This is a genomic window from Vitreimonas flagellata (assembly GCF_004634425.1).
GTDB classification, from domain to species: domain Bacteria; phylum Pseudomonadota; class Alphaproteobacteria; order Caulobacterales; family Aquidulcibacteraceae; genus Vitreimonas; species Vitreimonas flagellata.
Genome location: NZ_SBJL01000001.1, coordinates 1,362,423 through 1,415,305, shown reverse-complemented (window position 1 = coordinate 1,415,305; position 52,883 = coordinate 1,362,423). Strand labels below are relative to the sequence as shown.

The 52,883-nt window shown below is 63.3% G+C and carries 61 protein-coding genes and 1 other RNA gene (2 of these 62 cut by a window edge); 31 read left to right on the top strand and 31 right to left on the bottom strand.

From position 1 onward, the window contains the following. From EPJ54_RS07335 to EPJ54_RS07320, 4 genes are all read right to left on the bottom strand, one after another. Positions 1-1,055 carry the 5' portion of a M20/M25/M40 family metallo-hydrolase gene (locus tag EPJ54_RS07335; RefSeq protein ID WP_135210988.1) on the bottom strand. 484 nt of this gene lie to the left of the window's left edge, so 1,055 of the gene's 1,539 nt are visible here — the first part of the coding sequence; it begins with the start codon at positions 1,053-1,055; its stop codon lies beyond the left edge, outside the window. 80 nt (positions 1,056-1,135) lie between these two features. Next, entirely contained in the window at positions 1,136-1,561 is a 426-nt protein-coding gene (locus tag EPJ54_RS07330; RefSeq protein WP_135210987.1) for a hypothetical protein, read from the bottom strand. 16 nt (positions 1,562-1,577) lie between these two features. Beyond that, positions 1,578-2,234, bottom strand: a complete 657-nt coding sequence (locus tag EPJ54_RS07325) for a metal-dependent hydrolase (RefSeq protein ID WP_135210986.1) — start codon at positions 2,232-2,234, stop codon at positions 1,578-1,580. A gap of 54 nt (positions 2,235-2,288) precedes the next feature. After that, a complete protein-coding gene (locus tag EPJ54_RS07320; protein WP_135210985.1) occupies positions 2,289-4,100 on the bottom strand; it encodes an aminopeptidase P family protein in 1,812 nt (603 codons plus the stop codon). Between the two features lie 118 nt (positions 4,101-4,218). Between EPJ54_RS07320 and EPJ54_RS07315 the strand changes: the two genes are divergently transcribed. Next, the gene (locus EPJ54_RS07315) at positions 4,219-4,668 is read left to right on the top strand and encodes a hypothetical protein (protein ID WP_135210984.1); all 450 of its coding nucleotides are present in this window, start codon (positions 4,219-4,221) and stop codon (positions 4,666-4,668) included. Here the strand turns inward: EPJ54_RS07315 and EPJ54_RS07310 are convergent. Both EPJ54_RS07310 and EPJ54_RS07305 read right to left on the bottom strand, forming a co-directional pair. Beyond that, a complete protein-coding gene (locus EPJ54_RS07310; RefSeq protein ID WP_167755614.1) occupies positions 4,665-5,174 on the bottom strand; it encodes an MORN repeat-containing protein in 510 nt (169 codons plus the stop codon). The genes EPJ54_RS07315 and EPJ54_RS07310 overlap by 4 nt on opposite strands. 46 nt (positions 5,175-5,220) lie before the next feature. Further along, positions 5,221-6,075 (bottom strand): 50S ribosomal protein L11 methyltransferase, encoded by an 855-nt coding sequence (locus tag EPJ54_RS07305; protein WP_135210982.1) that lies wholly within the window; start codon positions 6,073-6,075, stop codon positions 5,221-5,223. Positions 6,076-6,192: 117 nt separating this feature from the next. On the opposite strand from EPJ54_RS07305, the gene EPJ54_RS07300 reads away from it, so the two are divergent. After that, entirely contained in the window at positions 6,193-6,519 is a 327-nt protein-coding gene (locus EPJ54_RS07300) for a hypothetical protein (protein ID WP_135210981.1), read from the top strand. A gap of 3 nt (positions 6,520-6,522) precedes the next feature. On the opposite strand, the gene EPJ54_RS07295 is transcribed toward EPJ54_RS07300, so the two are convergent. Beyond that, positions 6,523-8,931 carry an ATP-dependent helicase gene (locus EPJ54_RS07295; protein ID WP_135210980.1) on the bottom strand — a complete coding sequence of 803 codons (2,409 nt, stop codon included), beginning with the start codon at positions 8,929-8,931 and terminating at the stop codon, positions 6,523-6,525. Positions 8,932-9,041: 110 nt separating this feature from the next. Here EPJ54_RS07295 and EPJ54_RS07290 point away from each other — a divergent pair, with 110 nt between their 5' ends. The 4 genes from EPJ54_RS07290 to EPJ54_RS07275 all read left to right on the top strand — a co-directional run bounded on the left by EPJ54_RS07290 (position 9,042) and on the right by EPJ54_RS07275 (position 11,876). Further along, a complete protein-coding gene (locus EPJ54_RS07290) occupies positions 9,042-9,488 on the top strand; it encodes a hypothetical protein (RefSeq protein WP_135210979.1) in 447 nt (148 codons plus the stop codon). Positions 9,489-9,550: 62 nt separating this feature from the next. Next, positions 9,551-9,754 (top strand): hypothetical protein, encoded by a 204-nt coding sequence (locus EPJ54_RS07285; RefSeq protein WP_135210978.1) that lies wholly within the window; start codon positions 9,551-9,553, stop codon positions 9,752-9,754. A gap of 59 nt (positions 9,755-9,813) precedes the next feature. Continuing rightward, a complete protein-coding gene (locus tag EPJ54_RS07280; protein ID WP_167755613.1) occupies positions 9,814-10,779 on the top strand; it encodes a DUF805 domain-containing protein in 966 nt (321 codons plus the stop codon). Between the two features lie 65 nt (positions 10,780-10,844). Then, complete coding sequence (locus EPJ54_RS07275) at positions 10,845-11,876, top strand: toll/interleukin-1 receptor domain-containing protein (protein WP_135210976.1); 1,032 nt, start codon at positions 10,845-10,847, stop codon at positions 11,874-11,876. A gap of 27 nt (positions 11,877-11,903) precedes the next feature. Here the strand turns inward: EPJ54_RS07275 and EPJ54_RS07270 are convergent, their stop codons facing one another. The 3 genes from EPJ54_RS07270 to fumC all read right to left on the bottom strand — a co-directional run bounded on the left by EPJ54_RS07270 (position 11,904) and on the right by fumC (position 14,071). Beyond that, positions 11,904-12,098 (bottom strand): ribbon-helix-helix domain-containing protein, encoded by a 195-nt coding sequence (locus EPJ54_RS07270; protein WP_239590792.1) that lies wholly within the window; start codon positions 12,096-12,098, stop codon positions 11,904-11,906. A gap of 22 nt (positions 12,099-12,120) precedes the next feature. Further along, the gene (locus tag EPJ54_RS20390) at positions 12,121-12,309 is read right to left on the bottom strand and encodes a DUF4169 family protein (protein ID WP_135210975.1); all 189 of its coding nucleotides are present in this window, start codon (positions 12,307-12,309) and stop codon (positions 12,121-12,123) included. A gap of 376 nt (positions 12,310-12,685) precedes the next feature. Continuing rightward, complete coding sequence (gene fumC, locus EPJ54_RS07260) at positions 12,686-14,071, bottom strand: class II fumarate hydratase (protein ID WP_135210974.1); 1,386 nt, start codon at positions 14,069-14,071, stop codon at positions 12,686-12,688. Positions 14,072-14,124: 53 nt separating this feature from the next. On the opposite strand from fumC, the gene EPJ54_RS07255 reads away from it, so the two are divergent. Beyond that, positions 14,125-15,114, top strand: coding sequence for a hypothetical protein (locus EPJ54_RS07255; RefSeq protein WP_135210973.1), 990 nt, complete (start codon positions 14,125-14,127; stop codon positions 15,112-15,114). Further along, positions 15,111-15,464, top strand: coding sequence for a RusA family crossover junction endodeoxyribonuclease (locus EPJ54_RS07250; protein ID WP_135210972.1), 354 nt, complete (start codon positions 15,111-15,113; stop codon positions 15,462-15,464). The genes EPJ54_RS07255 and EPJ54_RS07250 overlap by 4 nt, the downstream gene beginning before the upstream one ends. A 52-nt stretch (positions 15,465-15,516) precedes the next feature. Here the strand turns inward: EPJ54_RS07250 and EPJ54_RS07245 are convergent, their stop codons facing one another. Then, positions 15,517-16,008: an SspB family protein gene (locus EPJ54_RS07245; RefSeq protein ID WP_239590791.1), complete on the bottom strand. Its 492-nt coding sequence runs from the start codon at positions 16,006-16,008 to the stop codon at positions 15,517-15,519. Positions 16,009-16,399: 391 nt separating this feature from the next. Continuing rightward, positions 16,400-16,753, bottom strand: a transfer-messenger RNA (tmRNA) gene (gene ssrA / locus EPJ54_RS07240). A gap of 60 nt (positions 16,754-16,813) precedes the next feature. Between ssrA and aqpZ the strand changes: the two genes are divergently transcribed. The 5 genes from aqpZ (at position 16,814) to EPJ54_RS07220 (ending at position 20,090) form a co-directional block, all read left to right on the top strand. After that, positions 16,814-17,506, top strand: coding sequence for an aquaporin Z (aqpZ, locus tag EPJ54_RS07235; protein ID WP_135210971.1), 693 nt, complete (start codon positions 16,814-16,816; stop codon positions 17,504-17,506). Next, a complete protein-coding gene (locus EPJ54_RS07230; protein ID WP_135210970.1) occupies positions 17,461-18,168 on the top strand; it encodes a DUF2459 domain-containing protein in 708 nt (235 codons plus the stop codon). Before aqpZ ends, EPJ54_RS07230 begins: the two co-directional genes overlap by 46 nt. Before the next feature lie 300 nt (positions 18,169-18,468). Further along, positions 18,469-19,314 (top strand): thymidylate synthase, encoded by an 846-nt coding sequence (locus EPJ54_RS07225; RefSeq protein ID WP_135210969.1) that lies wholly within the window; start codon positions 18,469-18,471, stop codon positions 19,312-19,314. Between the two features lie 66 nt (positions 19,315-19,380). After that, complete coding sequence (locus EPJ54_RS19775; RefSeq protein ID WP_167755612.1) at positions 19,381-19,539, top strand: hypothetical protein; 159 nt, start codon at positions 19,381-19,383, stop codon at positions 19,537-19,539. A gap of 98 nt (positions 19,540-19,637) precedes the next feature. Then, complete coding sequence (locus EPJ54_RS07220) at positions 19,638-20,090, top strand: hypothetical protein (protein WP_167755611.1); 453 nt, start codon at positions 19,638-19,640, stop codon at positions 20,088-20,090. A gap of 6 nt (positions 20,091-20,096) precedes the next feature. On the opposite strand, the gene EPJ54_RS07215 is transcribed toward EPJ54_RS07220, so the two are convergent. Both EPJ54_RS07215 and EPJ54_RS07210 read right to left on the bottom strand, forming a co-directional pair. Further along, complete coding sequence (locus EPJ54_RS07215) at positions 20,097-21,203, bottom strand: hypothetical protein (RefSeq protein ID WP_135210967.1); 1,107 nt, start codon at positions 21,201-21,203, stop codon at positions 20,097-20,099. A gap of 174 nt (positions 21,204-21,377) precedes the next feature. Continuing rightward, entirely contained in the window at positions 21,378-21,953 is a 576-nt protein-coding gene (locus EPJ54_RS07210; protein ID WP_135210966.1) for a hypothetical protein, read from the bottom strand. A 198-nt stretch (positions 21,954-22,151) separates the two neighbouring features. Between EPJ54_RS07210 and EPJ54_RS07205 the strand changes: the two genes are divergently transcribed. The 6 genes from EPJ54_RS07205 (at position 22,152) to EPJ54_RS07180 (ending at position 27,752) form a co-directional block, all read left to right on the top strand. After that, positions 22,152-22,667 (top strand): dihydrofolate reductase, encoded by a 516-nt coding sequence (locus EPJ54_RS07205; RefSeq protein WP_239590790.1) that lies wholly within the window; start codon positions 22,152-22,154, stop codon positions 22,665-22,667. Between the two features lie 71 nt (positions 22,668-22,738). Then, positions 22,739-23,650, top strand: a complete 912-nt coding sequence (locus tag EPJ54_RS07200) for an SMP-30/gluconolactonase/LRE family protein (protein ID WP_135210964.1) — start codon at positions 22,739-22,741, stop codon at positions 23,648-23,650. Positions 23,651-23,662: 12 nt separating this feature from the next. After that, on the top strand, positions 23,663-24,295 hold the full coding sequence (locus tag EPJ54_RS07195; protein WP_135210963.1) for a glutathione S-transferase family protein: 633 nt from the start codon (positions 23,663-23,665) through the stop codon (positions 24,293-24,295). A 73-nt stretch (positions 24,296-24,368) separates the two neighbouring features. Next, positions 24,369-25,781 (top strand): pyruvate kinase, encoded by a 1,413-nt coding sequence (gene pyk / locus EPJ54_RS07190; protein ID WP_135210962.1) that lies wholly within the window; start codon positions 24,369-24,371, stop codon positions 25,779-25,781. Beyond that, on the top strand, positions 25,781-26,404 hold the full coding sequence (locus EPJ54_RS07185) for a hypothetical protein (protein WP_135210961.1): 624 nt from the start codon (positions 25,781-25,783) through the stop codon (positions 26,402-26,404). The genes pyk and EPJ54_RS07185 overlap by 1 nt, the downstream gene beginning before the upstream one ends. Positions 26,405-26,477: 73 nt before the next feature. Further along, positions 26,478-27,752 carry a cytochrome P450 gene (locus EPJ54_RS07180; protein WP_239590789.1) on the top strand — a complete coding sequence of 425 codons (1,275 nt, stop codon included), beginning with the start codon at positions 26,478-26,480 and terminating at the stop codon, positions 27,750-27,752. Here the strand turns inward: EPJ54_RS07180 and EPJ54_RS07175 are convergent. Both EPJ54_RS07175 and EPJ54_RS07170 read right to left on the bottom strand, forming a co-directional pair. Continuing rightward, positions 27,749-28,948: an FAD-dependent oxidoreductase gene (locus tag EPJ54_RS07175; protein ID WP_167755610.1), complete on the bottom strand. Its 1,200-nt coding sequence runs from the start codon at positions 28,946-28,948 to the stop codon at positions 27,749-27,751. The genes EPJ54_RS07180 and EPJ54_RS07175 overlap by 4 nt on opposite strands. A 64-nt stretch (positions 28,949-29,012) precedes the next feature. Continuing rightward, complete coding sequence (locus tag EPJ54_RS07170) at positions 29,013-29,420, bottom strand: hypothetical protein (protein WP_135210959.1); 408 nt, start codon at positions 29,418-29,420, stop codon at positions 29,013-29,015. 128 nt (positions 29,421-29,548) lie between these two features. On the opposite strand from EPJ54_RS07170, the gene EPJ54_RS07165 reads away from it, so the two are divergent. After that, the gene (locus tag EPJ54_RS07165) at positions 29,549-29,944 is read left to right on the top strand and encodes a helix-turn-helix domain-containing protein (RefSeq protein WP_135210958.1); all 396 of its coding nucleotides are present in this window, start codon (positions 29,549-29,551) and stop codon (positions 29,942-29,944) included. On the opposite strand, the gene EPJ54_RS07160 is transcribed toward EPJ54_RS07165, so the two are convergent. Continuing rightward, the gene (locus EPJ54_RS07160) at positions 29,941-31,017 is read right to left on the bottom strand and encodes an Mrp/NBP35 family ATP-binding protein (RefSeq protein WP_135210957.1); all 1,077 of its coding nucleotides are present in this window, start codon (positions 31,015-31,017) and stop codon (positions 29,941-29,943) included. The genes EPJ54_RS07165 and EPJ54_RS07160 overlap by 4 nt on opposite strands. A 105-nt stretch (positions 31,018-31,122) precedes the next feature. Between EPJ54_RS07160 and hflK the strand changes: the two genes are divergently transcribed. After that, positions 31,123-32,244 carry an FtsH protease activity modulator HflK gene (hflK, locus tag EPJ54_RS07155; protein WP_167755609.1) on the top strand — a complete coding sequence of 374 codons (1,122 nt, stop codon included), beginning with the start codon at positions 31,123-31,125 and terminating at the stop codon, positions 32,242-32,244. Next, a complete protein-coding gene (hflC, locus tag EPJ54_RS07150) occupies positions 32,244-33,095 on the top strand; it encodes a protease modulator HflC (protein ID WP_135210955.1) in 852 nt (283 codons plus the stop codon). Before hflK ends, hflC begins: the two co-directional genes overlap by 1 nt. Here hflC and EPJ54_RS07145 read toward each other — a convergent pair. Beyond that, complete coding sequence (locus EPJ54_RS07145) at positions 33,092-34,069, bottom strand: alpha/beta hydrolase (protein WP_135210954.1); 978 nt, start codon at positions 34,067-34,069, stop codon at positions 33,092-33,094. The two genes, hflC and EPJ54_RS07145, sit on opposite strands and share 4 nt — an antisense overlap. Positions 34,070-34,141: 72 nt before the next feature. Between EPJ54_RS07145 and EPJ54_RS07140 the strand changes: the two genes are divergently transcribed. Beyond that, positions 34,142-35,554: a Do family serine endopeptidase gene (locus EPJ54_RS07140; RefSeq protein ID WP_135210953.1), complete on the top strand. Its 1,413-nt coding sequence runs from the start codon at positions 34,142-34,144 to the stop codon at positions 35,552-35,554. Here the strand turns inward: EPJ54_RS07140 and EPJ54_RS07135 are convergent. Genes EPJ54_RS07135 through serB form a run of 3 tightly spaced genes read right to left on the bottom strand, consistent with a single transcriptional unit; the run spans position 35,551 to position 37,856 of the window. After that, complete coding sequence (locus tag EPJ54_RS07135; RefSeq protein ID WP_135210952.1) at positions 35,551-36,198, bottom strand: HAD family hydrolase; 648 nt, start codon at positions 36,196-36,198, stop codon at positions 35,551-35,553. The two genes, EPJ54_RS07140 and EPJ54_RS07135, sit on opposite strands and share 4 nt — an antisense overlap. Next, positions 36,199-36,966, bottom strand: coding sequence for a hypothetical protein (locus EPJ54_RS07130; RefSeq protein WP_135210951.1), 768 nt, complete (start codon positions 36,964-36,966; stop codon positions 36,199-36,201). Next, the gene (serB, locus tag EPJ54_RS07125) at positions 36,963-37,856 is read right to left on the bottom strand and encodes a phosphoserine phosphatase SerB (RefSeq protein WP_135210950.1); all 894 of its coding nucleotides are present in this window, start codon (positions 37,854-37,856) and stop codon (positions 36,963-36,965) included. The genes EPJ54_RS07130 and serB overlap by 4 nt, the downstream gene beginning before the upstream one ends. A gap of 69 nt (positions 37,857-37,925) precedes the next feature. Between serB and miaA the strand changes: the two genes are divergently transcribed. The 3 genes from miaA (at position 37,926) to EPJ54_RS07110 (ending at position 40,399) form a co-directional block, all read left to right on the top strand. Further along, positions 37,926-38,843, top strand: a complete 918-nt coding sequence (gene miaA / locus EPJ54_RS07120; protein WP_135210949.1) for a tRNA (adenosine(37)-N6)-dimethylallyltransferase MiaA — start codon at positions 37,926-37,928, stop codon at positions 38,841-38,843. A 45-nt stretch (positions 38,844-38,888) separates the two neighbouring features. Beyond that, positions 38,889-39,392, top strand: a complete 504-nt coding sequence (locus EPJ54_RS07115) for a DUF6438 domain-containing protein (RefSeq protein ID WP_135210948.1) — start codon at positions 38,889-38,891, stop codon at positions 39,390-39,392. Between the two features lie 71 nt (positions 39,393-39,463). Then, positions 39,464-40,399 (top strand): YybH family protein, encoded by a 936-nt coding sequence (locus EPJ54_RS07110; RefSeq protein ID WP_135210947.1) that lies wholly within the window; start codon positions 39,464-39,466, stop codon positions 40,397-40,399. On the opposite strand, the gene EPJ54_RS07105 is transcribed toward EPJ54_RS07110, so the two are convergent. Then, a complete protein-coding gene (locus EPJ54_RS07105) occupies positions 40,396-40,932 on the bottom strand; it encodes a DUF924 family protein (protein WP_135210946.1) in 537 nt (178 codons plus the stop codon). The two genes, EPJ54_RS07110 and EPJ54_RS07105, sit on opposite strands and share 4 nt — an antisense overlap. 48 nt (positions 40,933-40,980) lie before the next feature. Then, on the bottom strand, positions 40,981-41,367 hold the full coding sequence (locus EPJ54_RS07100) for a hypothetical protein (RefSeq protein WP_135210945.1): 387 nt from the start codon (positions 41,365-41,367) through the stop codon (positions 40,981-40,983). An 82-nt stretch (positions 41,368-41,449) separates the two neighbouring features. Here EPJ54_RS07100 and ilvC point away from each other — a divergent pair, with 82 nt between their 5' ends. The 3 genes from ilvC (at position 41,450) to purT (ending at position 44,040) form a co-directional block, all read left to right on the top strand. Then, positions 41,450-42,433, top strand: coding sequence for a ketol-acid reductoisomerase (gene ilvC / locus EPJ54_RS07095; protein ID WP_135210944.1), 984 nt, complete (start codon positions 41,450-41,452; stop codon positions 42,431-42,433). Between the two features lie 193 nt (positions 42,434-42,626). Then, entirely contained in the window at positions 42,627-42,845 is a 219-nt protein-coding gene (locus EPJ54_RS07085; RefSeq protein WP_135210942.1) for a hypothetical protein, read from the top strand. A gap of 10 nt (positions 42,846-42,855) precedes the next feature. Further along, positions 42,856-44,040, top strand: coding sequence for a formate-dependent phosphoribosylglycinamide formyltransferase (purT, locus tag EPJ54_RS07080; RefSeq protein ID WP_135210941.1), 1,185 nt, complete (start codon positions 42,856-42,858; stop codon positions 44,038-44,040). On the opposite strand, the gene EPJ54_RS07075 is transcribed toward purT, so the two are convergent. The 4 genes from EPJ54_RS07075 to EPJ54_RS07060 form a co-directional block, all read right to left on the bottom strand. Then, the gene (locus EPJ54_RS07075) at positions 44,041-44,970 is read right to left on the bottom strand and encodes a CorA family divalent cation transporter (protein ID WP_135210940.1); all 930 of its coding nucleotides are present in this window, start codon (positions 44,968-44,970) and stop codon (positions 44,041-44,043) included. Between the two features lie 41 nt (positions 44,971-45,011). After that, a complete protein-coding gene (locus EPJ54_RS07070) occupies positions 45,012-46,316 on the bottom strand; it encodes a metal-dependent hydrolase family protein (RefSeq protein WP_135210939.1) in 1,305 nt (434 codons plus the stop codon). Between the two features lie 127 nt (positions 46,317-46,443). Beyond that, entirely contained in the window at positions 46,444-46,878 is a 435-nt protein-coding gene (locus EPJ54_RS07065; RefSeq protein WP_135210938.1) for a hypothetical protein, read from the bottom strand. Continuing rightward, the gene (locus tag EPJ54_RS07060; protein WP_135210937.1) at positions 46,875-47,951 is read right to left on the bottom strand and encodes a phosphotransferase family protein; all 1,077 of its coding nucleotides are present in this window, start codon (positions 47,949-47,951) and stop codon (positions 46,875-46,877) included. The genes EPJ54_RS07065 and EPJ54_RS07060 overlap by 4 nt, the downstream gene beginning before the upstream one ends. 147 nt (positions 47,952-48,098) lie before the next feature. Here EPJ54_RS07060 and EPJ54_RS07055 point away from each other — a divergent pair, with 147 nt between their 5' ends. Further along, complete coding sequence (locus tag EPJ54_RS07055) at positions 48,099-48,509, top strand: nuclear transport factor 2 family protein (RefSeq protein ID WP_135210936.1); 411 nt, start codon at positions 48,099-48,101, stop codon at positions 48,507-48,509. Here EPJ54_RS07055 and purD read toward each other — a convergent pair whose 3' ends face one another. After that, positions 48,510-49,787: a phosphoribosylamine--glycine ligase gene (gene purD, locus EPJ54_RS07050; protein WP_135210935.1), complete on the bottom strand. Its 1,278-nt coding sequence runs from the start codon at positions 49,785-49,787 to the stop codon at positions 48,510-48,512. Positions 49,788-49,845: 58 nt separating this feature from the next. Here purD and EPJ54_RS07045 point away from each other — a divergent pair, with 58 nt between their 5' ends. After that, positions 49,846-50,271, top strand: a complete 426-nt coding sequence (locus EPJ54_RS07045) for a DUF1330 domain-containing protein (RefSeq protein ID WP_239590788.1) — start codon at positions 49,846-49,848, stop codon at positions 50,269-50,271. Here the strand turns inward: EPJ54_RS07045 and EPJ54_RS07040 are convergent. The 3 genes from EPJ54_RS07040 to EPJ54_RS07030 form a co-directional block, all read right to left on the bottom strand. Then, positions 50,268-50,675, bottom strand: a complete 408-nt coding sequence (locus EPJ54_RS07040) for a globin (protein ID WP_135210933.1) — start codon at positions 50,673-50,675, stop codon at positions 50,268-50,270. The genes EPJ54_RS07045 and EPJ54_RS07040 overlap by 4 nt on opposite strands. 148 nt (positions 50,676-50,823) lie before the next feature. Then, a complete protein-coding gene (locus EPJ54_RS07035) occupies positions 50,824-52,692 on the bottom strand; it encodes a M1 family metallopeptidase (RefSeq protein WP_135210932.1) in 1,869 nt (622 codons plus the stop codon). An 85-nt stretch (positions 52,693-52,777) separates the two neighbouring features. Then, positions 52,778-52,883, bottom strand: partial view of a hypothetical protein gene (locus EPJ54_RS07030; RefSeq protein WP_135210931.1) — the 3' portion only. 2,033 nt of this gene lie beyond the right edge of the window; 106 of the gene's 2,139 nt are visible here — the last part of the coding sequence; the start codon falls outside the window, past its right edge — the gene reads right to left on this strand; it ends in the stop codon at positions 52,778-52,780.

Below are 52,883 nucleotides of genomic sequence, written 5' to 3'. Positions count from 1 at the left end.
GTGGGCTGCGAGGCGAGGCGCTCCAGCGCTTGCGCCCACGGCAGGTCATCAATGAAGCGCGAGACGCCATTGCGTTGCTTCCAATCGGCTTCGCTGGAATTGCGCGCACCTTGTTGGATGAGTTCGCGTTCGCGCGCCGTGAGCGGACGCACGTTCTCGAACCAGCCGTCGATGGCTGGCGTGTTGCCATCTTCGGTGGTGAGCGTGTCGAGTGCGCGCACGAGCCGCCAGACGGGCGAATCCACCATCGCTTTGGTGCTGGAATGGATGTCGCGCGTGGGCCCACGACCCCAGCTTTCGCCGCTGGCGATCAATTCGCACTCGATGATGCCTTTGGCGCCGAGATTGACGCTGACGCTGCCTGTGCTCGGGTCTTGCCAGGCGCTTGGAATGAAGACGCCCACGCTCGATTGCAAGCGCTGCATGATGTCGGGGCGGCGCACGATTTGGTGGAAGTGCGGGCTGCCGATTTCTTCTTCGCCTTCGCAGATGAGCACGATGTTGACGGGCGGTTGGCGGCCGGCGGCGCGCAGCGCGCGCAACGCGGCGAGGAAAGCGATCTCCGGGCCCTTCTGGTTGACGGCGCCGCGACCGACGAGAATGCGGCCAAGCGGGTTATCGACGAGCCGCGCTTCGAGAGGCGGCGAGGACCATTCTTCCGGATTGAATTGCTTCACGTCGTACATGAAATAGACGGCGAGCGTTTTCGGCGCGCCGACGTCGAGCGCGGCCCACACGCCGGGCGATCCGTCGGTGGAGACGATCTCGGCGGTTTGGAAGCCGGCGTCGCGGGCGAGGCGCGCCATGTAGTCGGCGCCTTCCTGAATGTTCAGGCTTTCGGCAGCGATGGTGGGATTGCGAATCCAATCCTGCAGCAGCGCGATCGTCTCGTCTTTCTGTTGATCGACGATGCGGCGCAGGGCGGCGCGATTGGGTGTCGCGGCGTCGGCGTCTTCAGCGAAGGCGAGTGGCGCGAGTGCGGCCGCGCCCGCCCATAAACTGCGGCGTGTTGGCGTTGCGACTTGGTCGATCGGCGGAATGTCGTTGCGATCCATGTGATCCCCCTTGGAGCTGTGACGATCACTCTAGAACGTGAGCGCAGCCGCGCCAGGGGATCGAAACGCCATTTGCCGGTTTAACGAAGCACGCCTTTGCGCTTTAGCCACATCGCGTACGCAAGCAGCAAGGCGGCGATGCCGATTATGATAATCGTGAGCACGGGGTTTGCGCCAACCTCCGCGGGTGGCGGATCCAAGAGTGTAATGGCGTTGGAACCGGCGGCGCCGATCAGCGAAAGCGCGTAAGCCCACACGGCCAGTTTATTGCGCATCAGCAGAAGCGCGGAGCCGATGACGCCGCCCCAGGCGCCGACGCCCCAGCCGATCCAATTCCACAGCGGCAATGCGTAGATGTAATCGCGCAGGGCGTCGGGGAATTGCGACACCCACGGTTCGAAGCGGGTGAAGGTGGCCGCGAAATCGAACGCGCCGAAACCATTCCAAAGCAATGCGACGCCACCGATTGCCCAGAGGCGCCACGGCGTTTTTGTTGCGTCCGTCATGTGCATTCTCCCCGGATCAAGTCGTGCGCTTGGCGGACAATTCCGTCAACGCAGCCAGCGCCACGACGACGAGATAGATGGCGAGGATCATCACGCCGCTTTGCGCTTCGAGAGGCCCGGCGGGTTGTGGCGAGAGCATCGCCACGATTTGCAGTGCAACAAGAAAGCCGATGAAAGCGATGGCGGGCCAAGCGAGGCGGCCGAGCGTCTTGCGGCTCGCGACCCACGCCGCGCCCGTGATCGCGAGCAGGCCGATCTCGATCGCTTGTTCAGGGACGGGATAATTCCAAAGCCCGAAGCCGACTTTCTCGCCGCCGACCCAGAGTTCGAGATCGGGGCGGTGCACGATGAGATCGAGCAGCCAGTGTGAGAACACGGTGAGGCCGATGACGACGCTGGCCCAGATCGGCTGGCGCAGGAGAAGCTTCGCGAGCAATGCTGCGCCAATGCCCCACGCGATCGCCATCGGCAGTGAGTGCGTCCACGGCATGTGCTCAAGGATCAGGGATGAACCGGGCAGGGATGGATCGACGCTGGCGCGCTCGATGCCGGCGATAATGAAGGCGCTCCAGCCGATATCGACGAGTTGTGCTGCGGCTGCGAGCGTCCACATCGGCGCTTTGGGCTCGATGGCTTTGGCTGCGAACGCTGCTGCGTAATGGCCGACGAACATGATTGTGTCTCCCCGCCAAGGCAGGGAAACACAATCAATGTGGTGCGGCAATCGTTAGAGCGGCTTGGTCGCGGCCTCTAACCAAGCTTTGGCTTCGCCATCCAATTGCGGGCCGATCTTTTCCCAGACTGTCGCGTGATACGCGTTGAGCCAGGCGAGCTCTTCTTTCGTGAGCATTTGCTTCACGATGAGTTCGCGCGCGATCGGGGCGAGGGTCAGCGTCTCAAACCCGAGCATGGGCCGTTCGCCGCCGTCGATGTCGGCGGCGGGCGTGACCACTTGCAGGTTTTCGATGCGGATGCCGTAGGCGCCGGTTTTGTAATAGCCGGGTTCGTTCGACACGATCATGCCGGGCTCAAGCGGCTGCGTGTTGACGAATTTGGCGATGCGGTGCGGGCCTTCGTGCACGCCGAGATACACGCCGACGCCGTGACCGGTGCCGTGATCGTAGTCGAGGCCGGCTTCCCACAAACTCATGCGCGCGAGCGCGTCGAGCTGGTGACCCGTCGTGCCCTTCGGGAAGCGCACGCGCGCGAGCGCGATGTGGCCTTTGAGGACGCGGGTGAAGCGATCCTTCATTTCCTTCGTCGGCCGACCAATCGCCACGGTGCGTGTGATGTCGGTGGTGCCGTCGAGATATTGGCCGCCGCTATCGATCAAGAAGAGCGAACCACGGCCGAGCTTGCGATTGGTCTTCTTGGTGACGCGATAATGGACGATAGCGCCGTTGGGCCCGGCGCCCGATATAGAGTCGAAGCTCAAATCTTTCAGCGCGCCGGTGTCAGCGCGGAAGGCTTCGAGGCGTTCGCAGGCTTCGATCTCTTGCACCTTGCCGGTTTGGCCGTCGGTGGCGAGCCAATGCAGATAGCGCGAGACGGCGGCGCCGTCGCGGATGTGCGCTTGGCGTGAGCCTTCGACTTCAGCGGCGTTCTTGCATGCGCGCGGCAGCACGACCGGATCTTGGCCGCGCACGATTTCGGCGCCGGCGGATTTGAGCTCTTCGAAGTACCAAGCGCTAGCGCTGGAGGGATCGAGCTTCACTTTCTTGCCGCCGAGAGCGGCGAGCGTCGGCTGCAATTCGTTGCTGGGCTTCACCGCGACTTGATTGCCGAGCCACTGCTTCAATTCGGGCGAGACTTTTTCATCCGCGATGAAGAGATCAGCTGTGCCGTCGGCGCGCAGCAAAGCTTCGCCGAGCGGCAGCGGCGTGCGCGCGACGTCGCCACCGCGAATGTTGAAGAGCCAGGCGAGCGAGGCCGGCGAAGTGAGGACGACAGCGTCCGCGCCTTCCTTGCTCAAGCCTTCGCCCAAGCGCTGACGCTTCGAGGCGGCGCTTTCGCCGGAATAGGTTTCCGCGTGCGGTTCGACTTTCGCCATCGGGATCGGCGGGCGATCGTCCCAGATCGTGTCGATCGGATTTTGCGTGACGGGCACGAGTTCGGCGCCAGCGGCGTCGGCGGCGGCGCGGATGCGATCGAGACTATCGGGGCTGTGGAGCTTTGGGTCGTAGCCGATCTTGGCGCCCTTCGGCGCGCGCTCGCGCAGATAGGCAGGCACGCCGCCATCGACGAGATCGCGGTATGCGAAGAGCGCGCCATCAACCTGCGCGCGGACTTGCAGCGTGTAGCGGCCATCGACGAAAACCGCGGCTTCGTCGGCCAGCACAACCGCGGCGCCCGCGGAGCCGGTGAAGCCGGTGGTCCAGGCCAGACGGTCATAGGCCGGCGGCACGTATTCATTCTGCCATTCGTCTTCGTGAGGCACGATGAAGCCGTCGAGGCCGGCGGCCTTGAGCGCTTTCCTCAAGCGCGGCAGATGCTTACGGCCAAGGGCGGGGCCGCCCGGATCGTCATAGGTCTGGAACACGATTTGCGTCCTTTGAGGCCCAGGTTCAGGGCAGGTTCAGTGGGTTGAGTTTAGGGCTTTCACTCGGCGGGTTTAAGAGGCGAACCCGCGAAATTCCGGCTGGCGGCCGGGGAGATGCATGCGCTTTTCGGTAAAAAAGGCTCTGGGCGCTGTGGCTGCGCTTGTGCTGCTGGCCTCTCCGGCCAGCGCGCAGGTGCCGGACCCGTTCGCGCGCGAGTTGGCCCAACAGCTGGCGCGGGCCGAAACGATCCTGAGCAATGAGGGCTATTCGCGCGCCGCGGGGCCTTTCGCTGGAGGGCTCAGCCAACGCTCTTCACGCCGTTACACCGTCACGCTTCGGGCGGGGCAGGATTATCGCATCGTTGGCGTCTGTGACTCGCGCTGCCGTGACATTGATCTGCGTGTGTTGGATCAGAACAATGTCGTGATCGCGCAAGATTTGCTCGATGATCGAGTGCCTGTCGTGCAAGTGCGTCCGCGCGTGACGGGGCAATACGATATCGAACTTTCGATGTTCGCGTGCGGCGCGCAGCCGTGCTGGTATGCGGTGAATGTGTACGCGCGCTAATTGGCGGGCTGATTGTTCAAATAGCGGCCCTGGTAGAGAAGCGTGCCGTTCGAATCCCACACAGCGGCGTGACCGTTGAATTGGTCAGCGCTGAACTGGCCCTCGTACACGTTGCCGTTCGCAAAAATATAAACGCCGTAGCCGTGCTTCATGCCGCCCGTGCCGCCGCGCATGTGCGCGCCAGCGTAAAGTTCACCGTCGTCCCAGGTCATCACGCCATAGCCGTGGCGTTGGGGGTCGGCGTCACATGGCGCACATTCGCCCTGATAGCGATCGCCGCCCGAACCGTCGAAGCGCACGAGACCGGCGCCGCCACCGCCAGAGCGTGCGGACGCGACCAGCGCACGGCGTTGGGAGTCGCGCGCAGTGATGACGGAGGCGCGCACTTCGGGAGAGAGCTGGGCCAGATCGAACGGCGTTGCGGTTTGTGCGAACGCTTGCGGTGCGTTGCAGAGCGCGGCAATCGCAAACGCGAAAGCGACGAACGACGATTTCAGTTTGAACATGGCTTCAACCCTCCCGCGTCGAAGCCTAGCCGGTCGCATCACACCGTCAAGCACGTGCAGGTTTGCGCCAGACCAACGTCAGCCACGCTTCTTTGGGAATCTGGCGCTCCAGAATGAGGCCGCGATTTGCGTACGCTTCGCGCACCAGCGGCGCTTGTGAGCGGAGCAGGCCGGAGAGGATGAGCGTGCCGCCGGGCGCGACGGTCGGCACAAGCTTTGGCGCTAAGCGAATGAGCGGGCGCATCAGGATGTTGGCGAACACCAGATCGAATTTTTGTTGCGCGATATAGCGCGCGCCGTCGCCGGCGATGACTTGGACGCGATTGGCGAGCTTGTTTTGCTGTGCGTTGATTTCAGCGATCGCGGCGGCGCGTTCGTCGATCTCGATGGCGAGCGCGGTTGCGCCTTGTTTCGCCGCGGCGAGTGCGAGCACGCCCGAGCCTGCGCCGACATCGAGCACACGCTTCACAGGGCGTTTGCGTAAAATGCCTTCAAGCGCCATGAGACAGCCCCAGGTCGTGCCGTGATGGCCGGTGCCGAAAGCTTCAGAGGCTTCGATCCAAATTTTCGAGAGGCCGTTCTGTTCGTTCGCAAGCGCGTGGGCGCCAGCGACCATGAAACGGCCCGCGCGCACGGCCGGCAAACCTTCGAGCGACATCGCCACCCAATCGGCGGCCTTCACCTCGTCGCGGATCATGTGCAGCTCGGGCGCCGCTGCGCCGATGATGGCGCAGGCGCTGTCGGCGTCTTGCTCGGTGGGCACATAGACTTCGAGGCGGAACTTGCCGGGGCCTTCCTCGAACCAGCTGACCGCGTCGGCGGGCGAGGGATCGTGGCGGTCGAGTTCGTCGGCGGCGGCGCGAACTTGGGTCATCGTGCCGAGGGCGGTGAGAAGAAGCATGGCGCTGATTAGAGGCGGCGCCGGCAAAAGGGAACACCTTGATAGGCGAGCGCTGCGCTCCAGTTCAGCTTGGGTTCAGGCGCGCGCCGGTTTGGTGATGGCGAGGGAGTGCTGATCATGAAGAAGTTTGGCTTCATCGCCGCCAGTATGGGCACCGCCGTGTTGCTTGCGGTGGGCGCCGCCAGCGTGGCGCACATGGTGACGGGTCCGGGCGAGATCGTGGAGGAGGCCAACGCGGCCGAGATCGTGCCGCTGGGCTCGCCCAGCGCGCGGCCGGAGAATGCGCCGGCGCGTGTGCGCGCCGCTGGCGTGCAGCTCGCGCGCGCCGAGAGCCCGCAGAAGACGCGCGCCGCTGAAGTTCCGCCGCCGCAACGCGTGGCTTCCTCGCGCGCGCCGGTGCGATCATCGGATGATGATGACGACGATGATGGCGATGACGATTGAGCGCTAAGCAGCGCTCGCCGGAACGACAAAGCTATCGATCACCCGCTTCTCTCCGGCCTTGTCGAAATCCACGGTGAGTTTGTTGCCTTCGACGCCGCGGATCCGGCCGTAGCCGAATTTTTGGTGGAAGATGCGGTCGCCGCGTTTGAAGTGCGAATCCGCGTCGCCGGAGCGCGCGACGAGGCGGGCTTCGCCTTCGATCATGGGCGGCTTGGATTGGAACGCGCCGCGTTCCTGCGCGCGTTTCCAGCCGGGGCTTTGGTAGGCGCTGTTGAAGCCCGCGCCAGGCGCGAATGAATCGAAGCGCGACGCGCCTTCGCGGACATTGCCCGCTTGCATCGCATAGCCGGTTTCGCTGACGGCATCGACGCTCTTGGGCGGAAGCTCGTCTATGAAGCGCGACGGCAGCACGCTCTGCCAGCGGCCGTAGATTTGGCGATTGGCGACGAACGAGATGCGCGCGCTTTCGCGGGCGCGCGTGATGCCGACGTAAGCCAGGCGGCGCTCTTCTTCCAAACCTTTGTCGCCGCTTTCTTCAACGGCGCGCTTGGAGGGAAACACTTCCTCTTCCCAGCCGGGCAGGAAAACGAGCGGCCATTCGAGGCCCTTCGCCGCGTGCAGCGTGGAGAGTTGCACGTTCTCGCCCTCGCTTTCGCTCTCGATGTCGAGCACGAGCGCGACGTGCTCGAGATAGGCTTCGAGCGTGTCGTATTGGGCCATCGACTGGACCAGTTCCTTCAAGTTCTCGAGCCGCGTCTGCGCTTGCGGCGATTTATCGTTGCGCAGCATGTCGGAATAGCCGCTTTCGTCGAGCACGATTTCGGCGAGTTCGACGTGGCTCATCGTGCGCGCTTGTTCGCGCCAGCGATCGAGATCAGTGAGGAAGCTGCGCAGCGCCGTGCGCGCTTTCAGCGGCAGATCGTCGGTGAGCACCATTTCGCGCGCGGCCCCGACGAGCGTGCGGAAGCGCGTGGCGCCGCCAGAGGCTTCGTCCTGCGTGGTGACGACTTCGCCCGTGTCTTGGTCAAACAGCGGGCCGTTGTCGGTGACGAAGCGGACAGGCGGTTTGCCGGCGTGACTGTGCAGCTTTTGCACCGTGCTTTCGCCGATGCCGCGCTTGGGCTGATTGACGATGCGCTCGAAGGCGAGGTCGTCGTCTTCCGAGCGAATGAGACGCAGATAGGCGTGCACGTCGCGGATTTCGGCGCGTTCGAAGAAGCGCGGGCCGCCGATCACCTTGTAGGGGATGCGCAGCATGAGGAAGCGTTCTTCGAAAGCGCGCATCTGCCAGGCCGCGCGCACGAGCACGGCGGCGTCGGCGTAGGAGCGATTGGATTGGCGCCAGCCTTCGATGTCGTCGGCAATCAAGCGCGCTTCGGCTTCGCCGTCCCAAACGCCGCGCACTTTCACGCGTTGGCCGTCTTCGTCGTCTGTGAAGAGGGTTTTGCCGAGGCGGTCGCGATTGTTGGCGATCAAGTGCGAGGCGGCGGCAAGGATGTGGCCGGTGGAGCGATAATTGCGTTCGAGGCGCACGACTCGCGCGCCAGGGAAATCGTGTTCGAAGCGCAGGATGTTGTCGACTTCGGCGCCGCGCCAGCCATAGATCGATTGGTCATCGTCGCCGACAACGCAGAGATTTTTGCGCGCTTGGGCGAGCAGGCGCAGCCAGAGATATTGGGCGACGTTTGTATCCTGATACTCGTCCACCATGAGATGGCTGAGTTTGCGGTGATACGTCTCCAGCACGTCGGTGTGGCGCTGGAAGATGTCGATCATGTGCATCAGCAGATCGCCGAAATCGCACGCATTCAGAATTTTCAGCCGCGCTTGGTAGATCGCGTAGAGCTTCACGCCCGCGCCGTCGCCAAAGGAGAAGGCTTCGCCTTTCGGCACTTTCTCCGGCGTGAGGCCGCGGTTCTTCCAGCTATCGAGCAGGTTGGCGAGCTGGCGTGCGGGCCAACGCTTTTCATCGATGCCTTCGGCTTCGATGATTTGCTTCAAGAGCCGGATCTGATCGTCGGTGTCGATGATCGAGAAATTGTTCTTGAGGCCGACGAGTTCGGCGTGCGTACGCAGCATGCGCGCGCTGATCGAGTGGAAGGTGCCGAGCCACGGCAGGCCGCCAGCGCCGGGGCCAAGCAGATGTTCGACGCGCTCGCGCATTTCGCGCGAGGCTTTGTTGGTGAAGGTGACGGCGAGCACGCTCCACGGCTTGGCGCGGCCGCTGTGCAGTAGATGCGCAAGCCGCGTCGTCAGCACACGCGTTTTGCCGGTGCCTGCGCCTGCAAGCACGAGCACAGGCCCGTCGAGCGCTTCCACCGCCGCACGCTGCTCAGGATTGAGCGAGGCGAGATAAGGCGGCACGGCCATCGCGCGCTGGGAAATGGGGAGGTTCTCTCCGCCGTCGGTCATCGATTCGTCCATTCGCGCGCAGTTTAGCACGAAGCGAGAACATAGGGCGCTGCATCGCAGGTTGCGAGCGGGCCGCTGGAACGGATCGTTATGCAGGCGGTTTGGACGAAATGAGGCTTTCCAATTTGCTTGCACGCGCGGCGTCCGCCGCGCTTTCCGTGGCATTGATTGCGTGCGCCGATCCGGCTGAGCCGGAACCTGATCCGGCGGCGGCGGCGCATGTAGGCGAGGCCCAGCCGCTGCCGCATACTTTGCCGCCGCCGACGGAGGAAACGCCCCGCTATGTTGGCCTGTGGGCGACGACGGCTGAAGGTTGCTCAAACCCGGCATGGCGCTTCGAGGCGGATGGGATCAGCACGCAGGGCGAGGTCTCTTGTGAGTTTCGCGGCGTGCGGATCACAGAGGCCGGCTATGAGATCGCCGCGACCTGCTATGCACAGGCGCCGCCTGAGCCTCACAATATCCAGATTTCATTCGCGGAATCCGCGCGCGCCATGATGTTGACGGGCGGTCCGTGGGCGCCCGCGCCCAGCTTGGTCTATTGCCGCGGCCTATAACATCAGTCGTGGGAACTGAGATTCCTCTCCGCTGTTGTCACAGCAGGAAAGGAACAAAACTCGTGGCTGGCGATAGTGAATCCCGTTTCGGCGTCTTGGCAGGGTTTGTCGCGTGCGTGCTGGTCTTGGCGCTCACGGTGATGGCGTTTGCGCCTGGGGTGGCCCCATCGGTGTTTGAAATGTCGTTGAAGCCGGTGTCGCTTGATCTGCCGGACCTACCGCTGCCCACAGAAACACCGAGTTTCGCACTGGACGAGACGGTATGAGGTAGTCCCCCGTCATCAAAGCCGGCTAGGCTTGGATGACTCGCAGATGGGGACGCCCGATGGCCGATATTTTCATCTCTTATGCTCGGGAAGACCGTGGCTTTGCCGAGCGCATCGCGCGCGGGCTGAACGGTCTGGGGCTGGAGGTTTTCTGGGACACCGAGATTCCGCCGGGGCAAACCTGGGCCGATTATATCGAAGGCAAACTCACGCAGTGCCGCGCCGTGATCGTGCTGTGGAGCCAGCATTCAACAAAATCGCAATGGGTGCGCGAAGAGGCGCGCATGGGGCGCGAAAAGGCCAAGCTCATTCCTGTGCTGCTCGACGGCACGCCGGCGCCGTTTGGTTTCGGCGAAGTGCAGGCCGCGGATCTGAGCGCTTGGACCGGCGATCAAAATCATCCCGATTGGGTGCGCTTCTCGCGCGCGGTGTATGCGACGGCGCGTGGCGCTGATGCGCCGCTGCCGCCGCCTGCCGCGCCGCAGCCGCAAGCTGCCTGGTCAGCACCGCCGCCGGCTGCCGCGCCTGCGTGGAGCGATCCGCGCGCCGCCGCGAGTTCGGCGGAGAGTGGCGCGCCTGAGAATTTGTCGCCGATCGGCTACATCCAGAAGTGTCTGCGGCTCTACGTGAACGGCAATGGCCGTGCGCGGCGCGCGGAATATTGGTGGTGGACGCTCGGCGTGTTCGTCGTTTCGATCGTCGCCTACATTATCGATGTCGTGTTGTTCGGCTTCAATTCGTACACATCGCAGCCAAACACGCAGGCCGTCTCAACCATCCTCAATCTCGCCGTGCTCGCGCCAGGGATCAGCGTCGCGGCGCGGCGCTTCCATGATGTGGGCTTGAGCGGTTGGCTGGTGGCGGGCTTCTTCGTCGCTTTCCTGGTCGGCGGCGGGCTTTCGGTGGCGATGCCGCCTCTGGGCGGGTTGATACTTCTTGTCGCCGGCATCGGCATGCTGGTGATCTTGGTGCTGCCGTCGAAGCCGGGTGCAAACCAGTACGGGCCAAACCCGAAAGGGCAATGACCCCTCAAGTGTCCGTTTGAACCCGCGTTCTCGCCTGCTAGGACTAGGTCGCTGCAGGAGGGGACATGGCGGACGTTTTTCTTTCGTATGCGCGGGAAGATCGCGAGCGGGCCGAGCAGGTCGCTAATGCGCTCACGCAGGATGGCGTGGACGTATTCTGGGACAACGAAATCCCGCCGGGCACGACATGGGCCGATTTCATCGAGCAGAAGCTGGCGCAGTGCAAAGCGCTGATCGTGCTCTGGAGTCAACATTCGACGACCTCGCAATGGGTGCGCGAAGAGGCGCGGATGGGCCGCGACAAGGGCGTGCTGATCCCGGTCATGATCGATGGTTCGAACCCGCCGTTCGGGTTTGGCGAAGTGCAATCCGCGAACCTCGCCAGCTGGAATGGCGCTATGGACGATCCGAATTGGCGCCGCTTTGCCGATGCGGTGAAGCGCTTTGCCGCGAGCCAGCCGACGCCGCGTGCGCCGGAACCGCCACCGCGCGCTGCGGCGGCGCCGCCAGTTGCGTCACAAAGCTTTAGCGCGCCGCCCGCGGCGCAGGCGTCGTCTGAGAAAAAGAAGGGCGTGCCGGTTTGGGTTTGGATCGTCGGCGCCGTGGTGGCGACCGTGGTCGTGCTCGGCATCATCGGCTCGATGATCCCGGATGAAACACAGGTGGTCGCCGAAAATCCGACAACGGTTCAGCCCGTCGTCCCGGCGCAGCCCGCCGTAAACTATCAGCAGCAGATGTTGGATCGCTTGGCGCAGGTCGAGCAGAGCTTCGCTTCGCAAGGCTTCCAGCGCATGTCAGAGCCAGTGAGCGGCTCGCTACAACAAGGCGCCTTCGCGGATACGCCGGCGACGCTCGAAGCTGGTGGTGATTATCGCATCATCGGCGTTTGCGACAACGATTGCAGCGACCTTGACCTCTTTCTCTACGACCAGAACAATAACGTCGTGTCGCAGGACAACATGACGGACGCGACGCCCGTGGTCGCTGTTGCGCCGCAATGGACGGGGCCGTTCACCGTGCGCGCCCAGATGCACGCCTGCACGGTGCAGCCATGCTATTACGCGCTGGTTCTCTATGGTCGGCCGTTGCAGCAATAGCGCGCTCAGATTGAGCGCGCGCTCTGCTTAGAGTTTGTGCTCGAGGACGAACACGCGCACGGCGGAGGCGAGCGAGGCTTCCGGGGTGTCTTTCGCGCGCTTTTCGTCGATCGAGGCGATTAGCACCGGCAGGCTCTGCGTACGCGCGCGCGCAATGCGCTCAAGGCCCGCCCAAAATTCTTGCTCCAGCGCCAACGAAGTGCGGTGACCCGCGATCCGCATCGAACGCTTTTGCAGTGCTCCACTACTCGTCAATGTCATCATTTCTCTTGTGCCCGTCGAGCTTGCGTTCGGCGGCCTCCTTCTCCGCTTTGGTCAATTGCCTCTCCGCTTTGGTGCGGCCGAATTGAACGCGATTAGCGTTCGCGTCGGCTTCAGCATTTACGCGCGCCTTGGCTTTGCGCGCGCGCCGGAGGTTCACAATTTCAGCCATAGCTTCGATGTAAGCCGATGCCGTCAGACGGCAAGTGCTACCGCTTCCGAACTAAGCCCTCTTTCCTTATGTTTGCGAAAGAATTCGCAGTGGGTTCGCTTCTCTCGTGAGCAGCGCGGCGCGCTAAAACCACAAGAGAGAAGTGCTTGGCAAGCAACTGACTGAAAGTCGCTAGCAAAGCCTAAACGCACACTGCGTTTGCGACGAACGGAATGTAGGTTTCACTCCTCCATTACGGCTCTGCGACATTTGTGCTCTATCGTACGTGGCGCGATCACAGATGGTTCAACTTGACGCCAAATTTTGTCGAATGTCCTGAAATGGGTCGCCCCGCTGCGGGGCGAGTGAAATATCCATTTTGTTGCAGCGGTTTGGCTCAACCCGGCGAGATCATCTTCTCGGGTCGCACGATGGCGTCGAAGTCGGCGGCGTCGATGCCGTCCTTGATGGCCTCTTCGCGCAGCGTCGTGCCGTTCTTGTGCGCAGTCTTCGCGATCTTGGCGGCGCGGTCGTAGCCATATTTCTCTTTGAGCGGCGTTACCAACATAAGTGAGTTGTCGAGACCCTTCTTGATGTTGTCCAAGCGCGGCTCGATGCCTACGACGCAATTTTCGGTGAAGCTTACCGCCGCGTCAGAGAGCAAGCGCACGCTCTGCAGGAAATTATAGGCCATCATCGGATTGAACACGTTTAATTCGAAATGGCCCTGACTGCCCGCGAAGCTGATCGCCGCGTTGTTGCCGTGAATGTGGGCGCAGACCTGCGTGAGCGCTTCGCACTGTGTGGGATTCACTTTGCCTGGCATGATCGACGAACCTGGCTCATTCTCCGGCAGCGCGAGTTCCCCGAGGCCCGAGCGCGGACCCGAACCGAGAAAGCGAATATCATTCGCGATCTTGAAGCATGACATCGCGACCGTGTTGATCGCGCCGTGCGTCATCACCATCGCGTCGTGCGCGGCGAGCGCTTCGAACTTGTTTGGCGCGCTCGTGAACTTCATGCCCGTGATCTGCGCGATCTTATCGGCGACGAGATCCGCAAAACCAACAGGCGAGGCGAGGCCGGTGCCGACGGCCGTGCCGCCTTGCGCCAATTCCATCAGCATCGGCAGCGTCAGTTCGATGCGCTTGATGCCGTTTTCGATTTGCTTGGCGTAGCCGGAGAATTCTTGGCCGAGCGTGACGGGCGTGGCGTCCTGCGTGTGCGTGCGGCCGATCTTGATGATGTCCTTCCAGGCCTGCGCTTTGTCGTTCAGCGCATTGTGCAGCATCTGCAGCGCCGGCAGCAGGCGATGGACGACCTCTTCGGCGGCGGCGATGTGCATCGCGGTCGGAAAGCAATCGTTCGAGCTTTGGCTCATATTGACGTGGTCGTTCGGGTGGACCGGCTTCTTGGAGCCCATCTCGCCGCCCATGATCTCGATGGCGCGGTTCGAGATCACCTCGTTGGCGTTCATGTTCGATTGCGTGCCCGAGCCCGTCTGCCAGACGACCAGCGGGAAGTGCGCGTTCAGCTTGCCTTCGATCACTTCGTTGGAAGCGCGGATGATGAGCTCACCTAGCTTCGGATCGAGCTTGCCCAGCGCCATGTTGGCTTCGGCCGCGGCGCGCTTGACGATGCCCAAGGCGCGGATGATCGGCTCGGGCTGCTTTTCCCAGCCAATCTTGAAATTGCCCAAGGACCGCTCCGCCTGGGCGCCCCAATATTTATCAGCCTCGACCTCGATCGGGCCGAAAGTGTCTGTTTCTGTGCGGGTGGTCATGGGAAATACGCCTTGGGTAAAAGTGACGCGTTGTCCCGGTAGGGGATATGGGGATGAAATCGAGCGATCAAGCCGATAGCGGGGGCGATTGGCGCGTGCAGCTGCAGGATATGCGTACCATCAGCGCCATGCGCGCCGGTTCGCCGCACCCTGACGAGGTGGAGCGGCTGTCGGACCGCGCGTTGCGGGCGGCTGCGCTCAATCCGGACCATAGCGACGAAGCGCGAGCGGCGGCGGCCGAGGCGCTGCGGGCGCGGCGGCTGTCGGCGGAGCCGTGGCGGCTGCGTGTGCCGAGCTTTCTGAGCGCGAAGGACTTGGAGCGGGGCGACGCGCTGTTCTTTGGCTGGCCGCGACAGCTGCGCGCTGGCCTGGGGATGCTGGCGGTCGTGGCGTTCGCGGGCGCCGTCGTGGCCGGGCTCGGACCGGTGATGTTGAACGCAATTCTGTTGGGAATTGGCTTCGCGGCGCTGGTGCTTTGGATTGGTGCGCTCGTGCTCCGATTGAAACCTGCGCGAGTGTGCGTGGTGCGCGCGGAGCTTGAGCTTGCGCGTGCGCCGTTGCGTGGCGCGATCGCCAGTGAGTTGCGGCCCTATGGGCACGTAGTGAGCTTGGCCGGTCGCGTTGAAGGCATGGTGGTGAAGAGCGCCGCCGATTATCGCGCGCGGGCGCTGGAGATCGGTAATCGGATTGGGCTCAATCTCACCAATATGGGGACGCGGCGCGAGACCTTGGCGCTCAGCGCTACGGATCAGTGGCGGCCATTGGTGCTGAACCTCGTGCTCGATTCGAGCGACGCGATTGTCGTTGATCTTTCCGATGGCGGCTCGTGGGCGCTTGCGGCGATCCAAGCCGAAGGTGCTGCGTTGCGCTGCGTGTTTGTGGCGCTTTGGGGCAGGCTGGAGGAGGCGGAGGCGGCGCTGCGGGCGGCGGGGCTGTCGCAGCGGGTTTTCCCGTATGCGCCGGATGGCGAGATGCAGCGGCGGTCGCTGTTTCGTGCGGCGATGCTTGAGGCGATGCGCGCGACGCACGCCGCCAGCGCATGAGCGAGTGGGCCGGCCGCGGCAAAGTGCGGGCGCGCACGATTGCGGGCGGCGTTGAGCTGACGATCGACGGCATCACCACGCAGGCGCGCTATTACAAACCGCTGGTTTATGAATTCTTCCGCAAGGAGTTTCAGCTGCGGCCGCGTTATGGCGAGTTCGAGGTCGAGCTGATCATGGAATATGTCGGCGAAACGCCGACGCTCGATCTCGACAATTTGGCCAAGGCGTTGCTCGACGCGCTGAAGGGGCATGTGTTTGTCGATGACAGCCAGATCGCGCGGCTGCTGTGCGAACGGCGTCTGGGCGAGCGAGAGCGGATTTCTGTGCGCGTCTTGAAACGAGGCGATTGAAACGAAAAAGGCGCGTTGCGACGCGCCTTTTAGAACTCGAATGTTGCGCTGCTTATTTCTTGCGGAAGGCGTCGAGGCTGACGACGGCGGTGTCGCCCTTCGGCGGCGCTTCCACGGCGACAGGCGCTTCGCGCGGGGCGGGGACGCTGTCGTCGCCCGAGACCATGCGCGCTTCGTCTTCGACGTGATGCTGCTCGAATTGCAGGCCGAATTTCACGCTCGGATCAAAGAAGCGCGTGATCGCCTTGAACGGAATGGTGATCGGTTGCGGCTGGCCCGAGAATTTCAGGATGACACGGAAGCGATCGGCGTAAACTTCGAGGTCCCAGAATTGGTGCTCGAGCACGATCGTCATTTCGTCCGGGTAGCGCGCGCGCAACGGATCCGGGATGACCACGCCCGGCGCATGCGTGCGGAACGTGATGTAGAAATGATGTTTGCCGGGGATGCCGCGCGGCGACGCGGCTTCTTGCAACGCGGCGCGCACGACTGAGCGCAGCGCGTCCTGCATCAAGTTTTCGTACCCAATCAAATCGTCGGCCACGGCCGCCCCTCCTTGGCTCCGGCAACCCTTACTGGCTCATTCCGGGCAGTCAATTGTTGATCCACAGAGCGCGAAAAGAACGAGACGTTTCAAACGTCGTCAGGCGAAACGCGCGTGCGATGCAACAGGTTCGCGCAAGCTTGCAATCAACGCGCCGCTGCTCGCGCATGAAGCGAGCATGTGCGTGCGAAACTCGCCAAGCGTTTGCGGCGTAAAGGAAAATGGCGCGACACACGCGCGACGCGCGCAAATTGCGCCGCGTAAGAGGTGCGAATCACTTTGTGGATAAACTGAATGTGAGGAACGAGCGGTGCGCCTTGCTGATGCGCACTGTCTTGTCCGGGCGTGTGTCTCGAAATTTCAGAACGAGTTCGCGCGCTTGGGACAAGAAAGTCCCCGGCTTCTGTTGCCGGGCGCCGGGGGGCCCCGCCTAGTGATGCTACTCAGTAGGACTTAAGGTCGGAAAACTCCGCACTGCTTACGCAGCGAGGGCGAATTCCTCAGCGTGGTTGTCATTGGCAACTACGTTGTTCGGCCTGTAACGGGACCACCCGAGCAAAAGCATCAGCCTTCAACGTCCGTCGATCCTATTTCGGCCCCAGACAATCCCCCAATGAGGATGAAACTGGTGGAGCCGCCGGGCATCGCACCCGGGTCCGATCCGCCTATCTCTGCGCGTTTATCGCCATAGTCCGGTTGCCCGGACAGGTTGGATATAGGTCGCTTCGCGTCCCGGCGCCAAGCGTGGGCGTGCGCCGGTTCCCAGACTCGCCTAGTCTGCGACGTGAAGTCCGGGGAGAGCGGGATGACCAAGAAGCTTGTGGCCGAGTTTGTCGGCACTTTTGCGCTGGTGTTGTTTGGCTGCGGCGCCGCCGTGTTGGCGGGGTTTGGCATTGTCGGCCAGCTCGGGATCGCGTTCGCGTTCGGTCTGGCGATCGTGGCGATGGCGTACGGGATCGGGCCGGTGTCAGGCTGCCACGTCAACCCTGCCGTGAGTTTCGGCGCTTGGGTGGCGGGCCGGATGCGGCTCAACGAAATGCTCGGCTATTGGGGCGCGCAATGCGTGGGCGCGATCGTGGGCGCGGGCGTGCTCTACGTGATCGCCTCGGGCGCGCCGGCCTATTCGATTGACGCAGGCCTCGGGCAGAACGGCTACGGCACAGGCTCGCCTGGCGAATACAGCCTGGTCGCCGGCGCCGTGTTTGAGGTGGTGGCGACGTTCATCTTCCTGGTGACCATCCTCGGCGTCACGCAAAAGGGCGCGCCGTCGCAATTCGCCGGCCTTGCCATCGGTTTGACACTGGTCGTGATCCATATCGTCGGCATCCAGGTGACAGGCGTTTCGGTGAACCCGGCGCGTTCGCTTGGACCGGCTGTGTGGGTGTTGGGCGACGCGCTGAGCCAGCTCTGGCTCTTCATCGTGGCGCCCCTTGTTGGTGCGGGGCTCGCGGGATGGGCGTTCCGGGCGAAATTGCTGGCGAGCGACGAGGCTTCGTAAAGCGGCGGCCGATCGCGACGGGGCTGCTCGTCGCGATCTGTGCGCTGTTCACGTACCTGTATTTCCCGATGCCCGCGCCGGATGTGGCGCGGGCGCGTGCGGGCGATTGCGTCGAGCTGCACCTCTATTCGAACGGCTTTCACAGCGACATCGGCGCGCCGGCCTCGATCTTTCCCGAGGACCACGCGCTGCGCCGGCTTTACCCGGACGCGCGGAGCTTCCTGATCGGCTGGGGCGAGGAGCATTTCTACCAATCGCCTGGCACGGATCTGATGCTCGGGCTCGATGCGATCATTCCGCCAAGCGCGACCGTGTTCCACATCGCCTACAATGCGGCGCCGAGCTCCGTGTATCTGGGGCCAACCGACGACACGGGCATCGCCGTGAGCCGGGAGGGTGCGGCGGCGTTTGTTGCGCTTGTGGATAAGTATCTGGCGCTCGACGCGGCTGGCGCCGCGATCCCGGTGGCGCGGGGCAAAGTCATTGGCCGCTCGATGTTTTTACGCTCGCGCGGGTCGTTTCACCTCTTCAACGTCTGCAATCATTGGATGGCCAAGGCGCTGCGCGCGGCGGGCGTGAACGTGAATACGCGCGCCTCTTGGCTGGCCGGGCCGCTGGTGGAGCAGGCGCGGCGGCAAGGGCTGGATCGGTGTCCGACATGAAGCAGCGCTTGTGAGCTTTGATGACATCCGGACCGGCGCGCGACCATCCGAGGTTTTGGCCGCCTATCTGTCTGCAAACCCAGGAAAAATGCGCGAGATGCCTGCTTCCGCTTTGCGGAGGCGTTTCCGGACGTGAGCGGCGAAGCCGTCGTACTGATTTGGAAATGGCGTGGCCCAGGTTTGTCGACGGTCGTGGACGATGAGTTTCTTTGACCAGGGGGTGTTGCGCAACCTGCGAGAGGGCGGGCTCGTATAGTCGCGCTGGTAGGAGCGGAGCCCGAGTCGGCCCATATTGGGGCCATGAGCGCAGAAGCGGCGGCCAAACTTGAACCGGGCGAACCCAATCAGGCGGACATCGCCTATCTGGGGCTGCTCCAGGATGTTTTGGACAATGGCGTCGACCGGGGCGACCGGACCGGCACGGGCACGCGCGGCGTGTTCGGCCGCCAACTCCGCTTCGATCTGGAGCATTCGTTCCCGCTTCTGACAACCAAGAAGGTGCACCTGAAGAGCATCATTCTGGAACTGCTCTGGTTTCTGCGCGGCGATTCCAATGTGCGCTGGCTGCAGGAGCAGGGCGTAACGATTTGGGACGAGTGGGCCGATAGCGAAGGCGAGCTTGGGCCGGTCTATGGCAAACAATGGCGCTCATGGGAGGCCAAGGATGGCCGCGTGATCGATCAGATCGCGAACGTCGTCCACTCGATCCAGCACAATCCGAATTCGCGGCGCCACATCGTGTCGGCGTGGAATCCGGCGGAGGTGGATCAGATGGCGCTGCCGCCGTGCCATTGCCTGTTTCAGTTTTTCGTCGCCGACGGAAAGCTGAGCTGCCAACTCTATCAGCGCAGCGCCGATGTGTTTCTGGGCGTGCCGTTCAACATCGCGTCCTATGCGTTGCTGACGCAGATGGTGGCGCAAGTTACGGGGCTCAAGCCTGGCGAGTTCGTGCACACGTTCGGCGACGCGCATTTGTATCACAATCATTTCGATCAAGCGCGCTTGCAGCTCTCACGCGCGCCGTATGCGGCGCCGAAGATGAAGCTGAACCCGGAGCGGAAAGATATCCTCGCGTTCGAGTACGCGGATTTTAAGCTCGAGGATTACACCGCGCACCCGCTGATCAGGGCGCCGATTGCGGTATGAGCGAAAGTTACGACAATCTCTGGGTCCTGCGCGGTCACGATACCTTTGCCCCGTGAAGACTATGACGTGGGCGCATTTGCCACGCACGAAGAGGCGGAGGCCTGCGCTGCCGATAAGCAGAAGCTGCACGATCACAAATACGCTGGCGAATTGGCCGACCGCTTCTTCATCACGCCGCCGAAGGGGCAGGGCGAGATGTACGAGGTCAAGCGGCCCGGTAAATAGCGGTCGCCTGCACAACATCTCCCAAATAGCTCCACACCACGCTCGCGCGCGCCGCATTAGAGTCGCGCCACTGAGCAATGCCGCTTGTGGAGCCTATGATGGATTGGTCTTTATCGGATTTTGTGTTCGCGGGCGCTTTGCTGGCGGGGCTTGGGCTGGCGGTGTGGTTCGTGGCGCGGGGTCCGCGTAATTTGCCGTATCGTTTGGCCGTAGGCGTCGCTGTGCTGGCGGCGTTGCTGATGGTGTGGGTGACGGGCGCGGTCGGCATTGTCGGCGGCGAGCGGCACGCGGCGAACGGGCTTTACTTCTTGGCGGTGGGCGTCGGTCTCATTGGCGCGGCGCTGGCGCGGTTTCGCCCGCGCGGCATGGCGTTCGCTGTCGGCGGTACGGCGGCGGCGACGGCATTGATCGGCGTGGCGGCGGTCGCCGCGGGCTGGGGCGATAATTCAGCGCGCTATCCGCTCGACGTGCTGGGCGGCAGTTTCCTGCTGGCGGCGATGTTTGCCACGGCGGCTTGGTTGTTCGCGCAATCGGCGCGGGCGCACTTTTGACGCCGGCTACATCTTCACCCATTCGCGCGGCGCGCGGATGGGGAGGTGCGGCAGTTCTTTGATCCAGTGATCGGGCGCAATCTGCAATTCGCCGGCGGCGACGGCTTTGGAGATTTGCTCAAAATAGGTGAAGGCCGGGAGTTGATCGAGGACATCAGCGTCGCCGCCGCTCTTTTCAAAGCACGCTTTGCCGGCATCCAGCATCTCACGCACGAGCGCCGGCGGGCCGTTCATGCGCAGCACGCCGCTATGGGCGGTCGTTAGGCCGCTCATCAGGAATTCCGCCATCTCGCAATACGCTTGCGCCAAGCAACGCAGTGCGTACGCGCCGCTGATCTCGCGCGGCGAACTTTCCATCGCGCGGAAGCACAACAGCGCCGCGCGATAGAAGTGCCAGAACGAGGCGATGATGTGCGCGCCTTGCTCTTCTTCCTCGCCCTGCCAATTGGCGTAACGGCGGCCGCATTCCAAGTGCCATTCGAGCAAAGGCTTGAGCGGCAGCGGCGCCGCCCGCCAACGCCCGGCGTCATCTATGGGCGCTTGCCCACTTTCTGAGAGCGCGGCGAGGGTGGCCAATCTTTCCTTCAGCGCCACAAATTGCGGATCGCTGTAGGGGCCGCCGACGTGAAGTTCCTGCGCCAATAGCGCGCGCGTAAAGCGCTGATAGGCCGGCGCAATGTTGTCGTCGCGATTCAGCGCCAGATTGGCCGGGATGCAGATCAGCGTGCAGCGCTCTTTGCCTTCTTCGAGGCACAGGTCCAATTCGTGTTGGCCGCCGGCGGCCAGAGCCGAATATTCGGCATAGATGGCGTCTGAGATGCGCAGGAGTTTGCGCACGCCATCTTGCCAGGTTGCGTCGGCAAAGCGCACCCAAGGTATGTCTCGCAGTGTTTCAGAATCTTCGCGCGGATCCTCGACGGCGATCCATACGACGCCATTTGGCGCGCTGCGCACCAAATGCTCGGCGGAGTTAAAATCCACCGTGAGGCTTTGGTCCCCCGTGTCTTGAAGGAACCGAACGCCGCCGAATTTGCGAAACATCAAGCCGAGCGGTGCGCCCGTATCGAGGCGCGCGCGGACGGCTTCGACGGCCGCCGCGTCCCATCTGCTCATGTCAAAATCGGATGGGAGCAGGGCTGACGCCTCGCTCGTCTGCGGAGGATTTGGCGCGGAGGATTCCGGCGTTTCGGAAAGAACCGGCGCGGCCGGTTCCTCTGTCGGACGCAATTTCGCTGGGCGGCTGCCGAAAACGAGCCGGAACAAGTGCTTGCCTGCGTCGCGCACCAATTAGACCTCGGCCACGTCGTTCGACACCATGCGTGACTTCTGAAAATCGGCGCGGACTTTGTCGAGGTCGACGGGCGTGAGTTTCACGGTGACGCCGACCATTTGCGGCTCGATCTCGGTTTTGAGGATGAGCACTTCGCCAGGCTGCGCATTGCCTTCGAGCAAGGCTTCGCCGGGCTTCTTTTTGTCGGGCGTGCCCATGTACGCGACGATGCGGTGCGGGCCGGGATTGAGTGTCAGGCGCATGAAGCGCGGGCTCTTCAGCTGCGTGATCTGTTTGCCGTCCACCTCGATATTGATGCCTACGGCGCGGCCGACGAATTGGTTGCGTAGAATGTAGAGCGCGGCTTTGCCGGGCTCGGGCGTGAAGGTGAGGGCCGCGGTGCGCACTTCGGGCGTGGCGTCGGCGATTTTGCGGTTGGTCTGCAGGTTGCGGAAGATCACCACGCCGACGACGACCAGCGCGACGAGCGAGAGCAGCATGACGATCTCGCCGCCCAGCACGGAGCGCAGCACGCCGTAAAGAACAAGACCGCCGAGGACGGCCAGGCCGTAGAGAACAAGATTGCGTGGCATGCCGTTACTCTAGGTGATGATTTCCGCCGGCGCCAAGGCTAGAACGCGCGCTTAAGACCCCTCTCCCCGAGAGGGTAGGGTGAGGGGCGGCGCAGGCGCCCAGTCATGTGTGCGCGTGGTGTTCGCCGAGATTTACGCTCCACCCTCACCCCAACCCTCTCCCTCTCAGGGGAGGAAGAGGGAGCGATGGAGTCTTTAGTGCCTAAGCCCAAGCTTACTTTTATTGTCGCCGTGGCGAAGAATGGCGTCATTGGGCGCGCGGGCGGGCTGCCGTGGCGGCTGAAATCCGACATGCAGCGCTTCAAGGCGGCCACGACGGGCAAGCCGGTGCTGATGGGACGCAAGACGTGGGAGAGCCTGCCGAAGCGGCCGCTCGCCGGGCGTCCGAATTTGGTGCTGACGCGCGACGCGAATTTCGTCGCGCCAGATGCGTGGGTTTACACCGATGCGGCCGCCCTCGTCGCGGCGGGGCGCGCGATGGCGGAAGCTGCAGGCGTAGATGAGGTGTGCGTGATTGGCGGCGCGCAGCTTTATGAGGCGCTGCTGCCGGAGGCCGAGCGCATCGTGCTGACGGAAGTGAACCTCGAACCGGAAGGCGACGCGCATCTGCGGCTCGATCTTTCCGATTGGCGCGAGGCGAGCGCAGAGCATGTTGCTGCATCCGCGAACGATGACGCGGATTTTGTCGTGCGCGTTTTGGAACGCGCCCAATAGTTTCGATAGTCGCCGTTGCGTCATGCTAGATTGCGCTGGCGTTTGCGTTTCGCGCGCATAAGCTCGCGCGTATGAGCAATATTGAAATCATCGCCGAAGGACTTGAGTTTCCAGAGGGGCCTGTCGCGATGCCGGATGGCAGCGTGATCCTGGTTGAGATCAAACGCCAGACGCTGACACGCGTGTGGAACGGCAAGAGCGAAGTGATCGCGAAGGTCGGCGGTGGGCCGAATGGCGCAGCGCTTGGGCCCGATGGCGCGATGTACATCACCAATAATGGCGGCTTCGCTTGGCACGACATGGGTGGCCTCACGATCCCGGGTCACGCGGCGCCAGATTATGAGACGGGGCGGATCGAACGCGTTGATCTTTCAACGGGCAAAGTCGAGCGCGTGTACGAGAGTGCGGGCGCATTTCGCTTGAGTGGGCCAAACGATCTTGTGTTCGATAAGAGCGGTGGCTTTTGGTTCACGGATTTGGGCAAGGGCTATGCGCGCTCGCGCGATCGCGGCGGGATTTATTACGCCAAGCCCGATGGATCGTTGATCAAGGAAGTGGCCTACGGCTTTGTTGGCCTGAATGGCGTGGGCCTCTCGCCGGATGAGAAGGTTGTGTACGCGGCCGAGACGGAGACCGGGAAGCTCTGGGCTTTCGACATCACCGGCGAGAGCGAGGTCGCGCCTGGCATGTTGGGATCGCAGGGGCGTTGCGTCGCGGTGCAGCCGATGCATGTGTTTTTCGACAGCCTCGCCGTGCAAGCCAATGGCGATGTGTGTGTGGCGACGATTTTGAACGGCGGCATTACGACGATCACGCCGGCGGGCGTGTCGACGCACACGGCGTTCCCCGATCCATTGGTGACGAATATTTGCTTCGGCGGCAAGGATCAACGCGATGCGTACGTGACGCTGTCGGGCACAGGTAAGCTCGCGAAGATGCGCTGGCCGGAGCCGGGCCTGCAGCTGAATTTCGCGTCGTATTAGGAGCGCAGGGCCATGAGCATCATCGTTCACCACCTCGAAGAGAGCCGGTCGCAGCGTGTGTTGTGGCTGATGGAGGAATTGGGGCTCGACTACGCGGTGAAGCGCTATTCGCGCAATCCGCAAACGCGGCTGGCGCCGCCGGAACTGAAAGAGCTGCACCCGTTGGGCAAGTCGCCGGTGGTTGAGAAGAACGGACGCATCTACGCCGAGAGCGGCGCCATCGTTGAATATTTCGCCGAGACCGAAGCGCACGGCGCGCTTTCGGTGTTGCCCGGCGATCCGGCGCGCGCGGAATATCTCTATTGGCTGCATTTCGCCGAAGGCTCGGCGATGCTGCCGCTCTTGTTGAAGCTTTATGTCGGCATGCTCGGCGAGAATGGCGCGCCGCTGATGCAGATGCGCATCGATCCCGAGATCGCGAACCACCTGAGCTTCATGAATAGCGCGATGGAGGGGAAGGATTTCTTCGCCGCCGGACGTTTCACCGCCGCCGACATCGAAATGAGTTTCGTGCTCGATGCAGGCGCCTCGCGCGGCGGGTTGGAGAATTATCCCAATCTTGTCCGGGTCAGGGCCGGTTACCAAAGCCGTCCCGCCTATCAGCGCGCGCTCGAAAAGGGCGGGCCGTACAAAATGGGCGCCTGACGCCAGCCTTTGCGGCTGGACATTGCGAGCGACGCGCTTTGTATGACGCTGCGAAAAGCGGAGTCTGAGCAGCATGCGCGCACGCGATTGTAAGATCGTCGCCACGATGGGCCCGGCGAGCGATCCGCCGGAACGGCTGGCCATGCTGATCCAGGCGGGCGTCGATTGCTTCCGGCTGAATTTCAGTCATGGCGGTCGTGAGGATCATGCGCGCCGCATGCAGGCAATCCGCGAAGCCGAGGCGAAAGCCGGCGCGGCGGTTGGCGTGTTCGCCGATTTGCAGGGGCCGAAGATCCGCGTTGGCATGTTCAAGGATGGTGAGATCAAGCTGCGCTTTGGCGAGATCGTCACGCTGGAAGCGTCGAACGAGCCGGGCGAGGCGGGGCTCATTCGTCTGCCGCATCCAGAACTCGTGAATTCGCTCGAAGCGGGCGACATCCTCAAGCTCGATGACGGCAAGCTGCAAATCACAGTGACGGAAGTTGGTCGCACGCAGCTGAAGGCGCGCGTCGATTTCGGCGGCGTGCTGAAGAACCAGAAGGGCGTGAATGTGCCGACGCGGCGCATTCCGATTTCGGCGCTGACGGAGAAGGATCGCGAAGATTTGGCGTACGCGCTCGATCTTGGCGTCGATTACATCGCGCTTTCGTTCGTGCAGCATCCTGAAGACGTGCGCGAGGCGCGCGCGCTGATCGGCGATCGTGCGGGGATTATTTCGAAGATCGAAAAGCCGAGCGCGTTGACGCAGATCGAAGAGATCGTGGAGCTGTCCGACGCAGTGATGGTGGCGCGCGGCGATTTGGGCGTGGAGCTGCCGCCGGAACAAGTGCCGATCGCGCAACGCAAGATCATCCGTGCGGCGCGTGCGGCCGGCCGGCCGGTGATCGTGGCCACGCACATGCTTGAGAGCATGGTGGAAGCGGCGACGCCGACGCGTGCGGAAGCGTCGGACGTGGCGACGGCCGTGTATCAGGGTGCGGACGCGGTGATGCTCTCGGCGGAAAGTGCGGTCGGCCGCCATCCGCAAAGCGCTGTCGCGATCATGGATCGCATCATCCGCGCCGTCGAAGAGGACGAGGAATATTGGGCCTCGCTGCCACGCGATATGACGCCGCCGCAAGCGACGACCGCCGACGCGATCGCGCTCTCGGCGCGGCACATCGCCGATACGTTGGGCGCGGCCTCGATCGTGGCTTACACGTCTACGGGTTCGACAGCGCTGCGCGTGGCGCGTGAGCGGCCGCGGTGCGGTGTTGTGGGACTGACGCCCATCCGCGAAACGGCGCGTAAGCTGGCGCTGGTCTGGGGAGTGCGTACAGTCGTCGTGGATGACGCGACCGACGTGGAAGACATGGTCGCGAAGGCGGACGTGGCGGTGCGCAAGCTGGGCATCGCCGAGACGGGCGATCGTGTTGCTGTCATCGCCGGCATTCCGTTTGGCCGGCCCGGCAAGACGAACACAATCCGCGTGTTTCGGGTGGAATAGTGCATCGCCTCAATCCGACGCCGGCCGCATTTGCACGCTATGAGGAGATCTTTGGCGCTTTGCAGTTTGCGGTGTTCGATGATGCTGACGGCGATGTCGAAGAGGCGGTCAACGCGATTTGCACGGTCATCGATGGCGCTGATGGGGACGCGCTGCGCGATCTCGGCTTTCGCGAGATTGATGATTCGCGACTTCACGGTGATTGGTACGATGCAAAGAAAGACTCGCTGCTGAAATTGGGAAATTGGAGAGGCACGCAGGGCGAATTCGTAAATCCGCGGCTGCGCGATTTGGACAGCCTCAAGCTAAGCGGGGCCGCCTGGATTCCGGAGGCTGGCACGGGCGGACAATCCGCATACGCATTTGCCAATACGCCTTACGAACTGAGAGCAACGCCAGCAGAGGTGCAGGAGCTCTTCGACAAGGTCCGACATATCATTCTCTCGCAGATTATTCTCTCGCAGAGGCTGCCGCACACTATTCGCGATTGGGCGAGCCCCGACCTCGTGAAGGTTTCGCCCATCTTCAAACAGGGCATGGAATGGTGGGGCGTGTTTTTGTTCACGATTTACGTGCCGGATTGGCGGCGACACACTGTTATCGTCGGCTCCACAACGGATTGACGGCAGTTGCCGTGGCGTCCGGCTTGCGGCCCTTAATCGATGCGCGCACTCTCTCGCAAAACGGGAGGCGCGTGTGAGTGAACTCAGGCTGCCGGAAAGTATCGCGACGACGCTTGTGAATCCGACGGCGTATGCGTCGGACGAGTTGTTCGATGCCTATCGCTGGATGCGCGCCAACAATCCGCTGGGCGTGGCCGAAGTCGAAGGCTTCGATCCATTCTGGGTGGTCACCAAGCACGCGGACATTCTCGAGGTCAGCAAAAACAACGCGCTCTATTCGAGTGGCGTGCGCGCGACAACCTTGACGAACCAGGCAGGCGAGGCGCGCGCGCGGGCGATTACGGGTACGCCGCACCTGGTCAAATCGCTCGTCCAAATGGATGAGCCCGAGCACATGAAGTATCGCCTGTTGACGCAGGCGTGGTTCATGCCGGCGTCGATCAAGAAGCGCGAAGCGGATGTGCGCGCGCTGGCGCAGGAAGCGGTGACTCAATTCGCCGCGCTCCCCGGCGCCTGCGATTTCGTCAATGACGTGGCGCTGCATTATCCGCTGCGCGTGGTGATGAAAATTCTTGGCGTCCCGCAAGAAGATTATCCGCGCATGCTAAGGCTGACGCAGGAACTCTTTGGCGCGCAGGATCCGGACACGCAACGCTTCCAGGAAGCGCTGACCGTTGATCAATATATGCAAATGCTGCTCGCGGTGGTGCAGGATTTCTCCGCTTATTTCGAAGCGATCAGCGCCGACCGCCGCGCCAATCCGCGCGACGACCTGGCAACCTTGATCGCCACTGCCCAGATCGATGGCGCGCCGATGGGGCAGTTCGAGGCGACGGGCTATTACACGATCGTCGCCACGGCGGGTCACGACACGACGTCATCCTCTACGGCTGGCGCAATGTGGGCGCTGGCGACGCAGCCGGGCTTGTTGGAGCGTGTGCGCGGCGATCTCTCGCTCGTGCCGGCTTTGATCGAGGAAGCGATCCGCTGGACGACGCCGGTGAAGACGTTCATGCGTTCCCCTACGGAAGATACCGAACTGCGCGGCCGCAAGATCGCCAAGGGCGATTGGATGATGCTTTGCTATGCATCGGGTAATCGGGACGAAGAGGTGTTTGCGAACGCGGACACGTTCGACATCGATCGCACGCCGAACCGTCAACTCGCCTTCGGCTTCGGCGCGCATCTGTGCTTGGGGCAGCATCTGGCGCGGATGGAAATGCGAATTCTGTTCGAAGAATTGTTGCCACGCTTGAAGAGCGTGAGCCTCGACGGCGAGCCGCGTTATACAGAGAGCTGGTTCGTGAACGGGCTGAAGAAGCTGCCGATCAAGTTCGAGCTGGCTTAAAGCACCGTCCGCGCTTGGACGCTGGCTTTGCTGGCGAGCGAGAAGCGTGCGTCCGGCGCGGTCGAATTGGCGACGAGTTCAGCCATCATACGGCCGACCTCGGGGCCGTGTTTGAAACCGTGACCCGAGCCGCCGCCGAGCAAATACGTGTTGGCTTGCGTCGGGTGACGATCAATCAGGAAGTCGCCGTTTGAGCTGTTCTCGTATTGGCAGACACGGAATTCGCTGAACGGGCGCTGCGCAAGCGCGGGGAAGCGACGCTCCACGAACGCGCGCAGCAGAGTGGCGCCTTCGTCGCTCATGCGCCGATCGCCCGTGTCGGGATCGAAGGCTGCGCCGTGATGGTCGCGCGCGATCTTGAAGCCGCGGCTCTCGAGGTTGGGGAAGCCGTAATAGAGATCGCCACCGTTGAAATCGGCCCAGCCGGGCAGGGCTGCGGGCTCGAAGCTTTCGTCGCCGTCAGGCGGGGCGATGAAGGCGATCTCTTGGCGGGTGACGAAGATGCGTTCGCCCAAGATATTTGGAAACACTTTTGGCAACCACGGGCCACAGGCGTAGACGATCGCCTCGGCGCTCTCCGGTACGCCATCAAGGATCACTTCGTTCGCGTTGGCGCTCGGTTCTGCATGCGCCAAGCGATACTCGCCGCCGTCCGCGACGAAGCGCACGACGAGCTCTTGCACGGCGCGCCGGGCCATCAGCGCGCCGAACTCAGCTTCGAACAAGCCAAATTCGACGCCGTCGAAATTGATCTGCGGCCAGCGTTGGCGGAGAGCCGTGTTGTCGAGTTGTTGGAGCGGCAGATTGAGGCGTTGATGCACTTCAATCGATTGGCGCGCGTAATCGACCATTTGTTCGAAGAAGAAAAGCACGCCGTGCTTGTGCAGGAGAGGCAGCGACGCGCGTTCGGAGAGGCGTTTCCATTCTTCGAGCGAGGCCTGCGCCATGCGCGTGTAAATGTCGTCGCGGCCGTACGTGCCGCGCGTCATCCGGCTTTCGCCGCCGGAAGAGGCGCGCCCGTTGGCTGGACCCATCTGATCCACGAGCAGCACGCGCTTGCCGAGACGCTGCAGATGCACGGCCGTCCAGGCGCCGAATACGCCGGCGCCGACGACGATGATCGGCGATGCTTGTGAGCAGGCGACGAGCGGCAGCGCCGCTGCGCCGGCCAATATTGTGCGCCGGGTTGAATGCATGGCGTCCTCCCCGCGCACATTGAGCGCCGTTGTTGAGAACATTCAAGCTGCGCGGATGGACAGGCTAGTCCACGCTCACGCCGAAACGGGTAACGCGGCGGGCGTAGCTTTGCGCCGCGCGTTTCGCCTCGCGGTTGAACGCCTGCACGTGTGGGTCCGATTGTTCGGCGGCCGCATAGAGGCGCCCGCGTTGGCCAATCTTGAGTTCGCCGGCGGCGAGCATATGAGTCACTTTGCGTCGCACGGTTTCGCGTGCGAGGCCGGTGACGGCGCCGATCTCGCGGCGTGTAACGCCCGCTTCACGCGCGTGCGCGGTGCAGAAATAGATCCACATGCGTTCGTAGTCGCCGCTGAATCGATCGCGCGCGACGTAGAGCAAATCGAGAATGAGCTCGGTGGTGGCGAACGCGAGCGGCCGGCGTTCGATCGGGATTTGTGCGCTTTTATCAACAAAAGCGGGTTTTTTCTGCAACCAACCTCTCCCAAGGCGCAGGTGCTTCGACCCATTTTGGGTTCGCGCTTCTACCTGTGACAGCAGCGAAGCTCTATCGATTGATCTGGCGCAATCAAGTGCCCGTAAAAGCAGTTGAAGATTCACGAATGCTCGCACCCGCCGAAGACCTCTTGTTCGAAGTGCTTCAGGAAGCGCGCAATTTTTACCGTGGGCTTGAGATTGAAGAGATTGTCATTCTCGTTTGCGCCGCCGAAGCGACGATGCGCCCGATTGTCGTAAGTGAGAATGAGTCGCTGTTGCGAGCGGAATTTCCTGCCGATGAGGATCGCGGTTGGATTTCGCGGCGCTTGATCGCCGAGCGCACGGGCCTGCCGCGCGAGACAGTGCGGCGAAAGGTGCAACGCCTCGTCGATCGTGCGCTGCTTGAAGTTGATGACGAGGGCCGTGTGCGCTCGATTCAATTGCTCTCCGACGCGGGGCTCGCGCAAAATTTGGAGAACGTGCGCCTCATGGTCGGACGCTATTTGAAGCGCGCGCGCTAGATCAGTCTGATCGACGGCGCGGGCTTGCTGAGGCGCGCGACATTTGCGAGCGCGGCTTGCGCGATTGCGATGAAACGCTGCGAGACGGCGCTCGTGGGCTGCGTCGTCACCAGCGGCGCGCCGGCGTCGCAGCTTTCGCGCAAGGCCACCTCGATCGGGATTTCGCCGAGGAACGGCACGCCGGCGGCTTCGGCAGTGCGACGGGCGCCGCCTTCGCCGAAGATATGCGTGCGCTTGCCGTCTGGCGTTTCGAAATAGGCCATATTTTCGACCACACCGAGAATGGGTGCTTTGGCTTTGTCGAACATGGCGAGGCCGCGGCGCACGTCGGCGAGCGCGACTTCTTGCGGTGTGGAGACGATGACAGCGCCGGCGAGCGGCACGCGTTGCACGAGCGTGAGCTGCACGTCGCCCGTTCCGGGCGGGAGATCGAGCAGCAGCACGTCGAGGTCGCCCCAAGCGACTTCATCGATCATTTGCCGCACCGCGCTCGTCGCCATCGCGCCGCGCCAGATCATCGGCGAGGCGGCGTCAACGAGGTATCCAATCGACATCGTCTTCAGGCCGTGCGCATCAAGCGGATCGAGAATTTTGTCACGGCTCATTTGCGGGCGGCGTGCGCCGGTTCCCAGTAGAGTTGGCGCGGAGGGGCCGTACACATCGAGATCGAGCAGGCCGGTCTTCAACCCCAAAGAGGCGAAAGCGGCGGCGAGATTTACCGCAACGGTTGATTTACCAACGCCGCCTTTGGCGCTCGCAACAGCGATGATATGCTTTATGCGCGCGACGCCGCCGACGCTCGTTTGCTTCGGCCCGTGCGCGGTCAGCACGGCGAGCACTTGGCTCACACCTTCCACCTTTCGCGCTTCAGTTTCGGCGCGTTCGCGGAGCGCGACATAATGCTCCGCAACGTCCGCCGGCGCTTCAATGGTGAACGAGACCTTGCCGCCATCACGCACTTCAAGCCCGGAAATGCGGCCTGAAAGCAACAATCCCTTGCCCGTTGCGGGGTCTTTGATCGCATTCAGCTGCGCTTCGACCGCTTCTTTGATGACCGCCAACTGGTTGTTCATGCTTGATCCCATAACACATGGGCCACATATCGGCGCGCACGGAGGGCTTCAAGCTCGCCCAGAATGGCGCGCAACCTCCAACCAGATGGCGGGATAGAATTTCTGATGCCTTGGAATGACCAGTCGGGCGGCGGCGGCCAAAATCAGGGCGGCGGTGGCCAAGGGCCGTGGGGCAGTGGGCCGCGCCGGCCGTGGGGCCAGCCTCCGCGTCAACAACCCCCGCGCGGGCCGCAAGGCGGCGATCTCGACGATTTGCTGCGCCAATGGCGTGAACGCTTCCGCTTTGGCGGCGGCAAGGGCGGCGCAGGCGGCGGCGCTGGGCGTGGTTTTTCGTGGCCGTTGATCGCGGGCATTTTCGTTATCGGCTGGCTGCTGACCGGCGTTTACACGGTCGATGAAGGTGCGCGCGGCGTCATCACACGCTTTGGCGATTTCAATCGCGTGACGGGCCCAGGCATCCATGTGCACCTTCCTGCGCCGTTTGAGGCGCGCCAGGTGATCAACGTCACGGGTCAACGTACGACCGAGATCGGCTTCACCAGCCGCAACAATCAAAGCACCGACAATCCCGACGAAAGCCTGATGATCACGGGCGATCGCAACATCGTGGAAGTGCACTTCCGCATTTACTACAACATCAAGGAAGTCTCCGACTTCGCGTTCAATGTGCGCGCGCCGGATAACGCTGTGCGTCAAGTCGCGGAAAGCGCAATGCGTGAAGTGATTGGCCGTCGCCAACTCGAGCCGATCATCACGACCGAACGCGGCGCGGTGGAACAAGACGTCGAAACTTTGATGCAGCAAGTGCTGGATGAGTATGAGTCCGGCGTGCAGGTGTTGCAGGTCGAACTGCTACGCGCGGCCGCGCCGTCGGCGGTGATCGAAGCGTTCAACGACGTCGTCAACGCCGGTCAAGATGCTGAGACGGCCCGCAACAACGCCGAGCGCGAAACCTCGCGCATTGTCAACGAAGCGCAGGCCTATCGTGAGCGCGTGGTGCGTGAAGCGACGGGTGAAGCCCAGCGCTTCATCGCCGTGCACAATGAATATCGCCAGGCGCCGCAAGTCACGCGCGATCGGCTCTATCTGGAAACCATGGAACGCGTTTATCGCAACGGCAATCTCGTGATTCTCGATGCGCGGGGCGGCGCTGTGCCGTACCTGCCGCTTGAAGGCATGATCCGCCGCAACACGCCGACCCAGCCCCAAGCCGAGGGAGCCCGCTAATGCAACGCTCGCTTCCTTTGATCCTGGGCGCGATCTTCGTGGCGCTGCTGCTGATCTCGAACACCGTTTTTATCGTGCGTCAAACCGATCAGGCCATCGTGCTGCGCTTCGGCGAATACGTGCGTGTGATCAACGCGCCGGGCACGAACGAGCCGGGCCTCTATTTCAAGATGCCGTTCGTAGATAGCGTCGTCACCTATGATCGCCGCAACATGGGGCTCACGCTTGAGGGCCAGCCGATCGTAGCGTCCGACCAAGAACAGCTCCGCGTTGACGCCATTGTGCGTTGGCAGATCACCGATCCACGCCGCTTCTACCAAAGCGCGCTGACGGAAGATGGCGGCGCCTCACGTCTGGAGACGTTCACGGAAGCCGCGATGCGTCGTGCGCTCGGTGGCGCGACGTCGAATGACATTATCTCGGGTCGTCGCGCGCAGTTGATGCAAACCATCGAGGCTGATCTGAACGCGTCGGCCGCGACGGAGCTCGGCGTGCGCGTCGTGGACGTGCGTATCCGCCAAGCGGATCTGCCGGATGCGACGCGTGAGCGTGTGTATGAGCGCATGCGCTCGGAACGGGCCCAGGTCGCCGGCCGTCTGCGGGCGGAAGGCGAGCGCGAAGCGGCAATCATCCGCGCGACCGCGCAGCAGGAAAGCGAACGCCTGCGCGGTGAAGGCGACGGCGAACGCGCGCGCATTTTCGCGCAAGCTTACGGCCGCGATCCGGAATTCGCGGCGTTCTATCGCTCGATGCGCGCGTACGATTACGCGCTGGATCAGGGCACGCCGATCGTGGTGTCGCCGGATAGCGACTTCTTCCGCTACATGCAGCGCCGCACCGGCAACCGCTAAGCTGAAACGAAAATCCCGTGGCGCCGGCCCCAGTTGAAGAACAGCTGGGGCCAGATGCCTGCCGGCTTGTCGCGCACGAAACGCAGACCAAAGCCGTGGCCGCCTTCCTCGAATACATGCAGCTCACTGCGGACGCCGGCGCGACGCATCGCGTCGTAGATGGCGAGACCATTGGCGAGCGGCACGGCTTCGTCGTCGGCCGCGTGGACCACCATCGTCGCGCTCATATCGCGGCGGGCGTGATTTTCTAGCGAATAGCGCGCGAGGCCCTCGGGTGTGGGGTTGGCGCCGAGCAAATAGGAGCGCGAGCCGGCGTGGCCGGCTTCGCCCATCGTGATCACCGGATACATGAAGCACGAGATGTCGGGCTTGGCGTTGCTCGCATCGCCATCGGGTGCGAGCGGCCAATCGAAGCGCGTGGCGAGCGAGGCGGCGACGTGGCCGCCGGCAGAGAAGCCGATGGATGCGACACGCGCGGGATCCACGCCGGCTTGCGTACGGATTACGCGCATGGCGCGCTGTGCGTCTTGCAGCGAGACGTCGGGGCCGGCGGCCCAGCCGTCGCCGGGCAGGCGATAGCGCAGCACGTACGCAGTGACGCCGCGCGCCGCGAACCAGCGTGCAGCCTCATAGCCTTCCTTGTCGATGACAACGTGGCGATAGCCGCCGCCTGGAATGATGAGCAGCGCCGAGCCGTTCGGGCGTGCGGCGCGGAAGAGCGAGAGATGCGGCGTGGCGACGTAACGCACGATGCGATCCGGCAAGCCTTCGGCGTTCGGGCGCGCGATCACTTCCTCGACCACGCTGACGTTCTCTGCGCCCGGAACGCCGTTCGGCCACAAGGGAATGATGGCGTCCGGCGGCGTATCGCGCAGCGCGGCCTCAAGCTCGTTGCCTGCGGGAGCGGGTGCGGTGGCGCAGCCGGAGAGTGCGAAGCCTGCCAGCAGGGCGCGGCGGTCAGTGAACATCGACATGACGCATAAATACTTGGTCCAGCGCCTGACGCCAGCGATTGCGCGGGCGGGGCGGGGCGCTAGTGTCGGGGCATGCTTCGTTTTCGGTCGATCGTTTCGGCACTGGCCCTGATCACCCTTGCCGCCGCACCTGCGGGCGCGCAATCGCGTTTGCCAACGCAAGGTTACGCGGACCTCGTCGAGCGCTTGTCGCCGGCGGTGGTGAACATCGCGACGTCACAACGCGTCGAAGGCTTGGAAGACATGCCGCGCTTCCCGCCGGGCACGGCGCGCGCGCCTGAAGGTGATGGCGCGGCGCAAGTGACGTCGCTTGGCTCGGGCTTCATTATCTCGGCTGACGGCGTCGTGGTGACGAACAACCACGTCATCGAAGCGGCTGATGCAATCGAAGTGATCCTGCAAAACGGCCAGCGCTTTGAAGCCGTCGTTGTCGGCCGCGATCCGGCCACCGATATCGCCGTGCTGCGCATGAATGCGCGCCAGCCACTGCCTTATGTGAATATGGGCGACAGCGACACCGCGCGCGTGGGCGACATCGTACTTGCGATCGGCAATCCGTTCGGGCTTGGCGGCTCGTTGAGCGTCGGCGTCGTCAGCGCGCGCAATCGCGACATCGAGGCAGGCCGCTATGATGATTTCATCCAGACCGACGCCGCTATCAATCGCGGCAATTCGGGCGGACCGCTCTTTAACAGCGACGGCGAAGTGATCGGCGTGAACACGGCCATCTTGTCGCCCACGGGCAATTCCGTGGGCATCGGTTTCGCCACGCCGACATCAATCGTGCGCCCTGTGGTCGATCAATTGCTACGCTTCGGGGAGACGCGGCGTGGTTGGCTTGGCGTGCGCTTGGCCAATCTGGACCGCGCAGCAGCGCAGCGCGCGGGCTATGATGGCGAGAGCGGCGTCGTGATCACGCGCATCACGCCGGGCGGACCAGCGGCTTCTGCTGGTCTGCGGCCGGGCGATATCGTGCTGAAGTTCAATGGCCGCGATGTGGCGGATAGCCGTGCGCTGACGCGCATGGTGGGTGAGACGCAGGTGGGCGCGCAGGCGCCGGTCGAGATCGTCCGCGATGGGCGTCGCATGACGGTGACGGCGACGATTGAGCGTCTCCAGGAAGCGGAAGGCGGCGCGCGCGTGGCGCCCGGCGGCAGTGCGGAGCCGCGCCGCAATGATGGTGGGCCGCGTGGCGGTCGCATCTTTGGTATCGCGCTCTCGGAGCTGGACGCGAGCTTGCGTGAAGAGTTCCAGATCGAGCCGGGCGTGCGGGGGCTTGTTGTGTTGGCGACCGATGTCGATAGCGCCAACGAAAACGTGCTGCGTCCGGGCGACGTGATTGAAGCGATGGCGTTTCAGCCGGTCGATACGCTGAATGCGGCGCGCACCATCGCAGGTCTTGCCGCGGACGGTGAGCGCAGCATCGTCGTGCGCATCAATCGCGAGGGCGCCGTGACCTATCGGCGGCTGCAGGCGCGAAGCTAGCGCGCGAACAATGCCTGCACGTCCGCGAGTGAGCCGAGCACGCGCGCTTTGGTGCGCATTTCTTCATCGGGTTGCAGCAAATCGGGGATCATCACCGTGATACATCCGGCAGCGTGCGCGGCGCGGACGCCGGCGTGTGAATCTTCGATCGCGAGCACGTCCATTGGTGCGAAGCCGAGCAATTTGGACGCTTTGAGATAGGGCTCAGGATCGGGCTTGCCGTTGACGACATCTTGGCGCGTGACGACGGCGCGGAAGCGGTGGGCGAGTTTGTGGGTGTGGAAATGGCGTTCGACCCAGGGGCGGCGCGACGAGGTGGCGAGGCCGTAGGTTAAGCCGAGGTCGTCCAATGTATCCATGAGTTCGATCGCACCCGCCTTCAGCGGCGCAGAACGATCGCCGACAAAAGCGCGCGTCGTTTCGATGAAAAGCTCAAGCGGGAAATCGTCCCCGTAATAGGATTTGAGCTGGAGATCGTTGGCCTCACGGTGCATGCCGACGAGACCGAGGAATTGCGCGTCGCTCATCTCATAGCCGAGCGTCTTGGCGGCATGAAAATGCGATTCACGTACGAGCGCTTCGGAATCGATCAGAGTGCCGTCGAGATCGAAGACGACGGCTTTAGGCGTACGCGGCAGGCTCAATTAAAGCTCCAGATAATCGCTACAGGCTGGCAACGGACGTTCAGGGCGGTATTGGCCGTCTGCGCCGCGTGTCAGCACAATGCGATATGAGCATTCCGGGTCGCGCCACCAAGTTTGATCAGCGCGCGTGAGCGGTGGAGCTTGCGTTGAATCTTCGTCGCGGCTGCGGCGATTTGGATAGGTTCGTGCTTCGGTCTGTAAAATGAGGCGCGGCGCGGCGTCGGTATTGGTCGTGTCAAGTTCGATGCGACCATTGAAGAAATATTCGTCTTGGCACGATTGTAGCCGCGCGGCGGCTTGCTCGGCGCTGAAACAGGCGCGGATGCGTGCGGAGCCACCGAACGGGAGCGAGGCGATCTGCACCGGCGCCGCGCCGGGCGCTGCGCGATAGAGCGTGAGTTGGTTCGCGTAGGCGTCGCCGCCGGAATACATTGTCGTGCGTGTATCGACGAACCCGAAGATTACACTGCCATCGGCTTCAACGATGCCGTGGCGCCATGCGGTGTACCCCTGTGCGTCCGGCGATTCGAAGGTGGTGATCTCGGCCCCGCGGTCAAACGTCGGGACGCTCGCGGTGCTGGCGGAGACGCACCACGCGTCGTTTTCCCAGCAGAATTTCTCTTCACCTTGGCCGATCAATTCGTCGAGCGTGTTGCCCGCGACGTCGACGGCTGGGGTCGGCTGTAAGGGCTGTGGCGGCGTATCGACCTCGGATGATGTCGCGCAGGCCGCCAGCGCTGCGGCGAGTAGAATTCCCCGAAGCTTCATGTCGCGAACTCCTCGCGACGATAGCCCTGGAAGAAGAGCGCCGCTTCAAGGCTCATGTGATCGATCTTGGCGTCGGCTTCGGCGGCGACGAGCGGCTTGGCGCGATAGGCGAGGCCGAGGCCTGCGGCTTTGATCATGTCGAGATCGTTGGCGCCGTCACCGATGGCGAGTGCGTTTTGCTCGGTTGCGCCGATGCTGGCTGCTTCGGCGCGGAGTGCTTCGAGTTTCGCGGCGCGGCCGAGGATGGGCATTTGCACTGCGCCGCTCAGCGTAGCGCCATCGTCGAGCAGCACGTTGGCGCGGTTGGCGTGGAAACCGGCGGAATCGGCGACGCGCGACGTGAAGAAGGTGAAGCCGCCGGAGACGAGCACGCAGCGCGCACCGTGCTTGGCCATCGTTTTCACGAAGGTCGCCGCGCCCGGATTGAGGCGGACGCGTTCGTCATAGGTGCGTTGCAGCGCGTCGAGCGCGAGGCCTTTGAGTTTGGAGACGCGCTCGATCAATGCCGGCTCGAACTCCAATTCGCCGCGCATTGCGCGTTCAGTGATGGCGGCGATCTCGGCTTTGAGGCCGGCGAAGTCAGCGAGTTCATCGAGGCATTCCACATTGATAATTGTGGAATCCATGTCGGCGACGAGCAGCTTCTTGCGTCGGCCCTCGACCGGCACGAGCGCCCAATCGACGGGAAGTTCAGCGACGGCGGCGGCAGCCTCTTGGCGGAGTTCGCCATCGACGCGCTCATAAATCCATTGTGCGCTTTCCCAGCCAGCGAGCACCTCCGGCGGCGGCAATTTGCGGTTCAATGCCACGCGACCAAGCATCAGCAGCGCCTCGCGGTAAGCGGGCTTGTTCTCTGGCGAGGCGACGAAAACGAGGGCGTGGGCGGTCATGGAATCCAGCTGAGATAGGAAGCCGCACCCCTCTAGGGCAGAGGCGGGGTTTGCGCTACTGCAACGGCCATGAAGCCTGCGCTCCTCATCATGGGCCCGACCGCCAGCGGTAAATCCGCTTTGGCGCTGGCGCTGGCCGAGCGTATCGGGGGCGAAATCGTCAACGCGGACTCGATGCAGGTCTATGCGGATTTTCGCGTGCTGACCGCTCGCCCGTCGCGCGAAGAGGAGGCGCAGGCGCCGCATCATCTCTACGGGCACGTGGACGCGGCGCGGCTCTATTCGACAGGGCGTTGGCTAGAGGATGCGCTGGCGGCGGTTGCGGACATTCGCGCGCGCGGGCGCACGCCGATCTTGGTCGGTGGCACAGGGCTCTATTTCAGAGCGTTGACGCAAGGCTTAGCGGACATTCCAGCGGCCGATGAAGACACGCGTGCGGCGTTGCGCGAGCGCGTGGCGCTCGAAGGCGCGCCGGCTTTGCATGCGGAATTGGCGGCGCGCGATGCGATGACGGCGGCGCGGCTGGAGCCGAATGATGCGCCGCGGATTTTGCGTGCGCTGGAAGTGCTGGAGACGACGGGCGAAAGCATCAGCGTCTTGCAGGCGAATACGAAACCGGCCTTGTCGCGCGAGGAATGGGTGGGGCTGGCGCTAACGCCGGACCGCGAGGCGCTTTATTCGGCGATCAATACGCGGTTCGACAAGATGCTTGAGCAGGGCGCGCTTGATGAAGTGCGTGCGTTCGCGGCGCGTGGGCTCGATCCCGCGTTGCCGGCGACGAAAGCGCATGGCGCGCCGGCGTTGAGCGCGCATTTGAGCGGGGAACTTACGCTCGTGGAAGCCGCCGACATCGGCAAACGCGACACACGCCGTTACGCTAAGCGTCAGTTCACATGGATTGGCGGACAAATGCCCGATTGGCCGCGCGTTGCGGATCACGATTTGGGGAGCCGCATCGCTGCGGCGTTGGCTCTGCCGCAAGGCTGACACGATCGGCGCCGAGAGAGGCGCCTGAGATTTCGAGGATATTCCATGCTGAGACGTGCTTTTGTTGGTGTGTTTGCGGCTCTGGCGCTGAGTGCCTGCGCGAGTACTGCGCCCGCGCCGAACCCGGAAAGCGCGGGACCCTTCGAAATCAGCATGACGCGGACGCCGTGCTTCGGCTTCTGCCCGGATTACACAGTGACGATCAGCGGCGATGGCGGCGTGCTTTATGAGGGCCGCCGCTTCGTGAATGTCGTTGGCGAGCAGCGCGCGCAAATTTCACCGGCGGAAGTGCAAGCGCTGTTGGCGCGGTTCGATGCGATCGGATTCGACAATCTGGAGAACGAGTACCGTGCGGGCGTGACCGACCTGCCGTCGACCACGATCCAATTGATCCGCAACGGCCGCAGCAAATCGGTGCTGGATTATGGCGGAACCGGCGCGGGCATGCCGGAAAGCGTGCGCGAGCTGCAGGCCGAGATCGACCGTGTCGCCGGCACAGCACGATGGGTGCTGCGCGACGGCCAGCCTGTGCGTAACCAGGCCCGCTGAGGCTTCCCTAGGCCCTGCGGGGCGCCCTAAGCTTGGGCATAGGGATCAAACGCCACGAGGGTGGGGATAAGATGAAATTGCTTCGCGCAGCCGCTCTGTGCGGCGCGGTGTTGCTGGTCAGCACGGCGGCGTTCGCGCAGAATTTGTCATTGCGCGCGCCGGCCTGGGCGCAATCGCTCGTGGCTGCGGACATCATTCCCACGACAGGCGGGCGTGCTGCGCTCGCCGCGGACGGCATCGATATGTCTGTGCGCGTGACGTTGGCGCCGACGCGCGGTGGCGTGGCGCGCGTTATCCGTTACGATCTGCGCGGTGAAGACGGCCGTGTGTTCTTGCGCCGCTTCACCGGGCATCCGAGCACGGGCTGGTGGCTCTGGGGCGGCGACGCGCCGTACATCTCTACACTAACGGCGGTGCAGCGCACCGAGATTGCGAACCTTGCGCGCGCGGCGGGCGGTGTTGTCGGCTCGCTTGGCGGCGACACGGAAGTCTGCTCGGCGGGCGAGCAAGCGTACATCGAACTGGCCGTCGCCGGGCGTTCGACCTCGATCGCGCGCACCTGCGTTCAGAACACTGACGCCGGCGGACGCTTGGCGCTGCGGCTCTCGGAAATTGCGGGCTCGCGCACTGAAGAGGAATTGGCCGCGGCCGCCGTCAACGAATTGATGGAAGCGGATCGCGCATTTGCGGCGCTGGCGCAAAGCGACGGCGTGCCGGCGGCGTTCGCACAATATGCGGCGTCCGATGCGCTGATCGTGACCTCGCGCGAGATCATCAGCGGCCGCGATGGCGTGGTGCAAGCGTACGCGGGTTGGCCGGCGGCGGCGCGGCTGGAATGGGCGCCGGAGACCGCGCGTGTTTCGGCGCGTGGCGACATGGGCTGGACGTGGGGCAATTCGGTACACACGGCCGCTGACGGCACGCGCACGACTGGGCGCTATGTTTCGGTGTGGGCGCGCGATTACGAAGGCAATTGGCGCTACGCGTTCGACGCGCCGATCCGCTAACCGGCGAAGCCACCCTCGGCCAAGAACCGCAACTCGTCCTCCGTGCTCGTACGCCCAAGCATCGGATTGCGATGTGGGAAGCGGCCGAAGCGGGCGATGATCTCGCGGTGCAGGATCGCGTAGCGCGTGAATTCGGGATTGTTGAGCGGCGTGGTGAGCGTCACGCAGCGCTCTTGAAGCGCAAGATCCTCCGCGTGCTCGAAGGGTAGATAGAAGAAGACGCGCAGCTCGGAATCGGTGGCTGCGTCGAAGCCGTTGGCGATAGCGCGAGCCGCTACCCCTTGCGCCAAGCCATCCGTGGCGAAGGCGTGCGCGCTGTTGCGGTACATGTTGCGCGGGAATTGATCGAGCAGCAGGATGAGTGCGAGCGCGCCCTCGGCGTCACGCTCCCAATTGCTCAATTCGCGACGGGCTGCGGCGTGGTGCTCGGCTTCATAGCCGCGGCAACGGCCGTCGAAGGTTTTATCCTTCGCGAACCACGCCTTTGGCCCTGCGTCGCGCCAGAAGCGCACGATCTCGCCCGCACTCGCCATTTCTGTCTCCTCCAGAGAAACGTAAGGCGTGTGCGGGCGAGTGCAAGTTCAGACGCTAGCTCGGGCGCGGCGCACGAACATGGTCGCGAAGGTCGCTGTTGCGATCAGCAGGAAGAGCGAGGCGACGATCGCCACGATCGGCTGCTGCGCCAGGATCGAAAGCGCGATACCGGCGGGCATGGTGAGCGACGCCGCGATCGCCAGCACGCATTGCGGTAAGGCTGCGCGCGATTGGCCGAGAGCGGGGTAGGTGCGGTGAATGAGGCCGTAGAGCGCGAGCGTCACCCAACCGAGCAGGTTTAAGTGCGCGTGTACGGGGGAGAGCGTGAAATCATGCGCGATGCCCATCCATATGCCCATGCTCATGCCGGTCAGCAGACAGGCCAGGGCGGCGGTGATGAAGATAAAGTCGTAGCGCATAATGGCTCTCGTCATGCTCCAAAGCTGGCGGAAGGCCAGGCGGGCGTTTAGACACTGGGCCGCGCACGCGGGCCGTTACCCGCGTCACGAGGGCAAGATGCAAGTTCGCTACGAGAAAGAAGCAGACCAGGCGCTGATCCGCGCGAAAAACGTGGCCGTGATTGGCTATGGCGCGCAGGGACACGCGCATGCGCTGAATTTGCGTGATTCTGGCGTAAACGTGATCGTGGCGTTGCAGGCGGGTGCGCGGCGCGAAGCGCAAGCGCGCGGCGACAGCTTCGAGATTGTCAGCGTGGCGGAAGCGACGCGGCGCGCGGACGTGCTGGTGATGTGCGCGCCGGATGAGGTGATGCCGGACTTATATGCGGCCGAGATCGCGCCGTATCTGCGCGATGGGCAGACTTTGATGTTCGTGCATGGCTTTGCCGTGCATTTTGGTTTCATCAGCGCACCGGCCGGTGTCGATGTGGCGATGGTGGCCCCGAAGGGGCCGGGCAAGGCGTTGCGGGAGGCGTTCACGCGTGGCGGTGGGCTGCCGTGCATTGTCGCCGTGGCGCAGGATGCGAGCGGCGGCGCCGCGGCGCTGGCGTATTCGTATGGCGCAGCGATCGGTTGCGGACGCGCCGGCATGATCGAAAGCTCGTTCAAGATCGAGACGGAGGGCGATCTTTATTGCGAGCAGGTCGTGCTCTGCGGCGGGCTCACGCATCTGATCCGCACGGCGTGGGAGGTGCAGGTCGAAGCCGGCACGCCGCCGGAGCTCGCCTATTTCGATTGCCTGCACGAAGTGAAATTGCTCTCAGATTTGATCCATGAACGCGGCATCGCCGGCATGCACTTGGCGATTTCGAACACGGCGGAATACGGCGAATACGTCACCGGCCCGCGCGTGATCGATGCGCGCGTGAAGGACGCGATGCGCGCCGTGTTGGCCGACGTGCAAAGCGGCAAGTTCGCGCGCGAATGGATAGCGGAGCATCGCGCCGGCGGGCCGAATTTGGCGCGGATGCGCGAAGCCGCAGCGGCGCACCCGATCGAGGAGGCGGGACGGACGGTTCGGAGGATGTTGGGGAAGACGTGATGACCATTGACTGCATCGACGAAATTCCCGGTGCGGTAAGCCTATCTGATTGGTTTGGTTATGTGCCGAGTCTTCACGATGCATATTTGACGGATCTGACTTTTGATCAGTCTGGCAAAGGGCGCATGCGCGTTCGAGCCTTCAGGATGACCCGCGAGCTTGATGAGCGCGGTCACTACGTTCTCGACAAACATTGCGTGATTATTTTGAGTTCGACGAGATAAAAACCATCGATCTCGACGGGTTCACCGGCGATTCGGGCGTCATAGATCGATTGGACATCCGAAAGACCGACAAGGGATTTTCGGTTGAGATCGACCCCCTCTACGGAGTTGGTGGCGCGGTCGTCGCCAAGAAACTCGCACTGACTTGCGAGCCGGTGGCGTACGATGGCAAATGGCCGCCAAAATGAGGACCACGAAATGACCCGCATCGGTACGCCGCTTTCTCCTTCCGCGCTTCGCGTCATGTTCCTCGGTGGCGGCGAGCTGGGCAAAGAAGTCGTGATTGAGCTGCAGCGGTTTGGCGTTGAGGTGATCGTGGTCGATCGCTACGCGGACGCGCCGGGTCAGCAGGTGGCGCATCGCGCGCATGTGATCGACATGACCGATGGCAAAGCGCTGCGCGCGTTGGTCGAACAAGAGCGGCCGCATTTGATCGTACCGGAGATCGAGGCGATCGCGACGGACGAGTTGGTGCGCATCGAGGCTGACGGCCTGGCGCGCGTGATCCCGACGGCGAACGCCGCGCACGTCACGATGAATCGTGAGCGTATTCGCGTGCTGGCGGCCGAAGAGCTCGGCTTGCCGACGTCGCCCTATGCGTTCGCGTCCTCGCTCGAAGAGATGCAGGCGGCGGTCGATAAAATTCGCTTCCCGTGCTTTGTGAAGCCGGTGATGTCGTCGTCGGGCAAAGGGCAGAGTCGCTTGAAGGCGCAAGCCGAAGTCGCGCCGGCGTGGGAATATGCAATGAGCGCAGGAAGGGTAAAGCAGCCGCGCGTGATCATCGAAGGCCAAGTGCATTTCGATTTCGAGATCACGTTGCTGACGGTGCGCGCAGCATCCGGCACGCATTTCTGTGAACCGATCGGGCACGTGCAGGTCGATGGCGATTATGTCGAGAGCTGGCAGCCGCAAGCGATGAGCGCGCTGGCGCTTGAACGCTCGCGCGAGATTGCCGGCAAGGTGACAGAGGCGCTGGGCGGCCACGGCATCTTCGGCGTCGAACTCTTCGTGAAGGGCGACGAAGTCTGGTTCTCCGAAGTCAGCCCGCGCCCGCACGATACGGGGCTGGTGACTTTGGTGAGCCAAGTGCAAAGCGAATTCGCGCTGCATGCGCGCGCGATCCTGGGTCTGCCCGTCGATACATCGCTGCGTGCGCCAGGCGCGAGCGCCGTGATCTATGGCGGCATGGAAGCCAAGGGCGTTGCGTTTGAGGGCGTGGCCGAGGCGCTTGCCGTGCCGGAGAGCGAAGTGCGTCTGTTCGGCAAACCCGAAAGCTTCAAGAAGCGGCGCATGGGCGTGGCGTTGGCGCGCGGCGCGAATACGGATGAAGCTCGTGCGCGCGCGAAGCAATCGGCGTCCGCGGTGAAGCCCGTCGCGACCTGATCAGAACCAGCGCCGCCATTTGGCGATGCCGAAGAGGGCGGCGGGGGCGGCGAGCATGAGGGCGAAGCCGACCCACGGGCCCCAGTCATGGCGAAACCAGGTCATGGCCTCGAAATTCATGCCGAAGATCGACGCGATGAGTGTGGGCGGCACGAACGCGATGGTGGCGAGCGAGAGCGCCTTCAGCACGTTGGTTTGCGTCGCGTTGATGAGGCCCAGCATCGCGTCCTGCAGATACGAGAGGCGCGGTTGCATCGCTTCAGCAATGCGTTCGAGTTCGCCAACGTCGCGCGCGAGTGCGGAGAGGCGCTGGTCTTTCAGATCGTATTTGCCCTTGCTGGCGCGCGCATAGACGAGCAGGCGCTGTAGGCTTGAGAGTGAATCGTGTGCAAGCGAGGCGAGCGCGCCGATCTTGCCGAGCTCCCGCAGCGCTGTGCGCAGGTCCGGCGGTTCGTTCTCGCTGAAGACTTGCGTCGAGAGCTTGTTGAGATCGCGGGTGGCTTCGGCGAGCAGGTCGGCCAAGCGCTCGGCGGCGCCTTCGACGAGTGCGAGCAGGACGTCTGCCCCGGTTTGTGCAGATTCCAGACGCGCTGAGGCGCGGCCTTGGCCGATATCGAACGCGCGCGGGCGCACCTGGCGGACGGTGACGAGCTTACCCTTGGCCAGAATGAAGGTGACGGCGCCGGAGACAAACGGCCCGTCGTCGCGGCGGCCCAGCAGCGTCGCTGTGAGGTGGAGCGCGTCGCCCTCTTCGTAATAGCGCGCGGATTCTTCGAACGCGGCGCGCTCGGCGGGCGTCGGCACGTCGATGCCAAGCGTCTCTTCGACGTCGGCCTCTTCGGCGTCCGTGGGTGATTCAAGGTCGTACCAGAGGGCGGCGGGAGCCTCGCAAGCGACCTCCGCGCCGCCGCGGGCGATAACGCGGAGCATGGGGAAGCGTTAGCGCTATTCGCGGCAACGCTCCACCTCGATCATTCGCTCTTGTGCGTCCTGCCGCGCGCCATGACGAAGCGGACGTTCATCAGCGTGCTCACATCGGCCAGCGGGTCGCCATCGACGGCGATGATGTCGGCGGCGAGGCCGGGGACAATGCGGCCGGTTTCGTTGCTGAGTTGGAGGTGATCGGCGGCGTTGATCGTTGCGGCTTGGATGGTTTGCAGCGGCGAGAAGCCGGCTTCGACCATGAGCTGGAATTCGCGCGCATTCATGCCGTGCGGCGAGACGCCGGTATCCGTGCCAAAGGCGATGCGAATATTATTCTGGCGCGCGAAGCGGCCCATATTGGCCATATCGCGGCTGACTTGTCGGGCTTTATCGGTCTGTGCCGGCGTGAGCGTGCCGCCGCGTTCGGCCAATTGACCGACCCACCAGCCGGCGAGCAGCGTCGGCACCTGATAGCGATTGCGCAGCAATCGCGCGGATTCTGCGTTGATGTAGCTGCCATGTTCGATGGAATCGACACCAGCGCGAAGCGCCGCGTTGATGCCCTCGACGCCATGCGCGTGCGCAGTGACGCGGCGGCCCATCGAGTGCGCCGCTTCGACGATGGCCGCAAATTCTTCGTCGCTGAATTGCTGGCCAACGCCGGCTGCCGTGTTGGAGAGCACGCCGCCTGTGGCGGTGATCTTGATGACGTCGGCGCCAGCTTGGATTTGGCGGCGCGTGGCGCGGCGGCATTCGTCAGCGCCGGAGCAGGCGTTGGGGTTTGCGAGGACGGCGTTGATGTCGGGCGCAAAGCCGTTGGAATCGCCGTGGCCGCCATGCGGCGTGATTGAGGCGCCGGAGGCGATGATGCGCGGGCCGGGTACGCGGTTCTCGCGGATGGCGCGACGCAGCGCGAAGATGGAATCGTTGTTGGCGCCGAGATCGGCGACGGTAGTGAAGCCGGCGAGCAGGTTCTTTCGCGCATTCTCGGCGCCGCGGAGCGCGCCATCGGCGGGCGTGAGCGTGACTTCCTCGATCAGTTGGTTGGCGCTGAGTTCGCTGGTGAGGTGGACGTGGCTGTCGATGAGGCCAGGCAGCACGAAGCGATTGCGCTGATCGATCACGGTCGCGCCTGCGGGCGTCACATAACCGGCTTCAACGCCGATGATGCGGCCTTCAGCATTGACGAGGATGGATTGTTCTGTGGCGACGCGGCCGGTGCTCGGGTCGGCGAGCAGGCGTCCGGCGTGGATCACGGTGGCGGCTTGCGGCGTGGTTTGCGCAAAGCTTGAGCCGGTGACGAGCGCCAGTGCGGCCAGCGCGCCGGCAAGGAATTTTCCTCGTTGCAACATGCGATCCCCCAAAGAAATATTGATGCGTTGATCGGTTGGACAATGCGCTTCGTCAACTGCACGCACCGAGCGGATGTGCGTGGGCCCTGGGGCCCGGATCGCGCTTCGCGCGTCCGGGATGACGGAGCTACCAATACATCACGAAGAGCACGATGATGAAGATGGCGATGATGGCGGCGGCGATGCCGACGGCGATGGCTGGGCCGCGGTCGGACATCTGCATTTCGGGCTTCTGCGTCGGCACCTGTGCGCCTGATTGCAGGATGGCCTGGTACATCGCTTCTTGCGAGGCATAGACCCGATTGGCGAGAAACCAGGCGATGCCGGCGAAAGCAGGGACTGCGAGCACCAGCATTCGGAGGTGCTCGGACAAGGCGCCGAGGAGCTGACCGCCGGTGTCGTAGGTTGGCACGCTCGATGGTGCGCCGGGCGACATCAGCAGCGTGAAGAGCACGCCGCCGGCTGCCCCGATCAAAGCGCCGCGAATGCCGATGGCGGTTTGCCCCGGTTTGCGGCGTTGTGACCAAACCCAAAGGAAAAGATCGCGCTGACGTTCGTTCATTTCAGGCCCGCGCGCTCGGCGTACATATAGGCCGCGTCAGAGAGAGGTCCGATGCGCTTGATCATTTCGTTCGCGTGCGCGCTGGCGGCCGTGCCGTCACGCACGCGCCCCGCGATGCCTTGCAGAATGCAGGCGAGGCGGAAAGCGTTGTAGGCGAAATACCAATCGAGTTGGTCGATGCCGCTGCGACCCGTTTGCTCACAATAGAGCTTCACGACCTCTTCGACAGTCGGGATGCCGAGCGGCGCCACATCGATGCCGCCGAGGCCGGCCCGGCCGTCGCTCGGCATCACCCAATTCATCAGATAATAGGTGAAGTCGCCGAGTGGATCGCCCAGCGTGGAGAGTTCCCAATCGAGCACAGCGATGACGCGCGGCTCCGTGGCGTGCAGCACCATGTTGTCGAGGCGATAATCGCCGTGGACGATCGAGACGCGTTCGCCCGGCGGAATGGTTTGCGGCAGCCATTCGATCAGACGATTCATTTTCGGAATCGTCTCGGTCTCGCTCAATTTATATTGCTTCGACCAGCGATCGATCTGGCGCGCGAAGTAATTTCCGGGTTTGCCGAAGTCGCTGAGGCCGACTTTGTCGACATCGGTGGTGTGCAATTTGGCGAGTGTTGAGATCTTGTGTTCGTAGATGGCGCGACGTTCTGCGTTCGTGCAATCCGGCAGGCGGCCGTTCCAGAGGATGCGGCCTTCAACCATTTCCATGACGTAGAAGATGGCGCCGACGATGCTGTCGTCGGTGCAGAGCGCATACGGGCGCGCGACCGGGAAGCCTGTGGGGTAGAGCGCGGAGATGACGCGATACTCGCGATCAACCGCATGCGCGGAGGGCAGAAGCTTGCCGCCCGGCTTTTTGCGCAGGACGTATTTTTTTCCCGGCGTGACCAATTGATAGGTCGGGTTCGATTGCCCTCCCTTGAATTGGTTCAAGCTCAGCGGGCCGGCGAAGCCTTCGACGTTCGCCTCCAACCATGCGCTGAGCTTGGCTTGATCGAGCTGGTGACGTTCCTCAACCGGTTTGACGCCGGAAAATGCGTCTTCCGGTCTTAGTTCTTCGGCCATCGCTACCTCCCGTAGGCCTTTGTTAGCAGCGACAGGCTCTGGCGCAACGGTCCGCCGCAAGGGCAAGCTTGAACATTACGCCGGATCGGGGAAGGCTCTGGGCCAAGAAAGTCGCCTCTCGCGGAGGGGCGATGGGGAGGCGTTCGCATGACACCAGGGGTGAAGCTGGCGCAGGCGCACTTTGAGAGTGTGGTCTCAAATCGGGTGGACGATTTCGACGACCAAGTGAGCGACACGTTCCGGTATGAGTTTCTGCCGCCCGTGTTTGGCGCAGGCCCAGCGATGTTGCGGCGCTGGTGCGCGACCTTGTTCTCGATCTATCGGCAATGGTCGTTCGAGATTACCGACTCGCATGAAGACAAGGATTCGGTCGTGGTGCGGGTGAATTGGCGCGGCTTCGATCCGGCCAGTCCGGCAGACACGGCGCCAGAATTCATCGATGTTGCGATGTTTGCGTACACGATGAAAAACGGGAAATTCACGCAATGCACGGCGTCGTATCTCGAATACGACGAGCACGAAGAGCTGAAGCCGCAGCGAGAAAAGTATTCCGACTAATCAGGTCGCCAGTGCGCGCCAGGCGATGTCGCGGCGGCAGAAGCCGCCGGGCCAATCGATGACTTGTACGCCGGCATAAGCGCTGTTGACCGCTGCTTGCAGCGTGTCGCCAATGGCGGTGACATTGAGCACGCGGCCGCCCGCGGCGCGGAGTAGGCCGGTATCATCCGTGCGCGTGCCGGCGTGGAAGACGACGACATTCTCAACCGCGTCAGCCCGTTCAACGCCGCGAATGACGGAGCCGGTGAGCGGCTCGTCCGGATAGCCTTGCGCGGCGTACACGACCGTCACGGCGGGGCGCGCATCCCATTCGATTGCGGGCGCTTGCGCGAGTTCGCCTTTGGCTGCGGCGAGCAGGATGGGCGCCAGATCGCTCTTCATGCGGCGCATCAAGGTTTGGCATTCGGGATCGCCGAAGCGGACGTTGAACTCGATGAGTTTCGGGCCGTCGGCGCTGATCATGAGGCCCGCGAAAAGCACGCCGACGAAGGGCCGGCCTTCGGCCTTCATCCCGCGCAAGGTGGGCAGGATGATCTGCTCCATGGTTTGATCGCGCACGGTGTCGGTGAAGATCGGCGCTGGCGAGTATGCGCCCATACCGCCAGTGTTGGGGCCTTTGTCGCCGTCGTAGGCGCGCTTGTGATCTTGCGCGGCAATGAGCGGGATCGCGGTTTCACCGTCGCAGAGCGCAAAGAAGCTGGCTTCTTCGCCGGGCAGGAAATCTTCGATGACGATACGCTGTCCGGCGGCGCCGAATTTGCGCAGGAAGAGGATTTCGTTGATCGCTTCATCGGCGGCGGCGCGGGTTTCAGCGATGACGACGCCTTTGCCGGCGGCGAGGCCGTCGGCCTTGATGACGAATGGCGGTTCGCGGCCGCCCAGATAGGCTTTGGCGTGAATGGCGTCGTCGAAGACTTTGTATTCTGCGGTTGGCACGCCGTGGCGCACGCAGAATTCCTTCATGAAAGCTTTGGAGGCTTCGAGTTCGGCCGCGGCTTTGCTCGGGCCGAAGCACGGCACGCCGAGCGTTTTCAAATGATCCGCGAGACCCGCGGCGGCGGCGGATTCGGGGCCGATGACGACGAGGTCGACTTGCTCGCGCGCGGCCAGTGCGGCGATTTCAGCGGCTTGCTCGACCTTGAGCGCAAAGGTGCGCCCAAGGGCTGCAAGGCCGGGGTTACCAGGCGTGGAAATGATCTCCGGCGCGAGCGGGCTTTGGGCGAGCTTCCAGCCCAGGGCGTGCTCGCGCCCGCCGGAACCAACGATCAGAATCTTCATGGACTTGGATTGCGGCGGAGCACGCGTATGGTCAAGCCAAACGGCCGGAGGAGCGTGCGTGAGCGACCTGATCAACCCAACCAAAGAGCAGTTCGCCGCTTTTCAGGCGCTGCCGGACGAGGGGCCGATCCACATGCTCAATCTGGTGCGTTTGCGCGAACACGCCGCTTACGAGGACGGGCGCGAGGCGACGGGCGCGGCGGCTTATAAGGCCTATGCCCGCGAAAGCGGGCCTGTGTTCGAGCGCCTCGGCGGACGCCAACACTGGATTGGGCGTTTCGATTGCGTGCTCATCGGGCCGGAAGACGAGCGTTGGGATTTGGTGTTCATCGCCGAGTATCCGAACCCTGCCGCGTTCGCCGCGATGGTCCGCGATCCCGATTATCGGGAAGCAGTCAAACATCGCACCGCCGCGGTAGCTGAGAGCCGATTGATCAGATTGAAGCCGTTACAAGGCGGCAAAGGATTTGGCGACGCGCTCTAGGCGTTTGCTTTGATGTAGAGATCAATCTCTTCGAGCAGGCGTGACCAAGCGTGTTCCGTATCTACGCCCCAAGCGTCGCCGCACGCCTCCTTGATGGTGTCGGCGACTGTAGTGAAGAAGAGGGTGAAGGTTTCGCGTGGGACGTTGTAGCCGTCGTGCGTGGTGGCTTCGGCGTGGATCAGATTGTGCGCGTAGGCGCACGGGCCGATGAAATCGAGAATGGCGTCGAACACGCGCGAAAGCATTTCGCCGCGCACCGCGCCGTTCGTATCCATAACGAAAAGCGGTTCGAGGTCGGGTCGTTCTTGAAAAAGCCGCGCATACACCGCAGACGTGAGATCACCGCCGCGCTCGGAGGCGATCTCTAGGCTTTGCGTGATGAGTGAAGCGTTCGTGTCGTTCATCGCACCCTCTCCCTCCTTTGGGAGGGAGAGGGCAGGGTGAGCGTGGGGCGCTGCTGTTTCAAGTGTGGATGAGGTGAGCTTTGGTATTCTTTGACGGAGCTATCCCTCACCCTGCCCTCTCCCCTCGCGGGGAGGGGGGCTTGGTGGCTTATACCGCGAGAATGCGATCCACCGCCGCGGCGACGATCGGATGATAGCCGGCGCGGGCGTGGGCGTAGGTGCGGCGCGCGAGCGATTGACCCCAGGCGCCGCGCTGCATCAAAGCGCGATAGAGCGGACGAATGAATTTGCCGCGTCCTTGTTCGCTGAGGAAACGCTCGATGGCGTCGGATGACGGCTCGTACGAGTTGTTAATCGCGAGCGCGAGCCAATCGAAGCGCACTTCCATATTGCCGATCGTGTCGAGCGCGAATGCGCGCTCAAGCTCGCGCAAGCGCTCCGCTGGCAATTCGCGCGGCATCGTTTGCAGATAACGCTGGCGCTGCATCGTGTTCCAATGCTCCCACGGCGCGGCCGCTGGCGGGCCGCCGGCGACGAAGGCTTCGATATAGCCAGGGATTGCGTTGAAGCCGTCAGCGACGGGCGCTTGCGCGTTTGATGGAATGCCCGGTTCGTAGGCCCATTGGTCGAGCAGCAATTGCGCTTCGAGCGCGACGTCGTTGCGGACAACGTGCTGTCGGAAATCGGCGAGGAATTGCTGCGTCGTCATCGGCTGGAAGGCGTAGCGATCGAAATAGGAGCGCAGATACGTGTCGAGATGCGTGCGGCCGACAATGCGTTCCACCGTGCGCAGGAAGAGCGCGCCTTTATCATAGGTGATGGCGCTGGAATTGTCGTTGGCGTCGACTTCGCCGGTCCAATGCAGGCGTTGGCCTGCGGGCGAAACAGTCGTGAGCGCGGTTTGGATGTCGCTCCAGGCCAAGGCTTCGGCCATGCGCGCATTCTCTTCGCCGAACAGAGCTTCGCCGATGCGGCCTTCGATGTAGGACGTGAAGCCCTCGTTGAGCCAGCCATCCGCCCAGACGGCGTTGGTGACGAGATTGCCGGACCATGAGTGCGCGAGTTCGTGCGCGACGAGCGACACGAGGCTGCGATCGCCGGCGAGGAAGGTGGGCGTGAGGAAGGTGAGGCGCGGGTTTTCCATGCCGCCATAGGGGAAGGATGGCGGCAGGATCAGCACGTCGTAACGGCCCCAGCGATAGGGGCCGTAGAGCGCTTCGGCCACGTCCATCATGCGTTCCATGTCGGCGCATTCGTCCGCGCCGCGCTCAACTACGGACGGCTCAGCGTACACGCCGGTGCGCGGGCCGGTGGCGCGGTGCACGAGATCGCCGATGCCGATGGCGATGAGATAGGGCGGGATCGGTTGCGGCATGCGGAAGCGGAAGGCGCGCTGGCCGACGCCGGCGGGCTCGCCATCCGGCGTCAGCATTTCCGCGCTCATCACCACTTTCAGACCTTCGGGCGCAACAATGCGTGCGTCGTAGGTTTGGCGAATGCCGGGGCTGTCTTGTGTTGGAATCCAGGTGCGGTTGAGGATCGATTGGCCTTGGCTGAAAAGGAATTGCTTGTTGCTCGCGGTTTGCGCGGGCGTCAGCCATTGCAGCGAGGCGGCGTCGGGACCGCTTTCGTACTCGATCTCGATCGTGCGCGCGCCGTTGAGCGCGATGGTGAGCGGTGCGCCAAGCGAAGGGCGGCTTTCGCCGAGCGTAAATGTTGTCTCAGCGCCGCCAGCGCGGACGCGGTGGATGACGAGATTCAGACTGTCGAGCACGATCTCTTGCGCATCATCGCGCGCGGCAATCGAGAGCGTGGCTTTGCCGCGCATCACTTTGCGTTCGAAGTCCGCCGTCAGATCGAGCGAGACGTGCGTGACGCGCGCAATCTCAGGGCGCGCGTGCGAGCTTGTGTCTAGTGGCAGCGGCGCCAGCGGATCGCGTGCGCCGCCGGTGGCGGTAGCGCAGGCCGAGAGTGCCGGAATGGCGAGAGCGGACGCCAAAAGCGTGCGACGAAGCATGAATGTCCCCCAAAGGTTTGCCGCTAAAGAGCGGGTGCGCGTTTGGGGTGCAAGAGCTTGTCTGCGAATGGGGTAAAACCGGCCCTTAATCGTCCTTCGGCTTCATGATGCCGGAAAAGGTCACCACCGCCAGCGCCGTCAGGATCGCGCCCAGCATGGCGTAAAGCGCATGCGCCCAGCGCCAGAGGGCC

What these genes read in the sequence shown, in the direction of transcription:
- EPJ54_RS07250 (WP_135210972.1), top strand. Translation starts at nt 15,111, where the DNA reads ATGAGCGAGTGGGCCGGCCGCGGCAAAGTGCGGGCGCGCACGATTGCG.
- EPJ54_RS07110 (WP_135210947.1), top strand. Translation starts at nt 39,464, where the DNA reads ATGAAATTGCTTCGCGCAGCCGCTCTGTGCGGCGCGGTGTTGCTGGTC.
- EPJ54_RS07275 (WP_135210976.1), top strand. Translation starts at nt 10,845, where the DNA reads ATGGCGGACGTTTTTCTTTCGTATGCGCGGGAAGATCGCGAGCGGGCC.
- aqpZ (WP_135210971.1), top strand. Translation starts at nt 16,814, where the DNA reads ATGACCAAGAAGCTTGTGGCCGAGTTTGTCGGCACTTTTGCGCTGGTG.
- EPJ54_RS07315 (WP_135210984.1), top strand. Translation starts at nt 4,219, where the DNA reads ATGCGCTTTTCGGTAAAAAAGGCTCTGGGCGCTGTGGCTGCGCTTGTG.
- EPJ54_RS07255 (WP_135210973.1), top strand. Translation starts at nt 14,125, where the DNA reads ATGAAATCGAGCGATCAAGCCGATAGCGGGGGCGATTGGCGCGTGCAG.
- hflC (WP_135210955.1), top strand. Translation starts at nt 32,244, where the DNA reads ATGCAACGCTCGCTTCCTTTGATCCTGGGCGCGATCTTCGTGGCGCTG.
- EPJ54_RS07325 (WP_135210986.1), bottom strand. Translation starts at nt 2,234, where the DNA reads ATGTTCGTCGGCCATTACGCAGCAGCGTTCGCAGCCAAAGCCATCGAG.
- EPJ54_RS07065 (WP_135210938.1), bottom strand. Translation starts at nt 46,878, where the DNA reads ATGAACGAACGTCAGCGCGATCTTTTCCTTTGGGTTTGGTCACAACGC.
- EPJ54_RS07210 (WP_135210966.1), bottom strand. Translation starts at nt 21,953, where the DNA reads ATGCCACGCAATCTTGTTCTCTACGGCCTGGCCGTCCTCGGCGGTCTT.
- EPJ54_RS07175 (WP_167755610.1), bottom strand. Translation starts at nt 28,948, where the DNA reads ATGCATTCAACCCGGCGCACAATATTGGCCGGCGCAGCGGCGCTGCCG.
- EPJ54_RS07230 (WP_135210970.1), top strand. Translation starts at nt 17,461, where the DNA reads ATGGGCGTTCCGGGCGAAATTGCTGGCGAGCGACGAGGCTTCGTAAAG.
- hflK (WP_167755609.1), top strand. Translation starts at nt 31,123, where the DNA reads ATGCCTTGGAATGACCAGTCGGGCGGCGGCGGCCAAAATCAGGGCGGC.
- EPJ54_RS07130 (WP_135210951.1), bottom strand. Translation starts at nt 36,966, where the DNA reads ATGAAGCTTCGGGGAATTCTACTCGCCGCAGCGCTGGCGGCCTGCGCG.
- EPJ54_RS07035 (WP_135210932.1), bottom strand. Translation starts at nt 52,692, where the DNA reads ATGCTTCGTCGCACGCTTTTGGCGTCCGCTCTCGCCATTCCGGCACTC.
- fumC (WP_135210974.1), bottom strand. Translation starts at nt 14,071, where the DNA reads ATGACCACCCGCACAGAAACAGACACTTTCGGCCCGATCGAGGTCGAG.
- EPJ54_RS07100 (WP_135210945.1), bottom strand. Translation starts at nt 41,367, where the DNA reads ATGACGAGAGCCATTATGCGCTACGACTTTATCTTCATCACCGCCGCC.
- EPJ54_RS07140 (WP_135210953.1), top strand. Translation starts at nt 34,142, where the DNA reads ATGCTTCGTTTTCGGTCGATCGTTTCGGCACTGGCCCTGATCACCCTT.
- pyk (WP_135210962.1), top strand. Translation starts at nt 24,369, where the DNA reads ATGCGCGCACGCGATTGTAAGATCGTCGCCACGATGGGCCCGGCGAGC.
- EPJ54_RS07280 (WP_167755613.1), top strand. Translation starts at nt 9,814, where the DNA reads ATGGCCGATATTTTCATCTCTTATGCTCGGGAAGACCGTGGCTTTGCC.
- serB (WP_135210950.1), bottom strand. Translation starts at nt 37,856, where the DNA reads ATGACCGCCCACGCCCTCGTTTTCGTCGCCTCGCCAGAGAACAAGCCC.
- EPJ54_RS07070 (WP_135210939.1), bottom strand. Translation starts at nt 46,316, where the DNA reads ATGTTGCAACGAGGAAAATTCCTTGCCGGCGCGCTGGCCGCACTGGCG.
- EPJ54_RS07225 (WP_135210969.1), top strand. Translation starts at nt 18,469, where the DNA reads ATGAGCGCAGAAGCGGCGGCCAAACTTGAACCGGGCGAACCCAATCAG.
- purD (WP_135210935.1), bottom strand. Translation starts at nt 49,787, where the DNA reads ATGAAGATTCTGATCGTTGGTTCCGGCGGGCGCGAGCACGCCCTGGGC.
- ilvC (WP_135210944.1), top strand. Translation starts at nt 41,450, where the DNA reads ATGCAAGTTCGCTACGAGAAAGAAGCAGACCAGGCGCTGATCCGCGCG.
- EPJ54_RS07160 (WP_135210957.1), bottom strand. Translation starts at nt 31,017, where the DNA reads ATGAACAACCAGTTGGCGGTCATCAAAGAAGCGGTCGAAGCGCAGCTG.
- EPJ54_RS07330 (WP_135210987.1), bottom strand. Translation starts at nt 1,561, where the DNA reads ATGACGGACGCAACAAAAACGCCGTGGCGCCTCTGGGCAATCGGTGGC.
- EPJ54_RS07165 (WP_135210958.1), top strand. Translation starts at nt 29,549, where the DNA reads ATGCTCGCACCCGCCGAAGACCTCTTGTTCGAAGTGCTTCAGGAAGCG.
- EPJ54_RS07305 (WP_135210982.1), bottom strand. Translation starts at nt 6,075, where the DNA reads ATGCTTCTTCTCACCGCCCTCGGCACGATGACCCAAGTTCGCGCCGCC.
- EPJ54_RS07055 (WP_135210936.1), top strand. Translation starts at nt 48,099, where the DNA reads ATGACACCAGGGGTGAAGCTGGCGCAGGCGCACTTTGAGAGTGTGGTC.
- EPJ54_RS07105 (WP_135210946.1), bottom strand. Translation starts at nt 40,932, where the DNA reads ATGGCGAGTGCGGGCGAGATCGTGCGCTTCTGGCGCGACGCAGGGCCA.
- EPJ54_RS07115 (WP_135210948.1), top strand. Translation starts at nt 38,889, where the DNA reads ATGCTGAGACGTGCTTTTGTTGGTGTGTTTGCGGCTCTGGCGCTGAGT.
- EPJ54_RS20390 (WP_135210975.1), bottom strand. Translation starts at nt 12,309, where the DNA reads ATGGCTGAAATTGTGAACCTCCGGCGCGCGCGCAAAGCCAAGGCGCGC.
- EPJ54_RS07075 (WP_135210940.1), bottom strand. Translation starts at nt 44,970, where the DNA reads ATGCTCCGCGTTATCGCCCGCGGCGGCGCGGAGGTCGCTTGCGAGGCT.
- EPJ54_RS07040 (WP_135210933.1), bottom strand. Translation starts at nt 50,675, where the DNA reads ATGAACGACACGAACGCTTCACTCATCACGCAAAGCCTAGAGATCGCC.
- EPJ54_RS07295 (WP_135210980.1), bottom strand. Translation starts at nt 8,931, where the DNA reads ATGACCGACGGCGGAGAGAACCTCCCCATTTCCCAGCGCGCGATGGCC.
- purT (WP_135210941.1), top strand. Translation starts at nt 42,856, where the DNA reads ATGACCCGCATCGGTACGCCGCTTTCTCCTTCCGCGCTTCGCGTCATG.
- EPJ54_RS07060 (WP_135210937.1), bottom strand. Translation starts at nt 47,951, where the DNA reads ATGGCCGAAGAACTAAGACCGGAAGACGCATTTTCCGGCGTCAAACCG.
- EPJ54_RS07200 (WP_135210964.1), top strand. Translation starts at nt 22,739, where the DNA reads ATGAGCAATATTGAAATCATCGCCGAAGGACTTGAGTTTCCAGAGGGG.
- EPJ54_RS07270 (WP_239590792.1), bottom strand. Translation starts at nt 12,098, where the DNA reads ATGCGGATCGCGGGTCACCGCACTTCGTTGGCGCTGGAGCAAGAATTT.
- EPJ54_RS07300 (WP_135210981.1), top strand. Translation starts at nt 6,193, where the DNA reads ATGAAGAAGTTTGGCTTCATCGCCGCCAGTATGGGCACCGCCGTGTTG.
- EPJ54_RS07195 (WP_135210963.1), top strand. Translation starts at nt 23,663, where the DNA reads ATGAGCATCATCGTTCACCACCTCGAAGAGAGCCGGTCGCAGCGTGTG.
- miaA (WP_135210949.1), top strand. Translation starts at nt 37,926, where the DNA reads ATGAAGCCTGCGCTCCTCATCATGGGCCCGACCGCCAGCGGTAAATCC.
- EPJ54_RS07145 (WP_135210954.1), bottom strand. Translation starts at nt 34,069, where the DNA reads ATGTCGATGTTCACTGACCGCCGCGCCCTGCTGGCAGGCTTCGCACTC.
- EPJ54_RS07290 (WP_135210979.1), top strand. Translation starts at nt 9,042, where the DNA reads ATGAGGCTTTCCAATTTGCTTGCACGCGCGGCGTCCGCCGCGCTTTCC.
- EPJ54_RS07310 (WP_167755614.1), bottom strand. Translation starts at nt 5,174, where the DNA reads ATGTTCAAACTGAAATCGTCGTTCGTCGCTTTCGCGTTTGCGATTGCC.
- EPJ54_RS07215 (WP_135210967.1), bottom strand. Translation starts at nt 21,203, where the DNA reads ATGAGCAGATGGGACGCGGCGGCCGTCGAAGCCGTCCGCGCGCGCCTC.
- EPJ54_RS07220 (WP_167755611.1), top strand. Translation starts at nt 19,638, where the DNA reads ATGGATTGGTCTTTATCGGATTTTGTGTTCGCGGGCGCTTTGCTGGCG.